This is a genomic window from Levilactobacillus koreensis JCM 16448, assembly GCF_001435525.1.
GTDB classification, from domain to species: Bacteria; Bacillota; Bacilli; order Lactobacillales; family Lactobacillaceae; genus Levilactobacillus; species Levilactobacillus koreensis.
In genome coordinates, this window is the sequence record NZ_AZDP01000076.1 from 1 (window position 1) to 45,699 (window position 45,699).

At 50.7% G+C, this 45,699-nt stretch carries 39 protein-coding genes and 1 other annotated feature; of the genes, 16 read left to right on the forward strand and 23 right to left on the reverse strand.

From position 1 onward, the window contains the following. Window positions 1-459 precede the first annotated feature (459 nt). The 6 genes from tyrS to FC99_RS06445 form a co-directional block, all read right to left on the reverse strand. Complete coding sequence (gene tyrS / locus FC99_RS06415) at window positions 460-1,719, reverse strand: tyrosine--tRNA ligase (RefSeq protein ID WP_048732719.1); 1,260 nt, start codon at window positions 1,717-1,719, stop codon at window positions 460-462. A 58-nt stretch (window positions 1,720-1,777) separates the two neighbouring features. Further along, window positions 1,778-1,976: a binding site (T-box leader), on the reverse strand. Between the two features lie 204 nt (window positions 1,977-2,180). Beyond that, window positions 2,181-3,551, reverse strand: a complete 1,371-nt coding sequence (locus tag FC99_RS06420; protein ID WP_048732720.1) for an Nramp family divalent metal transporter — start codon at window positions 3,549-3,551, stop codon at window positions 2,181-2,183. A 253-nt stretch (window positions 3,552-3,804) separates the two neighbouring features. Further along, the gene (locus FC99_RS06425) at window positions 3,805-4,173 is read right to left on the reverse strand and encodes a MarR family winged helix-turn-helix transcriptional regulator (protein WP_048732722.1); all 369 of its coding nucleotides are present in this window, start codon (window positions 4,171-4,173) and stop codon (window positions 3,805-3,807) included. A 688-nt stretch (window positions 4,174-4,861) separates the two neighbouring features. Next, a complete protein-coding gene (locus FC99_RS06435) occupies window positions 4,862-6,223 on the reverse strand; it encodes a DUF2252 domain-containing protein (protein WP_048732725.1) in 1,362 nt (453 codons plus the stop codon). Window positions 6,224-6,332: 109 nt separating this feature from the next. Then, window positions 6,333-7,808, reverse strand: a complete 1,476-nt coding sequence (locus FC99_RS06440) for a helix-turn-helix domain-containing protein (RefSeq protein ID WP_048732727.1) — start codon at window positions 7,806-7,808, stop codon at window positions 6,333-6,335. A 90-nt stretch (window positions 7,809-7,898) separates the two neighbouring features. Next, the gene (locus tag FC99_RS06445; RefSeq protein WP_048732728.1) at window positions 7,899-8,141 is read right to left on the reverse strand and encodes a hypothetical protein; all 243 of its coding nucleotides are present in this window, start codon (window positions 8,139-8,141) and stop codon (window positions 7,899-7,901) included. 461 nt (window positions 8,142-8,602) lie between these two features. On the opposite strand from FC99_RS06445, the gene FC99_RS06450 reads away from it, so the two are divergent. The 3 genes from FC99_RS06450 to FC99_RS06460 are packed head-to-tail and all read left to right on the forward strand — an operon-like array spanning window position 8,603 to window position 11,001. Next, window positions 8,603-9,823 (forward strand): glycosyltransferase family 2 protein, encoded by a 1,221-nt coding sequence (locus FC99_RS06450; protein WP_048732729.1) that lies wholly within the window; start codon window positions 8,603-8,605, stop codon window positions 9,821-9,823. After that, complete coding sequence (locus FC99_RS06455; RefSeq protein WP_048732731.1) at window positions 9,824-10,117, forward strand: hypothetical protein; 294 nt, start codon at window positions 9,824-9,826, stop codon at window positions 10,115-10,117. Next, window positions 10,114-11,001: a polysaccharide deacetylase family protein gene (locus FC99_RS06460; protein WP_048732733.1), complete on the forward strand. Its 888-nt coding sequence runs from the start codon at window positions 10,114-10,116 to the stop codon at window positions 10,999-11,001. Before FC99_RS06455 ends, FC99_RS06460 begins: the two co-directional genes overlap by 4 nt. 340 nt (window positions 11,002-11,341) lie before the next feature. Here the strand turns inward: FC99_RS06460 and FC99_RS06465 are convergent, their stop codons facing one another. Together FC99_RS06465 and FC99_RS06470 are read right to left on the reverse strand one after the other, a co-directional pair. Next, entirely contained in the window at window positions 11,342-12,754 is a 1,413-nt protein-coding gene (locus FC99_RS06465; RefSeq protein WP_048732734.1) for a cytosine permease, read from the reverse strand. A 34-nt stretch (window positions 12,755-12,788) separates the two neighbouring features. Beyond that, the gene (locus FC99_RS06470) at window positions 12,789-13,229 is read right to left on the reverse strand and encodes a nucleoside 2-deoxyribosyltransferase (RefSeq protein ID WP_048732735.1); all 441 of its coding nucleotides are present in this window, start codon (window positions 13,227-13,229) and stop codon (window positions 12,789-12,791) included. A 792-nt stretch (window positions 13,230-14,021) separates the two neighbouring features. On the opposite strand from FC99_RS06470, the gene FC99_RS06480 reads away from it, so the two are divergent. The 3 genes from FC99_RS06480 to FC99_RS06490 are packed head-to-tail and all read left to right on the forward strand — an operon-like array spanning window position 14,022 to window position 16,302. After that, a complete protein-coding gene (locus FC99_RS06480) occupies window positions 14,022-14,498 on the forward strand; it encodes a PH domain-containing protein (protein WP_048732738.1) in 477 nt (158 codons plus the stop codon). Beyond that, window positions 14,485-15,939, forward strand: coding sequence for a PH domain-containing protein (locus tag FC99_RS06485; protein ID WP_048732740.1), 1,455 nt, complete (start codon window positions 14,485-14,487; stop codon window positions 15,937-15,939). Before FC99_RS06480 ends, FC99_RS06485 begins: the two co-directional genes overlap by 14 nt. Before the next feature lie 15 nt (window positions 15,940-15,954). Then, window positions 15,955-16,302: a DUF2200 domain-containing protein gene (locus tag FC99_RS06490; RefSeq protein WP_048732741.1), complete on the forward strand. Its 348-nt coding sequence runs from the start codon at window positions 15,955-15,957 to the stop codon at window positions 16,300-16,302. A gap of 320 nt (window positions 16,303-16,622) precedes the next feature. Here the strand turns inward: FC99_RS06490 and FC99_RS06495 are convergent, their stop codons facing one another. From FC99_RS06495 to FC99_RS06505, 3 genes are read right to left on the reverse strand one after another with little or no spacing between them, the layout of a single operon-like run. Continuing rightward, a complete protein-coding gene (locus tag FC99_RS06495) occupies window positions 16,623-17,552 on the reverse strand; it encodes an ABC transporter permease (protein ID WP_048732743.1) in 930 nt (309 codons plus the stop codon). An 11-nt stretch (window positions 17,553-17,563) separates the two neighbouring features. Beyond that, window positions 17,564-18,457: an ATP-binding cassette domain-containing protein gene (locus FC99_RS06500; protein WP_048732745.1), complete on the reverse strand. Its 894-nt coding sequence runs from the start codon at window positions 18,455-18,457 to the stop codon at window positions 17,564-17,566. After that, window positions 18,457-18,822 carry a GntR family transcriptional regulator gene (locus tag FC99_RS06505; RefSeq protein ID WP_048732747.1) on the reverse strand — a complete coding sequence of 122 codons (366 nt, stop codon included), beginning with the start codon at window positions 18,820-18,822 and terminating at the stop codon, window positions 18,457-18,459. Before FC99_RS06505 ends, FC99_RS06500 begins: the two co-directional genes overlap by 1 nt. A gap of 290 nt (window positions 18,823-19,112) precedes the next feature. On the opposite strand from FC99_RS06505, the gene FC99_RS06510 reads away from it, so the two are divergent. The 3 genes from FC99_RS06510 (at window position 19,113) to FC99_RS06520 (ending at window position 20,822) form a co-directional block, all read left to right on the forward strand. After that, a complete protein-coding gene (locus FC99_RS06510; RefSeq protein ID WP_048732749.1) occupies window positions 19,113-19,424 on the forward strand; it encodes a PadR family transcriptional regulator in 312 nt (103 codons plus the stop codon). 13 nt (window positions 19,425-19,437) lie between these two features. Next, complete coding sequence (locus FC99_RS06515) at window positions 19,438-20,046, forward strand: DUF2812 domain-containing protein (protein WP_048732751.1); 609 nt, start codon at window positions 19,438-19,440, stop codon at window positions 20,044-20,046. A gap of 113 nt (window positions 20,047-20,159) precedes the next feature. Then, window positions 20,160-20,822, forward strand: a complete 663-nt coding sequence (locus tag FC99_RS06520; RefSeq protein WP_048732753.1) for a Fic family protein — start codon at window positions 20,160-20,162, stop codon at window positions 20,820-20,822. 109 nt (window positions 20,823-20,931) lie between these two features. Here the strand turns inward: FC99_RS06520 and FC99_RS06525 are convergent, their stop codons facing one another. Then, window positions 20,932-21,690: a DUF975 family protein gene (locus tag FC99_RS06525; RefSeq protein ID WP_082153177.1), complete on the reverse strand. Its 759-nt coding sequence runs from the start codon at window positions 21,688-21,690 to the stop codon at window positions 20,932-20,934. Window positions 21,691-21,974: 284 nt separating this feature from the next. Between FC99_RS06525 and FC99_RS06530 the strand changes: the two genes are divergently transcribed. Next, window positions 21,975-23,687, forward strand: coding sequence for an aryl-sulfate sulfotransferase (locus tag FC99_RS06530; RefSeq protein WP_048732755.1), 1,713 nt, complete (start codon window positions 21,975-21,977; stop codon window positions 23,685-23,687). 381 nt (window positions 23,688-24,068) lie between these two features. Here FC99_RS06530 and FC99_RS06535 read toward each other — a convergent pair whose 3' ends face one another. Then, a complete protein-coding gene (locus tag FC99_RS06535) occupies window positions 24,069-25,052 on the reverse strand; it encodes a LacI family DNA-binding transcriptional regulator (protein ID WP_048732757.1) in 984 nt (327 codons plus the stop codon). 319 nt (window positions 25,053-25,371) lie between these two features. Between FC99_RS06535 and FC99_RS06540 the strand changes: the two genes are divergently transcribed. The 4 genes from FC99_RS06540 (at window position 25,372) to FC99_RS06555 (ending at window position 32,892) form a co-directional block, all read left to right on the forward strand. Next, window positions 25,372-27,420 (forward strand): beta-galactosidase, encoded by a 2,049-nt coding sequence (locus FC99_RS06540; RefSeq protein WP_048732759.1) that lies wholly within the window; start codon window positions 25,372-25,374, stop codon window positions 27,418-27,420. Window positions 27,421-27,864: 444 nt separating this feature from the next. Further along, window positions 27,865-29,814: a sugar MFS transporter gene (locus tag FC99_RS06545; RefSeq protein ID WP_048732761.1), complete on the forward strand. Its 1,950-nt coding sequence runs from the start codon at window positions 27,865-27,867 to the stop codon at window positions 29,812-29,814. 417 nt (window positions 29,815-30,231) lie between these two features. Continuing rightward, window positions 30,232-31,659 (forward strand): carboxylesterase family protein, encoded by a 1,428-nt coding sequence (locus tag FC99_RS06550; RefSeq protein WP_048732763.1) that lies wholly within the window; start codon window positions 30,232-30,234, stop codon window positions 31,657-31,659. A gap of 66 nt (window positions 31,660-31,725) precedes the next feature. Continuing rightward, window positions 31,726-32,892 (forward strand): MFS transporter, encoded by a 1,167-nt coding sequence (locus tag FC99_RS06555; protein ID WP_048732765.1) that lies wholly within the window; start codon window positions 31,726-31,728, stop codon window positions 32,890-32,892. A 102-nt stretch (window positions 32,893-32,994) separates the two neighbouring features. On the opposite strand, the gene citG is transcribed toward FC99_RS06555, so the two are convergent. The 8 genes from citG to FC99_RS06595 all read right to left on the reverse strand — a co-directional run bounded on the left by citG (window position 32,995) and on the right by FC99_RS06595 (window position 41,406). Continuing rightward, complete coding sequence (gene citG / locus FC99_RS06560) at window positions 32,995-33,864, reverse strand: triphosphoribosyl-dephospho-CoA synthase CitG (RefSeq protein ID WP_056986495.1); 870 nt, start codon at window positions 33,862-33,864, stop codon at window positions 32,995-32,997. Continuing rightward, window positions 33,851-34,420, reverse strand: coding sequence for a citrate lyase holo-[acyl-carrier protein] synthase (citX, locus tag FC99_RS06565; protein ID WP_048732769.1), 570 nt, complete (start codon window positions 34,418-34,420; stop codon window positions 33,851-33,853). Before citX ends, citG begins: the two co-directional genes overlap by 14 nt. Window positions 34,421-34,989: 569 nt before the next feature. After that, entirely contained in the window at window positions 34,990-36,528 is a 1,539-nt protein-coding gene (citF, locus tag FC99_RS06570) for a citrate lyase subunit alpha (protein ID WP_048732771.1), read from the reverse strand. Then, window positions 36,518-37,432, reverse strand: a complete 915-nt coding sequence (citE, locus tag FC99_RS06575; protein ID WP_048732773.1) for a citrate (pro-3S)-lyase subunit beta — start codon at window positions 37,430-37,432, stop codon at window positions 36,518-36,520. The genes citF and citE overlap by 11 nt, the downstream gene beginning before the upstream one ends. After that, window positions 37,432-37,725 (reverse strand): citrate lyase acyl carrier protein, encoded by a 294-nt coding sequence (gene citD / locus FC99_RS06580; protein WP_048732774.1) that lies wholly within the window; start codon window positions 37,723-37,725, stop codon window positions 37,432-37,434. Before citD ends, citE begins: the two co-directional genes overlap by 1 nt. Beyond that, a complete protein-coding gene (gene citC / locus FC99_RS06585) occupies window positions 37,715-38,785 on the reverse strand; it encodes a [citrate (pro-3S)-lyase] ligase (protein WP_048736261.1) in 1,071 nt (356 codons plus the stop codon). Before citC ends, citD begins: the two co-directional genes overlap by 11 nt. Before the next feature lie 457 nt (window positions 38,786-39,242). Continuing rightward, window positions 39,243-40,223: an AEC family transporter gene (locus FC99_RS06590; RefSeq protein WP_048732777.1), complete on the reverse strand. Its 981-nt coding sequence runs from the start codon at window positions 40,221-40,223 to the stop codon at window positions 39,243-39,245. A 40-nt stretch (window positions 40,224-40,263) separates the two neighbouring features. Beyond that, a complete protein-coding gene (locus FC99_RS06595) occupies window positions 40,264-41,406 on the reverse strand; it encodes an NAD(P)-dependent malic enzyme (RefSeq protein WP_048732779.1) in 1,143 nt (380 codons plus the stop codon). Window positions 41,407-42,352: 946 nt separating this feature from the next. Here FC99_RS06595 and FC99_RS06600 point away from each other — a divergent pair. Then, complete coding sequence (locus tag FC99_RS06600; protein WP_048732781.1) at window positions 42,353-43,306, forward strand: sugar-binding transcriptional regulator; 954 nt, start codon at window positions 42,353-42,355, stop codon at window positions 43,304-43,306. Window positions 43,307-43,385: 79 nt separating this feature from the next. Here the strand turns inward: FC99_RS06600 and FC99_RS06605 are convergent, their stop codons facing one another. Both FC99_RS06605 and FC99_RS06610 read right to left on the reverse strand, forming a co-directional pair. Beyond that, window positions 43,386-44,168, reverse strand: coding sequence for an alpha/beta fold hydrolase (locus FC99_RS06605; RefSeq protein ID WP_048732783.1), 783 nt, complete (start codon window positions 44,166-44,168; stop codon window positions 43,386-43,388). A gap of 110 nt (window positions 44,169-44,278) precedes the next feature. Beyond that, window positions 44,279-44,497, reverse strand: a complete 219-nt coding sequence (locus FC99_RS06610) for a hypothetical protein (RefSeq protein WP_048732785.1) — start codon at window positions 44,495-44,497, stop codon at window positions 44,279-44,281. 184 nt (window positions 44,498-44,681) lie between these two features. Between FC99_RS06610 and FC99_RS06615 the strand changes: the two genes are divergently transcribed. Continuing rightward, complete coding sequence (locus FC99_RS06615) at window positions 44,682-45,623, forward strand: nucleoside hydrolase (protein WP_048732787.1); 942 nt, start codon at window positions 44,682-44,684, stop codon at window positions 45,621-45,623. Window positions 45,624-45,699 lie beyond the last annotated feature (76 nt).

Below are 45,699 nucleotides of genomic sequence, written 5' to 3' on the forward strand. Positions count from 1 at the left end.
TTGGTTTGTCGAAACAATGTTCAGTTTTCAAAGGTCTACCAAGTTATTTACTCTCGTAAACAACTTAATCATCATACCATTTAAAGAATATGATGTCAACAAGAAGTTTGATTTAACAACGTTTCTCGTTGATGTGCTGTTTAAATGCAACAGCTCAATTAATATAACATTTTATCATCACAACTGTCAACAACCAATTTCAATCTTTCGAATTGGTCTAGCTGGTGAATCGCCGTGACAACATAAATAACTATACCAAGCACTAGCCCTACCGTCAACTAAAAATATGAAAATAAACGAATCTTTTTTCAAAGGCATATCTTATAGTTGAAAACATTAAAATAGTTACCTGACGGCCGTGTGTTTCCTGATTTTTTAATTATAACCGTTCGTCTTTATTTTAACCAGCAAAAAGCCCGAACAATCCTAACGATCGTTCGGGCTTCCCTATTTTAAAAATTAACCTTCAACACGGGCTAAGAAGTAACGCTTCTTCCCCCGGCGAATAATGACAAACTTACCCTCAAAGGCGCTGGCCGGATCAATTTCAGCATCCGTATCCGTGACCTTCTCACCGTTGACCCGAATGGCACCGTTCGTTAAGTCCTCACGCGCTTGACGCCGTGAAGATTCAATCTTGGTGTCATCCACTAGCCATTCAACGATGTTCTTCTTGGCAGCACTGACCGTCACAGCTGGCATCTTCTTGAAACCTTGTTCGATTTCACTAGCCGTTAACTCAGCAACATCCCCGGAGAACAGGGCCTTCGTAATGTGTTGAGCTTCCACAACCGCTTCGTGGCCGTGAACAAATTCCGTCACTTCTTCTGCCAACCGTGTCTGGGCTTCCCGCTTTTCTGGGTGAGCCGCTACGGCATCGGCCAATTTCTGGATTTCATCCTGGCTTAAGAACGTAAAGTATTTCAAGAACTTCACGACATCGCGATCGTCCGTGTTGATCCAGAATTGGTAGAACTCGTATGGGGACGTCTTCTCAGGGTCCAACCAGATGTTGCCACCTTCAGACTTCCCAAACTTCGTGCCGTCAGCCTTCAATAGAAGTGGAATCGTCAACCCATAGGCGCGAGCATCGGCCCCCTCTTGCTTGTGGATCAAATCAATTCCGGCCGTGATATTGCCCCATTGGTCGGCCCCACCGATTTGCAATTGAACGTCTTCTGCCTTGTACAAGTGGAGGAAATCAATCGATTGGAGAATTTGGTACGTGAATTCCGTAAACGAGATGCCAACCTCCAACCGTGAAGCGACAACTTCCTTGTTCAACATGTTATTGATGTTAAACAGCTTCCCATAATCCCGCAGGAAGTCCAACAGGGATAGTTTAGATAACCAGTCATAGTTGTTGACGATTCGGAATGACCCGTCCTGGCCAAAAAGGTTTTCCATTTGTGCCGTTAAACAATCTTGGTTATGACGAACTTGGTCCATGGATTGCAAGACCCGTTCTGCCTTCTTACCAGATGGATCACCAATCGACCCCGTTGCCCCACCAATAACAATAACTGGCTTGTGTCCGGCCAACTGGAACCGCTTGAGAATCATAAATGGAATCAAATGACCAATGTGCATGGAGTCTCCGGTTGGGTCGATCCCCGCGTACAGGCCGACCGCCTTTTCGTTAACTAACTTCCCCAGACCCTCTTCATTAGTTTGCTGATTGACGGCACCGCGCCATTTTAACTCATCAATAATTGACATTTCTTTTCCTCCTATACTCATTACCAAACAAATAAAAAAGTCCCCAATGGCTATTGCCATCAGGGACGAATTAAACTCCGCGTTACCACCCAAGTTGTTGTCACTTAGACAACCTCTCGTCATCATTAACGGAATGACCCGCCGGAAAACCGGCCGCTCCTCAGCGTAATTCGTGGTTACGGGCGTCCTGACTCTCAGCGCCGTCAGGTCTCTTGACCGGAGCCGTTTCCACTACTGAACTGATTCATCGCTTATGAAACGATAATACGCAGATAGCGGTCAAATGTCAATACGTGTTCCGTCACCTGATGGGTACTGGCGTGAAAAAACAATTTCACTAGATGGCGTGATCTTTCGACTCTTGAGTTAATTTGCATCATCAATCCAGCCACGGCGCACCCACCTAATAAGTGAAAACTCTGACACCTGACCTCTACTAACTTAGTTTCTTCAAGTAGAGCCTAAAACAATCCCGTCACACTCCCCCAAATAATCTGAATGTTTAGAATTGTCAGAATAATCGTACATGCCCAGGCAAGGACTGTGATCCAGCGTTTGTTGACCCAACGCTCACCCATGATTTTCTTAGATGAAGTGAAGATGGTCAGCGGAATCATGGAAAATGGCAACGCAATCGACAGGAAGACCTGCGAGTTAACCAGCAAATTGTCCAGTGCCGCTTCGCTCCCACCATACAGGACGGTGCAGACAATGACGGGGACCACTGAAATCAGTCGTGTCACTAACCGGCGAACCCACAACGGCATCTTTAAGTTCACAAAACCTTCCATAATGACCTGACCCGTCAGTGTTCCTGTAATCGTCGAGTTCTGACCGGAAGCTAGCAAGGCGACCGCAAACAACGTCGATAAGACTGGTGAGGCCACCGCACCCGCTAAATGGTTATCTTGCAGTGCCGCATATAAGTTACCAAACGTTCCCAATTGACTTGCATCCTTGCCGAAGAACATCGCTGCCCCCAACAGGAGTAAGAGACAGTTGATGATAAACGCACCAAATAACTGAATATTAGAATCCCACGTCGTAAATTTCACGGCCCGGGCCATTTCCTTCGGATCGCTACGATCAAATTTCCGCGTCTGCGAAATGGACGAATGGAGGTACAGGTTGTGCGGCATCACGGTCGCCCCAACGATTCCTAACGCCATCGTCAGTTGACCTGGATGCATGATCTCCGTCCGGGGAATGAAGTTAGCGACCGCAGCTCCCATGTTAGGTTGCGCGATGATCACTTCATAGGCGAAGACCACCAAGATCACCGTAATCAGACACAACACAATGGCTTCGATTTTCCGGAAACCGAGCTTCGTTAATAATAATAGTAATAACACGTCAAAAACAGTCAGTGAAACACCCAAGATCAGTGGCACCCCGAACAGCAGTTGTAGGGCAATCGCGCCCCCGATAACTTCCGCAATATCGGTCGCCATAATTGCTAACTCGGTCACGATCCACAGGACCGCCCCGATACGTTTTGTCGTGTGGGCCCGGGTTGCTTGGGCCAAATCCATCTGCGTCACAATGCCCAGTTTAGCCGCCATATATTGGAGCAACATCGCGATTAAACTCGAAATCAAGATAACAGACATCAGCAGGTAGCCGTACTTGGCCCCCCCACCGATCGATGTTACCCAGTTACCCGGATCCATGTACCCCACGGCGACCAGCGCACCCGGCCCCGAAAAGGCAATCAAGTTTTTGAGGAACCCCTTTTCCTTCGGCACAGCTACGGTACCATTAACTTCTTCTAATGACGGGCCGTTGGCGTAACCAGTCAATTTACTGGTCTTCGTTGAAACGTTGTCGGTCATAATTTCCACTCCTTTTCTCTCTATGCTTCTCACCATTATACGGATAGGAATGGGCGTGTAAAGCTTTATTTTTGACAGACCTAACTTAAATTTTATATTACCCAGCAACTCGTTAGTGACCGCAACATTTATTTTCGGTGGCACTTCACAACTCGAGTTCCGTTTGCAAACACCCCGTTCCATTTACAAAAAAATCGACCGACGCAAATAAAAAACGGTAAGCTACGAAATTTGACCGTGCTTACCGTTTTCTTTATTCCGCCGCCGACCCTAATTCTGCCAACGTCGTATGTAAAACATCTGGCAATTGCTGCTGTATCAACAACAATTTTGCCTGTCCCAGTGACGTTAACGCCAAATAGCGTCGACGCCGGTCGTTGGGTGCAACGTGTTGCTTTAAGTACCCCCGCTTGCACAGATCCACGACCAAATTCGATGTCCGAGTCGCCGAGAACCCCAAACGATTGGCAACCTGAGCAACCGACAGCCGCTCCACCGCAACATCGTTCATTAATTGACACTGTGGTAGATTTAGCGCGAGGCCCGCAACCGGCTGATTGTAGCACCGCGTCACCATCGTATAAATCTGGGTTAACTTCTGTAATTGCCTTTGCTCGACCATCCATCCTCACTCCAATCAACAAACGTTCCCTAAGTGACTAAGCCAACAGTGGCTACAAAAATTGACCCACTAGCTAGTCGCCAAAATGTAGGCGACTACCCATGTGTTAATAACTAAAGGTTGAAAGTTCAAAAGTACAACAATACCTGTTTTAGCAATAACGTTGGGACTAAAACTAGGCAAGTTGGTGCTCCCTTCGCCTTACCGGCCGGCAGATATAGGCTGGAACAGTGCGAACGACGCGCCTGAGCCCATATCTGCCGACCTCTCGGCTTTCACAGTGTGCGTAGACGACGGAGATAATGACTGTAGCAGTCACTATCGATTGGACCGAAAGCGCTAAAACTCCAGGTTTTCCAACTGTTGTCGTGGTAAAGCACAGTCAGAGCCGGAGGAGGACAGGGATGCAGCCAGCCGTGGAGGTAGTGTTAGCTGGTGATTCGTCAGCCAGCTTACAACACGGGCAACTTTTGTCTTCTCGGCTTCAAAGCGAGCTGTTTTTCCAGCCTGAATCATCCCCACAGCGGGCAGAATCCCTGTCAGCCGTAGTGCGGCAACTTTACACTAACTTAATAGTACAAATTCTTACCGCTACTGGGACGAGACAGGTATTCCATCTTTCAATCTTCAGTCAATAATGTATCCGCTTACATTATACCACGAGCCCTCAACACTGAGGGGTGACACCTTAGGCCAAACGGTAGGCCACGAAGGCCGCGTAGTCCTTTTGAACCTGTTCCGCATACGCCCAAGCAAAGCTCGCAATAGCCACATCAAACTCCTTATTGCTTCCAATATAACCACGAATCATTGCGGCCGTTGGACTTTGACAGTGGGCAATCGCCAAGGTCCACGCACAGGTCTGCGCGTACGTTTTAAACTGGTCCCAGTCAAGTTGTGTCAGGTCAATTGACTCCTTCATGTCCCGGAACTGCCGCACGTAAAAACTCTGCTTGCGTCCCGCAAAGTATCCCAAGAATGGGTCGGATGAAGACTGCAGAATCTTTTGACAATCAACGATTCGTTGCCCTTCCGTCTGTTCCAAGGCCACCGTGACATCCGTTGCCAACTGGCTACCTTGCCGCCTAGTCGGGAGGGCTTCCTTCACCTGCAAGACCAGATGTGACCCATCGATACTGGTCAGTAAGATCAGATAACACCGCGAGCCAAAACTCCCAACGCCGACACTGTGGCGAACGACATCCGTGATATGGTACTGCGATAAGAGCAGATTGACGTCTGGCCGCACCGTCTGTCGGTAAGCCGCAAAGTAGGCGTCGACATTGCTGGTGAAGTCATCATCCACGTGGGTCGTTCGCGGCGCATTCTCGCGAAAGCATAAGTTGCCTCGCACATCGAGCGTCGTAAATTTCCGCACGACCTGTTCGGAGTCTCGTTTATTAGCGCGATTGACGATTGCCGTCAATAAGTTCGAGCTGTCCTCGTCCAACGCACTCGCGGTCACCAGTTTGCTAACCTCATTTAATGGGTAAAACCGTGAGAGGGTCGTCTGTTCAAACATCTGCTTGATGCTCTTACGGTAACTCTCGGCAACCTTGGGGAGCAGTTGTCTGAGTTTCTTTTCCTTAAACCCGTTCGCCTGGCCCGCCAACAACACACTGACCAGCAGGCGTTTGAGGTCCCACTCCCAGGGATTGATCCCCGCTTCATCGAAGTCGTTCAGGTCAAATAGGAGTCGTCGTTCAGCCGACGCGTAAAACCCGAAGTTCCCAATGTGTGCGTCACCACAGATAAAGGTACTGATGGTCGAGCTTGGTTGCTGATTCAGATCTGCTTCCATTAACTCAGCCGTTCCTCGGAAAAATGAAAAAGCCGAAGCTCCCATTCGCTGCGTGCGCTCCGGCAAAAGTTCTGGAATCAGTAACTTACGAATCTTGTCCATCATGTGATTACTATTGCGTTTAACCGGTTGATAGGTTCCCAAGACCTCATAGGGAACCTTCGCCCGTGCCTGCTTGCCTAACTGGCGAAGCTCCGCAATGGTCTTATTGACCTGAACCCGGCCCGTACTAAATGCTGCTGGCGTCATGGGCGCCACCTCCCGCTACGTTTTGCTTTTATTCTACCGCAAACGTCAATTAGCCTCCAGCTTGGCTTTTTTGTGATGATGCTGCCACAAAATAACTTCACCCGTCCCCTTACTCTTCCGTCTTCTGCAACTTATTATTAAAGTCCAGCGCAAACAGCGAGAGTTCGTGGTGCCGTAGCGTCTTGATCAGCCGATCGATGTTCTCGCCGTAGTCGATTTCCTTGATCCAGTGGAAGACTTCCAATTGATTTTCCTTGGCAAACTGTAAGGCCAGTGCATCCGTTCCATATAGGACTAAATAGTTCGACCGGTGTTGGGCATCGATGACCGTTTGATCTGTCAATAGGCTGAGGTGCACGATGCCACTGAGCAGACGGTTAAAGATATCCGTCGTGACCCCCATCATGTCGTAGGTCACGAGGATTTCAACTCTGGCTGCCGTCAACGTTAAACCGTTCGTATACTTGCTCAAATACTTCTGAACAAGGCGGAGGTCCGCCGCACCAATCTTTCCCGGGTACAGGCGACTCATGCTCTGGGCAATCGCTAACGCTGGGGCTGTCGAGGCGGCCGTGGGCTGGTAGAGCGACGTAATTTCTGGCCGGAGTAAGGGATCGACGCGGAACAACAACATGAATTGACACAACGCAAACAACCAGTTGGCGAACCAATTTTTCCCCGTCGCGTAATCCTGTAACTCGACCACACCGGGGGCTAGCGTATACTCACCCACGCGTTGCTTCAAGCCCACGTAGAGTCGTTGCATCCCCGCTGGCTGCAAGGCCCGCACGAAATACGGCGAACTCGTCAGCAAATAATCCAACGTCGCCAACTCGCTGAGTGCCTGTTGCGGCGTGTCACCCAGTGCCGCCATTTGCCCTGCCAGTGCCCGCAGATCCGTCAAGTGGGCCAACGGGAAGCGTAATGGCGCATACCGATAGCCTTGGTCCAGCCGTAAGAGCGCCAATCTGATCAGCAGGTCCTTTCGTTCTTGCAGACTGACCGAATCTTGATACAACTTATCATTTGCATACGTCTTAAGCATTGCTTGGTGCAGACCCCGTAAGCGTTGCGGCAACTCGGGCAACTCGTCTGGCGTGGTTAACGTCGTGCTAAAAAGCATAAAGTAAAGCAGTTGAATCAGCGTTTCGTTTCCCGTTACTCGCAGCGGATTCGCCACCAACTGCAGATTGTACTGTCCTAACTGAACCTTCATGGCGCGTAAACGCCGGTTGAATGTTGACAAACTGATCTCATGTTCCGCACAAAATTCGCTGGTCTGCTGGTAACTTTTCTTCAACGTCGCCACCATCACCTGATATGGGATACTGTTCACGTACAGCCAGTGACGATACTGATCAATGGTCACAGTCGTCACCAATCTGTCCTTAGTCAGACTAGTGGTCCCCAACTGCTGTAAATCCGTCCGTAACCCCAATAAAACGTGATAGGCGCGTGAATAACTGACGGTCGCTTCCGCTGCAAATTCGGCCAAATTAAACTGACCACCGTGATCGTTGATAAACGTCATCAGCCGCACCTTCAGAACGTCTTTGGGCGTTAACATAGCAAAATCAATTTTCACGATCCCTCACTCCCCCCTTTTAAATAGCGAGAACCCCTGAGCCTTGGCTTCTCGCCAATAACCCAGGGGTTCGCTGCTGTAACGGCACGCTTAGTCGATACTAGTTATGGTCACACCCTGCGCATCGAATTCTGCCAACGTTTCCTTTAAAATGATCCGGGGATCGTCATAGCGAATTCCCGGCAAAATTGTACTAACGAAGTTGCCCGTTAATTTGCCCGCAACCACTTCTGGTGAAATACGAACATCTTGGCCGTCTTCCGTTGAGAGGGTCACACTCTGCCCCTCAGTCAACCGATCGATCAACGGTAAAATTGGCATCTGTTGCATCATTTCGCTCACCCTCCTATGTTCCTTGTTACATATTTTGTTGTGTTGTTCCGTCGTAAGCTGACAGGGATTCCGCCCGGTGAGGCAGCTTACAACTACAATTAAATTGGTTTGAACCTAGCTCGTCGCTGATACTTGCACGTTATGTTCGCCGCATATTTAGCAGTTATCGTACAACGCAGTCTCCAAAGTGAAGTCTATAATCGACAATACTGTTACGCCCCAGTTCCACTACAAACTAAGCTAGACGCACTTCACTTTTCCCCTATATTCTACCACGGTGCCCGTAAATACTTGCACGAACCCACTCGGGGAATTGCAAGCTGTTATAAATATAATTATTAAAGCTTAGGAATTTACCACGTTTCCCCTAGCCGGTTTCTTCGTCATGTCAGACATGCTATGCTCAAGGCCACGCTAGTTTATGCTATTGACGTTTTATTTTTGGGGGAGAACGATAAGTTATGTGGTTTAACAATCTAATTACGGCCTTTGTGGTGGGGTATCCCATCTTCGTCTCCATTATCTGGGTCGTTGGCTGTTTATTCTCGGGATTATTGCGAAAACGGCAACCCCGGACACTATTAAATACCGAAACTGAGCCATTTATTTCAATCCTAGTCCCCGCACACAACGAAACGGAGACTCTTGATTCGGCTGTCCAATCTTTAGCCGGACTAAATTATGAGCACTATGAAGTGATTTTGATCGACGATTGTAGCACCGACGATACGCCGGTCATGATGGAGCGACTCCAAGCGCATTGGGCCGACAAACTGGCCATTACGGTAGTCGCCTTGCCCGTAAATCAGGGGAAGGCAAGTGCGCTCAATCAAGGCCTGCGCGTTGCCAAGGGCGATTACCTCATTGCCATCGACGCCGACAGTCTATTAGCCCCAGACGCCGTCACCCAACTAATGACCACGTTACTTGATCAACCGGACTATGGGGCAGTTACCGGCAAACCCGTTGTGCGGAACCGCTCGACACTACTAGGTCGGCTACAACTCTTGGAATATATCGGTGTGATCGACCTGATCAAAAAGGCGCAGGCCTATTTGACCGGCAGTATTACGACAGTCTCTGGCGTCATCGTTGCCTTTCGCCGTGAGGCCCTACTGGAGGTTGGTGGGTGGAATCCCGCCGTCATGACCGAAGACATCGATATTACTTGGCGCTTATACCGCCATCATTGGCGCGTCGCCTACGAACCACGGGCCGTCTGCTGGATTCTGGTTCCCGAACGTCTGCGGGGACTGATCACGCAACGCCAACGTTGGTCGCGCGGTGGCCTTGAAGTCTTGGTCACCAATTGGCACGGCTTTTACCAGAATCCTTGGGGGCAACGCTTCCTACTCCTAGAAACCGTTGTGAGCAATCTCTGGGCCGTTGTGACGGCGTTTAGCTTGCTAGCCTACTTCCTAAAGCTACTCTTCTTACACGGACTCTCACTCGACGGCAATTTACTCCTAATTCTATTAGTCCTGAGCGGTATTCAATTTACCGTGGGCTTTCTCGCCTCACAGTTGACCGCTAAGTTGGCCGGACCGGAACTGCTACTGGTGCCCATCTACGTGTTGTATTACTGGATGGTCAACTTGATCAGCTGCCTGTCCGCCATCGCGTCATACTTTATTAGTCCGCAACGCAAAGGCACTTGGCATAGTCCAGACCGGGGGATATAAATGAAAAATACACCATTCAATCCAGTTATCCGTCATCAGACCAGTCGCCGGAGTCACTGGCTTCGTTGCCTCATTTTAGTGACCCTTTGGCTCTTCGTTGGTCTCATTGTCGTAGCCAATATCAGTTTCTCACTAGGTCTCTATAGCGATGATCTGGTCAGCCTTTACCTGTTGCTTAACCTCCAGCCCCACGCCGCGCGCCACATTTTAATGTTGATTGGCTGGCTACTGATCGTCATCCCCATCTTTTGCGGGTGGCGGTGGCATCAGCTTCGAAAGGAGGCCGACAAATGACCCCACGTCGCTGCCGCCAATGGTTCCTAATTGGCCTGCTGCTCACCGTTGTCTTCAGTCTCGGCTGGACCTATCAGCAGCAGGCCAGTCAGCAACATCACACACAGGACAGTTACGCGCTCCCGGCACGCTACCGCCAATTGAAAAACGGGATTATGATTTTTTGTTACCACCGCGTCCTAGCCGATTCGTTACCCACCCGGGTTGCCCAGAAGCTATCTACCAACTCCCAGCTCCACGAGTTCAACGTCCCGGCTAGTGAATTTGCCGCCCAGATGAAGTACCTCCACGACCACCACATCAAGGTGATCACCAGTCAGGAAATGACGCGACTAGTCCGTTCCCAGCAACCGATTCGGGGCAAATACGTGGTCTTGACCTTCGATGATATCGACCGGAGTGTCAGCGACAACGCCATCCCCGTCATGAAAAAGTATGATCTGCCCTTTACCGCTTTTGTGATTACTGGGAACACCGGTGAATATCGGGAGGGCAGTCAAATGGCCACGTGGCAGGAGATCCGGCAAGCCCAGGATACGGCCGGTGATCGGATGACACTCGGGTTGCATACTCACGACCTGCACCATTTAAACGCCAAGTTCCAGCCCATCTTCACTCAGCCCCACTACACGGGCAAGTTTGAACGTGACTTCACCCGTTCGCTCACCGAGCTTCGCACCCACACTGGGGTCACGGCCAGCTCGTTTGCCTACCCGTACGGTGGTGGAACTCCCGCCATCAGCCACTTTCTGTCCCAACAGGATCTCAGCTGGGTCGCAACGTTGAATTCGGGGATCGTTACGGATGACACCAACCTCAACGACACCCCCCGCCTCATCGTCAATCATGAAAGCTGGCCTTCTATTCGGGACTGGCTGAAGTAGACTTGTGTGAGCTGGCCCGTACTACGGCTGTCAGAGACTACGCCGGCTCTGACTGTGTTTTCAGGCAACCATTCTCAAATGGTCAGCACCCCCAGCATGACAGCATAACTATCATCACGTGAAAATAAGTCGTTTCAGTTTCAATGCAATACACAACGCAAAAAGCAGATGCTGGGCAAAGGTCCCGGCACCTGCTTTCTTAGTTTGTTGTTATCTTGAATGAGGCTTTTTGAATTTTAATTTGATCGATAGCTGTCACGACCATGAGACAAAGCAAGTTTCACCAGACTAACGCCATCCCATGTCGCAAACCAATCTAGCCGATTCGAAGGCGGCTACCTTAAGCCTTTTCTGCTCTAGGTTGAACCAACCGCATGCCAATCCAGTAGATAATGGCGGCAATTGCCATGGCAATAAAGGTGGCTCCAATCGTCGTGGCAATCACTGGAATCTGTTTGAGTGCCCAGTAGGCTACCACACCCAGTACCCAGCTAGCAACGGCGACCCAGTTGATGCCGTGCGCATACCAGTAAGCGCCGCGAACCTTGGTGAATTCGCTCAGGCGGTACTGCTTGCCCTTTAGGAAGAAGTAATCCACCAAGAAGATGGCGATTTCTGGACCCAGGAACATGCCGATACCATCCAAGAACGCTTCGAAAACGTCTAGGAAACTTGCCAGATAAACTGGAATGAAGGTGACTAACGTTGCGGCAATCGTGACGATCCACAGGCTAACGCGCAATGATAACCGATGCGTCATGTTAGTCAGTGCCGAGCCGGCCGACATCAGGTTGACCGCGTTAGCCGTGGTACTAGTCAAAACGATGACCAGTAACGCAATCACACCCAGACCTAATTTAGCGGCAACGGTACTAGGGTCGGAATTGTTCGGGTCAAAGTGATTCAGCGACACCGCCGTGCCAATCGTGGCAAACAGACCGATGAAGGCAAACCAGAACAACCCGAAGTTCGCGCCCAGAAATGAGGAAGTCGTGGCTGCCGACTTTTTCGCCGTGAAGCGACTGAAGTCCGACGCTGCCGTGACCCATGCCAAGTTAAAGGCGGCTAACGTATCGGCCGCGACCCCGGAAGACATCCGCATGTTGTGCGGTGGCTGCCAAGTCACGATGTCATGGAAAGAGACCGTCTTAAAGACCACGATTGATTCCCACATCACAAAGATGACGACCAAGACGATCCCAATCCGTTCGATCATTTGGACCGACTTTTCCCCCACCGAGATACTCAATAAATGCAGAACACTCATAATCAAAATACCGATGATCAAGCCAAACGTCCCACCTGGTTTACCGTACAGTGGCCAGCCAAATAATTCCCCAAAAATATAGCTGATCGATGTGGCGGCGATAAATGTGTTGACGGCCGCCCAACCGATGAACTGGACTACGTTAATGACCGACGGAATGAAGCTCCCCCGCAAGCCAAATGAAGCCCGGGTCAACGCCATCGCTGGCAACCCCGTTTGGTAGCCCATGTAGCTGGCAACCGCTAATAACGCGTATGAGACTAGCCCGACAATTACCAGCGTGGTCGACGCGGTCAGAAACCCGCAGGCCGCAATCACCCCACCAATGTACCACGTGCCGTTGTTCGCGTTCGCACCGACCCAGGTGGCAAAGAGATCCCACTTGGACATTCGCCGGTGCTTGTGCGGAATCGACTCGACGCGGCCAAATTCCCGTGGCGCCGGCTGTGGCGTCTCAGACTTGCTAACCTTCACTTCTTGTGCCATCGATTCTCACCTTTCCCTTTAGTTAACCCACGACTTACAGAATTTCCCCAACAAACTCGCCAGTAGTTAGCGTGTTGAAATCGTACGTCTTGAAATCGTCAACGTGCTTGGTGTACCAGTGCATGCTCTCGGTAATCATCAAGTTGACGGCTTCATCCTTCTCCTGCAGGGCCAGGATTGGTTTGTTGCTCATCGTGGCAACGCCCAGTTCGTATGCTGTCCCGGAATCTAGGTTCTTCGCTTCGAAATCGATGACCGTGACGATAACGTCCGCAGCTGCGATTTGGTCCATGTCACGATGGAAGATCTCCGTCGCCCATGGCTTGGTGAACTGCTCGTTGGCAGCGTCTTGGTGCAACCGTGGTGAGTAGAAATCCTTCACCGTTGGGTTAGCTTCTAAGGCGGCCTCCAGGCGTTTCACCCGGTCGACCTGTTCGGGACTAAAGAACGGACTTGCAACGTAAATCTGTGCCATGTATAAACTCCTCCATGAGTATCGATTTCAACCATCCGGCCATGAAAAAAGCGGCCGATCCCGCAAGGAGTCAGGCCGCTAGCTCACATTTAAAGACAGCGAATTCTACCGGACCATTCCTAGCCTCACGGGACTAAGTTAAAAGGACTATTTGGTTGTTGTTAGGTATTATACGGGGTGCGTCAAAATCCGTCAATCACTCATCGACGCTTTGAAAGGTGAGTTAACCGTTTGACGCCCCGCCTGCCGTGCCCTAAAATTTTTCTGATAATAATTGGAGATAAGTTTGGTAATAAATTAACCGCTCCGTCAGCCAGGTGAAGATTTGTTATTGCTTGAGAAACGATGGTGATTTGGCAGTAATTAGTTCAGAGTTATCCGGTGCTATCACGCGTCCCAATGGTCATCCCCAAACTACTATCATCCCAATTTAAATCCGGATATCCTAATCAACTCTTGCCACGGACAAAGCCAATCTAAGCCGGCAAAATCTCCGATAATCACAAACTGAAAATTCAAAGCCAATTTTCCACCAACTACAGGCATACCCCAATGTCGCCGGAGCAGGCGGTTGGCGGGGACGCAACCCCGCCCGAGCGTCTTTCTCGGCCTTAGGACACGGACGCCAAAGCTGAGTCTGAAGACCGCCCCGCAGGATTCAGGCGGGTCCCACCGGGTGAAGTCCCTGCCAACCGCCAGCGACAAGAAACACATATTCGTTTACCCCTGTCGGTTGTCAATATGCCGGGTGATTGCTACACTTAGATTATCAAGGAGAGGAGTTTGCACACTATGCAACCAACCACGCATCATCTGCCACCCCGCATCAAGCGCATCTGGGGGTACAGCGCCCTGGGGAGTCTGCTGGCATTGATCGTCATCACCGGGCTACTTCAACTTACCTACCTTTACTGGAATTGGGCCGTCTGGATTCCCATTGCCAGTCTCGTTTTAACCATCGTGGAACCCATCGTTGAGGTCGCCTTGATCCCCTACCGCTACCAATTTACGCGCTATCAGATTTCCGACTTGGCGGTTGAAATGCAAGCCGGCTTTATTTTTCAAAAGCGGGTCGCCATTCCGATTGCCCGGGTCCAAAACGTCACGCTCAACGCCGGTCCCCTGTTGCAGTGGCAAAAATTGACGAAGGTCACCGTGGCGACCGCCGCTACCAGCCATAGCATTGAAGGCCTTGAGCTGCCCGAGGCCGAGCAATTCCGTGAACAGATCATGCGGTTAGCTCGGGAGGCGCGCCATGACAACGCCTAAACGAACCCATCCTCTGGGCCTCCTTCAGCACATCGCGAAAAGTTTCAAGGACTACTGGTTTTTATTTATTTTGTTATTATCCCAATGGCGTCACATTAACTCCATCTGGTTCTGGGGCACATTAGCCTTAATGCTACTAGTCTTCCTGATCTGGCCTACGCTAAAGTGGCTCACACTGTCCTACGCCGTGACCCCCGACGCCGTGATCATTCACTCCGGCATCTTCGTCCGGCACCACGAACACATCCCCTACTCGCGCATCCAAACGGTGCAGCGTAAACAGTGGTTTTACCTTCGCCCATTCAAACTAGAAGAAGTGCTGATTGAGACCGCTAGTCACGACGACAACGCTCCGGAAGCCCGGTTAGCCGCGGTTCCCACCGACGTGGCTGATGCCATTGATCATTACCGGCACACCGCACCTACCACAACGCCAACCGCAGCGGACGAGGTAGCCACACCGGACGCGGCCGCGATTCCTGTCCCAACCGACACCCCCGTCCTGGCCCACTATCGAATCAACTCGACGGACTTAATCAAGTTTGGTCTGACATCACTCATTTTTATTCCATTTCTACTAGTTCTCCTGGGGCTATACAATAAGCTCCCTAAATCATTTACCAATTCACTGATCGATGATGCCAGTCACATGGCGTTGGTCATGCTCATTGGCGGTATCGTCTTGGTGATCATCGTCGCTTGGCTGGGGGCCTTTCTCTGGACCTTAACGCGCTACTATCACTTCGAACTCGACCGCGAACCCGACCAACTCAAGGCCGCCAAGGGGCTCTTTCAACGCAACACCATCACGGCTCCCATCGCACGGATTCAGGCCATTCGGATCAAACAAAATATTTTGCGGCAATGGCTGCACCTGCAAACGGTTCAAGTTCTGATCGCCTCCAAAGCCGCCAGCGACGACGATGACAACGATTTGGTCATCATGCCGGTAATCGCCAATCAGGCCGTTTATCAGACCATGACGCCGTTCGTTGACTGGCTACCGCAGACTGTGCCGGACCTGACCGCCCTGCGCGTTCCCCGCAACTGGTATCTCATCCGCAACGCCGTTTTATTCGTGGCTCTGCCAGCCGTCATTATTGCCTGGCTCTGGCCCCATCTGAGTTGTATTAGTCTCCTGCTGGTCATTATCGCCGTTCTTCAGGGCCGTTTTGCCGGTCGTAATACGGCGGGAGCACTGATTTCGTCCAACCTGTTAGCCTTACAGACTGGCCACTTTTGGACGCGGGAGGTCTACTACGTTCCCGCCGATAAAATTCAATCCATGAATTTCCAGCAATCCATTTGGATGAAGAAGACGCAGCTCGCACACTTAACCGTTAACGTGCGCCATGGCAATCACAACCAAGCCATTGAACTACGCTACGTTCCCGTCACTGCCGCCCAAGATCTCTACAGTTGGTATCTGCACCGCACTTAGAAGGGAGCTCGCATCATGACCGAACCGCGAATTTTTAAAATGTCGTTTGCTAAGATCTATCCACTCTATCAGCAAAAATTGGCAAAAAAGAATCGCACTACTGCCGAACTCGACCAAGTCATCACCTGGTTAACGGGTTACGATGCGCCTGCCCTACAACGCCAACTCGAACAACAAGTCACCATTAAAACATTCTTCGCGGCCGCACCACGGCTCAACCCCAATGCCCACCTCATCACCGGTGTCATCTGCGGCGTCCGCGTCGAAGACATCGCCGATCCACTCATGCAACAGATTCGCTACCTCGACAAGCTCGTCGACGAACTGGCTAAGGGAAAGTCGATGGATCAAGTCTTACGGTAGGTGAAACTGGCCACGCTACGGCTCTGTCCTTCGCCTTACCGGCTGGCAGATATGGGCTGGAAACAGTGCAAACACAATTTGAAGCCTCGAAAAACACGAGTCTCCAAAATTGGTTTTCTACTAAGCCAGAATCCCTGGCAGCCGTAGTGCGACCCAGAGACATCAATCCCGCAAAAAAACACTCACCACAGAAAAAATCCGTGGTGGGTGTTTTTTATTTCAAGTCAGCATTCCCCAACGCTGACTTGCTCCCCTTGGCAACGACTGCACTTCCCCAAGCCGTTTGGCCGCCAAAATAAATCAATTCTGAAACCTACTCTCTAGCCTCTACGCGAACGCCATTGATGAAACATTTCGCCAAGCCGTGGCCGCCATAACCAGCAATAACCGAAGATGGCGGACGCTAGGAACCAAAATACCAATGACCAGCCGTCCGTACCCCACACACTGAGTGAAGTCACGTAAACGACGAAAACGATGTATACTGGCACCTTTAATTTCGGGAAGAGTAAGTACTCCCCGTTATGTTCCAGTGACAGATGGTTATACAGAGCGGCACCCCACACGAACAGGATGATCGCAGCCACGAGAAAACTTACCCCCATGAGCCACGCCTGCTGTTCCGCGTTCAGGGCCACGCCACTCTCTCTTAAGATATTAACACTAATTGTGGAAGAACCAACTAAAGAAAGAGTAAAGCCGACAATTGTGACCATCAACGCCCCAGTCTGACCGACGATCAAAGCCGCAAACCAGGTCAGTGAAAACATCCCAATTGAGGATAATAGGCCCACAATCCATGAAGTCAAGACGCCCGGCCATGCTAAATGAAAGCCAACTCCAGCCGGCTTCATCACCCACAGCATTCCGTACTCTAAGGCAATCGTCAACACGGCAATCACGAACAACGCCGCCATTGCAATCTTAATTTTTGACCAGTAGACCCGTCGACGAGAAAAGCCACTGGTGAACAGAAATTGGTTAAAGTTATCCTTCAAATCTTGATTCATGATTAGGAGACCAGCTAGCCAGTAAACAGCAACGATCCAACCGGGAAAGCCCGAGAAATAAGCGCCCATGTACACGTTCCAATTTTGAATGTTGCCGTCTACCAGTTGGGTTGCACTGTGTGGCAGACCATGCAACGAAAGAATTGTACTCATGAAGCATCCCAATAGCGCTAACCCACCAGCGACCAAGAATAGTCGCCGATGCCGCCGCCAAATGAGTCGATCTAATTGATTGTGCATCTTAATTCCCCCTACTTCATCAGTTGGTAACCCGTGTCGTGTGCCAAATTGGCGCGGAACAGGTCTTCCAACGTTAACGGTAATTCTTCAAACAAGACTGGCTGCAAGGCCTTCAACTGTTGGTCAATTGCTGGTGTATAATCCGTGATCACGACGACCAAGACCCGTCCAGACACCCGAATCAACTTACTGTGATCCTTTAGCACAGCCGGAATCTGCTTATCCTTGAAGACTAACTGGAGCTTCTTGGCCTTAGCCCGGACATCCTCCAGATTGTAATCATGTACCAAATGGCTATCCTTCAATAGGAGCACTCGGTCACTGAGCCCGTCGAGTTCGTTTAAATCATGCGATGAAATCAAGAACCCCTTTTTCTGGTCGGCAATTTCATCAATGATCATGGTCGCAATATTTTCCCGTACGATAACATCTAAACCATCGAATGGTTCGTCCAGAATAATGTACGTGGCATTAGACGTTAAGGCCAAAATCATATTGGTCAACGCCCGCATCCCCTTGGACAGTCGCCGATACTGGCTATTCCTATCTAATTTGAACTGAGTCAACAGCGCCAGATAACGTTGCTGATCAAATTGTGGGTAAACGTCACCGTAAAAATCGGGTAACTCCCACAACCGGTAGTTATCTAAGAAATTATACTGGACGTCCAAGAAGAAAACCTGCCGTTGCTCTTCCGGCGTGGTCACGATATCGTGATCATCCACGGTCACCTTGCCGGCATCCGCAACGTACTGGTTGATCATGGTCCGAAACAGGGTCGTTTTCCCAACACCATTTCGGCCAACTAGCCCAATAATTTCACCTGGCGTCCACTGAAAACTGATGTCTTCAACAATTGGCCGGCCATTGATCTGTTTGCTTAACTGCGTTACTTGTAATGTCACTACTCTGCCCCCTCATATGCCGCTCTGATCCACCCGACGACCTCTTCTACCGGTACGCCGAGGTAGCGAATCTCCGTCAATAATGTTAAAAGTTGTTTTTTGCTGGCAACGACCTGGGCGCTATCACCATATTCGGCCGTTTCGCGGACATACGTGCCCTTACCGTGAACCGTGGTGATCACGTGTTGCGTCTCCAGTTGCTTGTAGGCCTTACTGACCGTGTTCGGGTTCAACTGTACCTGTCGCGCCATGTCTCTGACGGACGGTAATCGGTCCCCCGGCTGCAAGATACCCTGCACGATTTGTTGTTTAACCTGCAGGACCAGCTGCTCGTAATACGGCAGACTAGAATCATTTGCTTGCATTGTTCCTCACCCCTTGGTGTTTGGCTACGTGTCCCGTGTGTACTATTATACCTAGTACACTTGATTTGGCAACCCCTAGATTTAAATTTCACCTGTGGCTACAATCGTTTTTCGTTAGGACACCGGTCCGCTACAAAGACACCATGCTTATGGGTTGACACGTAACAATGCCATCACCGTTGCCACCAAAATTATGACTTGAAAAAGTTAGACTATACAGTTATGCTATGTATAGTTGAACTGTATATAGTTTGACTGTGTATTTTGCAGATCAAGTTAGGAGAAGGCACATGGCGCGAAATAAGCATTTACCGCTAACCGAAACAACTTACTACATCCTGCTGGCACTCACGCAACCACTCCACGGCTACGGTGCCATTCAGGAGATCGAGCGACTCAGCGAAGGCACCGTCAAGATCGCCGCGGGCACCATGTACGGGGCTACGGAGAACTTGCTGAAACTGAAGTGGATCAAGGAGGTTCCTAGCAATGATAAGCGGCGACGCGTGTATTTGATCACTGATACTGGGAAATCAATTTTAAAATTAGAAACACAACGACTACGGAGCTTGGGGAAGCTTGCCGAAGAATTCGGCTATTAGGAGGAAAAAGGACATGAAAAGATTTCACGTGTTTTTGGATCTTAACGAAGAAGAGGACTGGATCAATGCGGTTCAGGAGACTGGCTACCGTTTGACCGCGGTGAATCCGTTCTTGCACCGCTATACCTTTGAGGCCCTGACAGCCAACGATCAGTTCAACCCGTATACGCGCTTGGACTTTCGCGACAAAGGCATGAGTCGACGCAACTATCAAAACTATCGCCAACTCTTCAGCGACAGCGGTTGGCAGCTCACCGCTGGCAGTCGGCATGGGGGCATTCAGTACTTTCAACAGAAGAGTGCCGCATCGGCCAATGACATCTTTTCAGATGAGCGCTCCAAGGTCAGATGTCGCCGGCGATTCAGTCGGTTCAGTGCCATCTACGGTGTAGTCTTTCTCATATACTTTTTCTACATCAAGGGAGTGGAAAATGTAAATATCGTCGATGTCAAAACTTGGTACTTCACACCAGGTCTGTGGCAAATGCAGGGAGAGTCGTTCTGGAAGGCCCTGCTCTTTGAGACACCGTTTGTCTTACTGCGCATGCTTCTCGTGTATATTTTCCTGATTGTCGGTATCTATTACCTGTGCCGGGCGATTCGGAATGGGTATCGGGAGTGATCTTAACCGAACTAAGGTTACCCGGTATTTCTAATGATGCTGATAAGCGCTTTGAATAGTTCTTAAAATAAGCGGAATAAGGGCAATCCATAAGTCTCCCAGGGGGTATCAAAATGTCATATGATAACAAGTTTCAAATGACCGAAAAGTCCGCCCGATTTTTTGCTAAAAAGAATTTAGTTAACTTAGTCTACGCGACTTCAAAACTAGAAAATGTTCAGGCAACCTTGGATCAAACGCAGACCATTGTTGATGGCCTAGGCGTGTCGGGAATACCAACTGACGAAATCATCACCATCGTTAATTTGAAACGTGCCTGGCAATTCGTCATTGCTAATGAAGTGCCCTACTCGCTAGCAATTAGCAACCATATCAACGCAATTGCCGCACAAGATGACTCGCTAGATCCAGGAAATATCCGGACAGGAAACGTCATGCTCGATGACACAAGTTACGTCCCAGCGATTCCGGATATTGATAAGGTTCCTGAACGCGTTTCAGGCGTTTTAGACCAAGGTAAGAGTCTAACGGAACGTCTATTGAATCTATTACTCGTCATGATGCGCGACCAATTCTATTGGGATGGCAACAAACGCACAGCCTTTTTGACCATCAATTACATCGCCATTCCAGCTGGTATCGGAATCATTACCGTTAACGAAGAACAGCTAGAAACTTTCAACAATTTACTCGCCCCCTTTTACGAAACGGGCAATGGTCAGAACCTAAAAATATGGTTGTATGACAACTGCATTCGCGGTATGAAATTAAGTTAGTTGTCAAAAAAGTGACACGTCGAAATTATTTCAACGTGCCACTTTTGTTTAGACTTATATTTGAAAGATGTGAGTCGAGAAATCCCCCGACCTTTGCAGTCTGATCTATTTAAAGCTCGCTGTCAGATTCGTCGCTACCCTCATCATCACTCGCGTCGGCATCGTCCATCACATGTGGCCGATTTTCCGTTTGCCGCCAGACCAGTTGATTGTAGAACTTGGCCCGCGCCAAATCGTAGTACGGCATGACGAACAGGAAGGCCAAGCCAAACGTGATGCCTCCCAGAATGAACCAGAGAATGAAGCTCAGGTCCATGATGAACAGGAAGGACTTGTAGCCGTTCATCATTTCTCGCGAACGGGTAATGGCCTCAAGGGCCGTGATATTTTCACCGCGGTCATAGGCGTCCCGGTAGATGTAGAAGGCCTGGGAATAGGAATATGCCTTGATAATTCCCGGGAAGAACAAGAGCAGTGACCACAGGAACGTGAAAATCCCGATAAAGATGCAGATGAACATCCATCCCAGGAAGTACTGGCCCTTGTCAAACAGGGCAAAGCTACGTTGAATCGGGTTGTCCATCTCCGCCGTCGCCCGGTCGAGGTCGATCATGGTCAGTTGGGTCCCCACATGGAGCATCGAGGCCACGATGAAGAAGATACCGGCAAACGAGAAGAAACTATTGAATGACCAACCAGAGCTGGCCTCGTTGATCCGGGTAATCAGGTTGATATCCCGAGTATACATGGTATCCCCGATCCACCAAAGTGCTAACCAGAGAATCGATAGCAGAACATAGAATTTGTAATGATCGAGAACCTGTCGCTTGGCCCCCATTTTTAAGTTAACGCGATCTTGTGAGTCCATATTTTCCTCCTCTAATTGCACTGGGTCAGTCCAGTCGCCGCTTTGTCCTTATAGTATACAATCTGACACGATTTGACTAGGGGTTCACCTTATTTTCCCAGTAAATGGCTAAATCCACGCCCCATTTACACGACCAAACCACCGACCCACTAGGTTGTTTTCACCCAATATAATTGCTAAAATGACAAAGTTGTCACCCTAACTAATTATCAGGCAAGGTATCTAGCGGCCGGTTAACGTACTGTTGGCCGTCGCTGGCCCCCTAGAAGGAGTTTTTACATACTATGAAGAAATTTTGGAAGATCAGCTTCAGCGTTCTTCTGGTCGTGATCATCGTGGGCGGTGCGACTGCCTATCACGAGCGACACAATCTGCGTCGTTTCCTGCTAGTCCATCAAACCTATCACCAGAAAAATGTGCTGGCAACGCCCCAGATCAAATTGAATCTGCGGCCCGCCCTGTCCACCAAGAATACCACGGCTACCAACACCCTGACGACGGATTACCAGCAACAACTCAAGGCGCTAAAGCCCGGATCAGCCAACGCCAAGGTCATCGTGAACCCCTACAAGACCTCCCCGCTGTCCGGCCTAATTTTAGTCAAGACGCAGGCCGCGACTCGGGTGTCGCTAACCGTTCATGGTGACACGCCGGCCACGACGATCACCAAAAAATTAGCCGGCTACCAAACGACCCATCGTGTTGGCGTGCTCGGTCTCTACGCCGACCGAACCAACCGCGTCACCCTGACCTTCACCAAGCACAACGGTCAGACCTCCTACGCGACCTACACCATGAAGACCGGCGCGGCGCCTAAGCAGATCGGCCACAACGTGCTCAAGACCAGCAAGCCTCAGCAAATGGCCCTGGGCACCGGTCATACCCGGCTCACCTTTGCCGTCAGTAGTCAGGGCATCACGTACGGCCTGGACGCCGCCGGTCAAGTTCGCTGGTACAGCACCGAAAAGATTTCGCACATCTTCAAACAGCTTGCCAATAACCACCTGCTGATTCTCACCAAGATCTCCCCTAGTGAACACAAATACAACGCACTCCGGGAGACCGATTTCTACGGCCGCGTTTACCGCCAGTACAACTTCAGCGGCCTCTTTCCAACTCGCCAGGATCACAGCAAGCTGGAAACCAACACGGTCATTCACCACGATGCCATCGAACTGCCCAACCACAATCTGCTGTTAACGGTGGACGATGGTTCCAGCAAGTACGTTGAGGACACCATGATCGAAATCAACTACAAGACGGCCAAAATCGTCAAGATCATCGACCTGAAACGCATTTTGCCCAAGTCGGCCTACACGCAGTACGACGGTACCCACCGCCCAGACGGCAAGATCGACTGGTTCCATCAAAACTCGATGTACTATGATCAGCAGCGTGACGAACTGATTGTATCTGGGCGGAATCAGGATATGATGTTTGCCATCAACTATAAGACCACCAAGCTCAAATGGATCTTGTCCTCACCGGAAAAACTGCCGCAGAGTTACCAGAAATACCTCTTAAAGCCGACGACCAAAAACTTCCGGTACAGCGGTGGTCAACACGCCGTCATGCTGCTACATCCGCACCAAACGACCGGTGATACGATCGACCTGCAGTACTACGACAACAACGTTCCGGTCACGCGGGGCAAGACCAAGCAGTCCAAGAAGTGGTCCGCCGGTGAAATCGTCAAAATCAACCAACTCAAGGGCACGGTCGAAAAGACCTGGAGCTTTGGTAAGACGCTCGGTCAACGCAACTTCACCAACATCGTCGGTAGCAGTTATGCCGTCGGTAAAGGCAACACCCTGATTGGCTTCGGTTACGCCGACAATGGCAAACGCAGCGAGTTCGTCGAGGTCAACCGCAAGACTGGCAAAATCGTCTTCGATGTCGACCGCACCAAGTTCGCTCACGGCGACTGGAGCTACCGGGCACAACGCATGTCCTTGTACCCCGGCTCCGCTAGCATTGGGTTGAACTCGATCAAGTGATTTAGACTGGTTGGAATTGGCCGCACTCCGGAAAACAGGGATTCCGCCTGCTGTGGGGACGCTTCAGCCTGGAAGAACACCAGTCTTCTCGCTCGCTTTGAAGCCACGAAAACCACGTGTCTCCAAAGTCGCCCATAGTGGTCGCTAACAGCGACCGCTATTTCCACGGCTGGCTACATCCCTGTCCTCCTCCGGCTCTGATTGATTTTTACCATAACTGACATTGACAGCCACTACTAGTCTTCACAGATAGTGACCTTTCAACTCGCTAAGACAGCTAAGACATCATTTCAACGTATCCGCAACAACCCGTTCCGACTACAAAAAGTAGGCATTCCAGATTTTCCTTGCACGAAGGATTATCTGGAATGCCTACTTCGTTTACCACACAAAGCTCTTCCGCTGAATCAGTTCGCAATCCAACCGAATCTCGCGCTTAGACTGCGTTGGGAACAAGATACCGTCACGTAGCGTGCTGATGATCGACCGGCCAATTTCGGTCGTGTCGATTCTGAACGTCGTCAATGGTGGCGAGACGTACTTGGCAATATCAATGTCGTTGACGCTGATGATGGCCGTATCCACGGGTACCGTCACCTTATTTTCGTTAAACGCCTTTAGTACCCCGACTGCCAATGGGTCCGAGGCGACGATGAAGCCCTTCGGCAATGGGTGTTGGTCCATCATGCCAACCAGTTTCAGGCCCATTTGGTAGCCGCAGTGCACCGAAAACTCTTCGCCAATCAAGACAAAACGTTCGTCAAATAGTCCCAACTCCCGCATATAGCTTTCAAAATAAGTCGTCCGCGGATCGTCCGGAAAGTCTGCGTGCCAGAATTTACCGCCAATTAGTCCGATCGATGTAATACCCGATCGGCGAAAGGAGTCAATCGCCACGTGGACCATCGACTCGTAGTTTGGCTGGACCGAATTGAACGTGTGCGGGTCCGGATTGACGTCCGCAAAGACCGTATTCGCCGTCAACTTCTTCATTAACTGAATGTCGTCACGCGTGAACGGCCCCAGTGCAATCAGTCCGTCGATCTTCTGCGGAACATCTTGCACGTGCCGATAGAACTGCACATCCATATCCGCCGCCTTCCCCGCCGCAATGATGTTCTTGCGGATACTGCTAAAGTAGGAATCCTCCAGCTCCTTTTGCGGGTCCACCGAGAGGAGCACCGCAACCTGGTACTGACTACTCTTCGCGCTGTCCTCGTGATGATAATTCAATTCATTTGCCACCCGCGTGATGCGTTGCTGCGCCTTCTCCGAAATGGAAAAGGTCGGGTCATCGTTGAGAAAACGGGATACCGTCGCTGAAGAATACCCCGACTTCTGAGCAATTTCTTTAATTGTCGCCAATTTTCTCACTCCCTTGTTCTGTGCTAAACCGTTAAGATGATTCGCAGTGACTTTAATCGCGTCACGTTAACTATTTACTAAAAGCGGCAACGTAAGCGTTTGCATTTTATATAAATTTAAAAGCGAATCCACCTGTATTTCCCTTTAATCATACTCTAAACGGCTATTCAGTTGCGAGCTAAATTGCTAAATATCATTTAAAAGACGTTTACTAATCTTTACTAGTTTACTATTTTTAAGCGCTTTCATTAACTAAATTTTTAGTCTACTATTTACCTTGGACTTAAGCAAATCCTCTAAAAGGAGCGTAATCAAACAAATGACAGCACAATTAAATGTAAGCGATTTCCTACACGGTGGCGATTACAACCCCGAACAGTGGTTGGACCACCCCGAAATTATCGACCAAGACTTTAATTTCTTCAAAGAAGCCAACATTAACGATGTGACCTTGGGTATCTTCTCCTGGGCCCAACTAGAACCAGAAGAAGGCAAATTCGACTTCTCCTGGTTGGACGACATCTTCGACCGCGCTGAGGCACAGAACGGCCACGTTATCCTGGCGACCCCTAGTGGTGCCAAACCGCGTTGGCTGGCCGAAAAGTATCCCGAAGTGTTGCGAACCAACGAAGACGGTTCCAAGAACATCTTCGGTGAGCGCCACAACCACTGCTACACCTCCCCCGTTTACCGGCAGAAGGTCCAAGAGATCAACCGCAAGCTGGCCGAACGGTACGGCCACCGCAAGAGCCTGATTCTCTGGCATATTTCTAACGAGTACGGTGGCTCCTGCTACTGTGACCTTTGCCAAGACGCCTTTCGTGACTGGCTCAAAGCCAAGTACCACACGCTGGACAACCTGAACCGGGCCTACTGGGCTAAGTTCTGGAGCCACACCTACACCAGCTGGGATCAGGTACATTCTCCATCTCCACTGGGCGACCAGACCTTATTGGGCCTGAACCTCGACTGGAAACGGTTCGTCACCGACCGCACGATTGATTTCTATGAAGCCGAAATTAAACCGTTGCGCGAACTGACGCCCAACATCCCCATCACCACGAACTTCATGGGCGGCAACCCCCCCGAATCCCACGTTCACTACGACCTGGACTACCAAAAGTTCGCGCAACACGTCGACATCGTCAGCTGGGATTCCTATCCTAACTGGGCCAACGACTACGAAAGTACCGCGCACCTCGCAATGAAGACCGCACTCATGAACGATGTGATGCGAAGCCTCAAGCACCAGAACTATTTGATCATGGAAAGCACGCCTTCCCAAGTCAACTGGCACCCTTACAACCGTGCTAAATTACCCGGCATGCATCAAATGGGGTCGCTCCAACAGGTTGCTCACGGCGCGGATGCCGTCAACTACTTCCAGCTTCACCAGTCCCGCGGCTCATCCGAAATGTTCCACGGCGCCGTTATCACCCATCAGCTCAGCGATAAGACCCGCATCTTCAAGGAAGTTGCTCAGGTCGGCCAAGACTTGGTCAACTTAAAACCCGCTAAGGCCACGCATTATCAGTCAGCCAAGGTCGCTATTGTTTACGACTACGACAACATGTGGGCCCTCGATGATTCACGCAATTATTCAAACGAAACAAAAAAGTATTGGCGGACCATTCAGGAACACTACCAATATTTCTGGGAACACGACATCCCCGTTGACCTGATCTCCACGCAGGACGACCTGACCCCCTACACACTGGTCATCGATCCGATGCACTTCATGATGAGTGAAGCCTTCACCGAAAAGCTCCGCGACTACGTGCAGCAGGGTGGCCACTTAGTCGGTACCTACATGACCGGCATAGTCGACAAGAACTTTCTCGCCTACCTCGGCGGCTGGCCCCAAGCTCTACACGACGTTTACGGCGTCGAATTCCAAGAAACGACCACCCTTTACCCTAAACAGCACAACCACGTGGCCGCCTTCGACAAGACCTACACGGTAAACGACTACGCCGATACGGTTACCGTCGACACGGCTCAGTCACTGGCAACGTATCAAGACGACTTTTTCGCCGGCAGTTCTGCACTGACCAAGAACACTTGTGGCAAAGGGACTGCCTACTATGTCGCCGCCCGGACAGAGGAAGCCTTCCTCGAAGACTTCTACGACCAATTAGCTGACGAGTTTAGCTTAAAACCAGACTTGCCAATTGAAAAGCAAGGCCCGACCGTCTCCATTCAGGTCCGCGAAAAGGCTGGCCAACAGTTCTTCTTCGTCATCAACTTTAGCGAAAAGCCCGCTACCGTCACGACAACTAAGTCCCTGACCGAAGTCTTATCGGGTCAAAACGTGGCCGCCGGTACCCAAGCGCTCAAGCCTTTCGACGTGAAGGTCTACACCGTCTAAGCTGGGTCGTACTGCGGCTGCCAGGGATTCCGCCTGCTGTGGGGACGCTTCAGCCTGCAAGAGCACCAGTCTTCTCGCTCACGGCTGGCTACATTCCAGTCCTCCTCCGGCTTAGATTGAATGTTGTATCCTAAAATTAGCTGGATTTTACGCTGGTCAACGTGAGAATTAATGTAGTCTCATGCCACCGTGTAAGCCGAGAGGTCGGCAGATATGGGCTCAGGCGCGTCGTTCTGCTTAGTCAGTGGGAAATTTTCCCGCTGGCTTAGCAGAAGACCAAGCTTGAAGACTCGGTATTTTCGAGGCTTCAAGTTGTGTCCGCACCGCTCCAGCCCATATCTGCCGGCCGGTAAGGCGAAGGTACCACAGTTCTTAGATTCAACACTTAATGATTATCGCACCAAATCAACCGCTACTGAATTTTACTAAAAATGAGGCATAAACATGGAAAATACAAATCAACCGGCCGCCGCTAAACAGCATTTAACGGGTCGCCAATGGATCGAACGGATTTCGTTTTCGTTTGGGAACTTAGGGCACTCTGCGTTCTATGGTGCATTGAGTACCTACTTCATCATCTACGTAACCAGTGGGATGTTCGCTGATCTACCAAAAGCCATTGCCAGCAAGCTCATCGGGCTCATTACCGGGTTAGTCGTGATCATTCGGCTGGCCGAAGTCGTCATTGACCCCATCTTGGGGAATGTCGTCGACAACACCAATACGCGCTGGGGAAAATTCAAGCCCTGGCAAGTCATTGGTGGGGTCACCAGCTCCATCTTGCTAGTCATCCTATTTACCGGGATCTTTGGCCTTGCAAAAGTTAACTGGATTCTCTTCGCCGTGGTCTTCGTAATTCTCTTCGTGGCCCTCGACATCTTCTACTCACTCTGTGACGTTTCTTACTGGGGCATGGTCCCCGCCATCAGTGAAGACAGCAAGGAACGGGGAATCTTTACCGCCCTTGGCTCTTTTACCGGATCAATTGGGTGGAACGGTCTGACCATGATCGTAGTTCCCGTCACGACTTTCTTCACTTTTCTCGCTACTGGTAAACACGAACAGGGTCCTCAAGGTTGGCTCGCATTTGCCATTATTATTGCCATCGTCGCCATCCTGTCCGCTTTAGCCGTTGCCTTTGGGACGACCGAAAAACAAAATGTGATTCGGGACGCCGCTAAGGAAAAGACCAGCATCAAGGACGTTTTCTTAGGGATCGTCCACAATGACCAGATTCTCTGGACCAGTTTGGCTTACCTCATGTACTCGATTGCCTACGTCTCAACCAACGGGGTGCTGTACTACCTCTTCAAATTTGTCATTGGGAAACCAAACGAATTCTGGATTGCCGGACTAGTCGCCACCATTATCGGTTTCTGCACGGCGCCTCTCTACCCGATCTTCAACAAGTTTATTCCTCGTAAAATGTTGTTCACGATTGGTCAAGTCAGCATGATTCTGTCTTACATCCTGTTGATCACCGCCCGGACGAATCTCATCATGGTCGTCATTGGCTTGATTCTCTTCAACTTTACGTTTGCCCAACTGGTCACTGTCTTGACCCTGACCGACTCCATCGAATACGGTCAATTGAAAAATGGAAACCGGAACGAAGCCGTTACCCTGACGATTCGGCCAATGATTGATAAAATTTCTGGAGCCTTATCAAACGGGATCGTCGGTTCTATCGCCCTGGTTGCTGGCATGACCGGTAGTGCCACCGCTAAGGACATGACCTCGACCAACATTCACACATTCGAGCTGTTTGCCTTCTACGCCCCACTGGCCTGCGCCGTCTTGGCCCTATTGATTTTCACCTTCAAGGTTAAGATCACGGAAAAGATGCACGCCGAAATCGTCGACGAACTCCAAGCTAAATTAGCCAAGGGTGACATCGCCGTTGCGCCAGAAGACGCTACACCAGTCGCCACTGACGAAGCGACCACCATTTTAGCGCCTGCTGATGGTGAGCTCGAAGCCTTGACCGCCATTCCAGACGAATTGAACGGCTTCCCTGGCAAGGGATTTGCCATCAAACCATCTGGTAATCAGTTATTTGCGCCATTTGATGGGACGGTTAAATTTACCTTCTCCACCCGGCACGCCTTGGGCATCATCTCCGACTCCGGTGTGGAAATGATCATTCACGTGGGGATTGACACCGTTAACCTTCGTGGCGAAGGGTTTGTGACCCATTACGAAGACGGCCAGAAGATCAAGGCCAATGACCTATTAATGACCTTTGACCCCGAACGCATTCACCAAGCCAACCTGGATGACACCGTGGTCGTCTTCTTCACGCAACCCGCTCGTGTTCAGAACATGACTGCCTTCACCAGCGGCCAGGTCAAACACGGTCAACCGGTTACGGATGTTACTTTGACTGCTAAATAATGGAATTTGCGTTGAATGGTTGCCCTCCGGCTAAGGTTGTTCACTACCGTCACAATGTTTGGGCTATAGAAACACATGGTTCTTCAAACATATCTGATTATCTGGTCAATAACTGCTAGAGCCGTGCTCGTAAAGACTGAGCTTGAACCTTACAGCCCACAAGCCTCGAGTTCAGTTGTGCTTCTCCAAATTCTAGGCACACGGGCACCCCACTCATACGCAAAGTGTCTCTATCTATAAGGCCCCACCAGCTAAAATTGCTGGTGAGGCCTTTTGTATGTTGCCATTATCAGTACATTGTGCGAGACTCAATTTAGCCTAATCGCCTTCAAAATTTCACTTGACTGTAACGTTACGGTACAGCTTAAACTGAACAAAGACTAAATTAATTAGACAACAGGGAAGAAGGATTCTGAAATGTCACATCCTAACAAAAAATTTAATCACGTTCGAGAATGGCTCGGCGTCCCTTATGGCACTGCTAGCCGTTTCCAAAAGGCTCAGCTTGTCCCGTTTGAGGCCAACCATGACTACAGCCAAAGCGGGCCAGCCTCATTGCAATTAACCGATCCTGCTTTTTTAAATTCCGACAAAGGTGAAAGCGAAGACTGCCTAAATCTTAATATCTGGGCACCAGATAACGTACAAGAAAAACTGCCAGTCGTTGTCTATATCCACGGTGGTGGCTGGACTTATGGCGCCAATTCTCAAGACACGTCGGACCTATCCGGCTTAGTCGCTAGCGGCAAGGTCATTGGCGTTTCCATTAACTACCGCTTAGGACCACTGGGTTGGCTTGAACTATCTCAATATGGCGGAAAATTCAAAGACGCCAGCAACCTTGGCCTCCAAGACATCGTCCTGGCCTTAAAATGGATTCACCAATACATCGGGGACTTTGGTGGTGACGCCGACCAAGTGACGCTTACCGGTCACAGCGCCGGTTCATTCTCACTGTTAACGCTCCTAGCCGTACCTGAAGCTGACGGATTATATAACAGATTAGCAGCCTTCTCCGGCTATGCCGCACGTTATATCCCCGCTTGGTGGGCCGAAGAATTAGCCGACAAGGTCTTGAAGACACTAGCCCTCACTTCACCAGATCAGTTATTAACCGTCGATACCGACTCACTAATGAAGGCCGTTAATCAAGTCCTGCCAACTGACGTTTTGAAACGCGGCAATTTAAATACACTTTCAATTGGAATTGTTGACGATGAGTTTTTACCAAATGGCATTTTGAAAGCTCATCCCGCCGACGTTATTAAAAGCGGCGAACATAAAGATGTCGACCTGATCATCACTTCAACCACGGCCGAAGCAAGCTGGTATGCCGCTAACATGCCAGATAACATTGATCCCAAAAACATCGAAGCCGTCATTGACGAAATGGTTTATGATTGCCACATTCCACGCAAACAAGCAGAGGCCATCGCTGTACATTGTGGCGCTGGCAAGGAGTCACCCCTCAATGTCCGGACTCGCTTCTTTACGGATTATAACTTCACCTTACCGGCTATTCGAGAGGCACATGATCATGCTCAAGCCGGTGGCCGCGTTTACCAACTGAGTGTTGGTCCCGCTGAAGGTTCCCCCGCTTATCATGGCACCGACATGTACGGTATTGTCGGTCAAGCTGCGCCTCATGCCAGTCAAGAACAACTCGAACGCGATGGCTTTATTAGTCAGACGCTGATTAACTTTGCGACTGGTCAACATGAAAAGTTATGGTCACCAGTGAAAGCCGACCAGTTAGTTATCAAAGATATCGGTCAGAGGCCTTACAACGGTGTCGAGCATGCTAAGACCGTGCTACAGCTATTTAAAGGCATTGATCGTCCCTAAAATAATCGTTCAATAAAAAGGTGGTTAACCGCCTTTTTTATTTGGCGCAAAGGAGAAGAAAAAGTTTTGGCAGAAAAGTTCTCGTTTTTTTCAAAAGATATTGTTTGCGTCATGTTAGCGACCTTTTTTTATCAATTTAGCATTCAAGCAGTTAACCCCCTAATGAATGGCTACGCCCGCAACTTAGGGATCAACAGTGCTTTTGCCGGTATCATTGTGGGCATTATGAGTATCACCTCAATGTTATTAAGACCCTTTGCCGGCAATTTAACCGATCGCGTTTCCAAATATCGTTTAGCCCTAATCGGTGGGAGTTTGTGTGCGGTTAGTGATTTTGGCTACATTTTTGCGGCTAATGTCCCTTGGCTATTAGCCTTTAGAATCATCAATGGTTTAGGCTTCGTCCTATGTACCGTTTGCCTAGCGACCTGGATGGCCTTTTTAGTTCCCCGTCAACATCTCGGCGCAGCGATGGGGTACTACGGGTTGCTAAACGCCCTGGCAATGGCGATTTCTCCGGCCCTAGCCATCAGCATCTATCAACTTCTAGGCTACAAATTCATCATCATCCTGGCAGCCTTGAGTGCCGTGGCCATGGTTATCGTTATCCAATTAATCGATAACCATGCAAAATATTCAGCCAAATTAAAAGACCAGCACTTTAAGATTATCCAACGTGATGCCTTACCCGTAGCGGTCATCTTTTCGCTATTGTCTATCCCCTACTTCGTGACCCAAGCCGATATTGTCATGTACGTTCAGGAACGTCATTTGACTATTACCGTCAGTCTTTTCTTTCTATGCTATTCACTTGTCTTGATTGTTATTCGGATTCTATTAAAAAATTATTTCGATACCATTTCATACGGCATCTGGTTTTCCATCTGTATCATTGCAACAATCGGCTATATCACCCTATTAACAATCATGCAAAATAACTTTGAGATGATCTTGGCAGCTGGATTAATGGCAGTCGGTTTTGGGGTCATGGTTTCCGTGTCCCAATCGACTTCCCTCTTGTTAGCGCCCATCGAAGAACAGGGACTGGCCAACGCAACCTATTACTTAGGAAGCGATATTGGGATGTCACTTGGCCCCATCATTGGCGGCATTCTGCCAACGATTCTTCCGCTCAAATTCTTCTATCCCGTGATGTTGCTCATTATTCCTTTGACCGCAATTCTCTATTTTGGCAATCGGCGTAAACTTAATGCTGCCGTCCAATTCAATTGAAATTAAAAGCTCCCAAGGTTGGATTTTACGTCCAACCTTGGGGGCTTCACTTTACAATCAAAAATGTTGAATTTCAATTATCACTGATAACCTGCAGTGACCCTATAGACTAAAGCTGTCATTTTCGATGATCCCTTCGCGGAGGCCAAGGAACGCCGTTAGGATCAATAAGTCAGCCGATCCACCGAGGCTGAGATTATCACGCTCAAACACCCGGTTCAGCTCGACCAATTTGGCCCAGCCCGCCGCGGTCTTACTCCCGCCAACTGTCAGATAGTCCTGCGCCTGCTGGTGCGCCCATGGCACGATGTCTGCGCTCCCGGCCCGTTTGACCAGGTTGGTATCCGTGGAGTTAGCCACAATGGTCAGTAGCGTATCCAGCAGCCGCTGGTTGAGCGTTCCCGTGCTCTGACGTAACGCCGGTAGCGCCATGTCAAAGACGGTCGGATACCCGGCCTCGGCCTCACCACGAATCCCGGTAATGCCGTCACGCAGGTAGAGTTTTTCCCCAGCAGTCAGCTGGTCACTGGGTTTATCGGCGAGGCCGTCAAAATCGTGCGTCGTCAGCCCCTGCAACATTTCCTTGACCGTTGGCCGCAGTTCCAAGCCGACTTGCGCCGCGTACGCACTGGCCGTGACCAGAATTCCCAGTGAGAAAATGGCGCCCTTGTGCGTATTCACGGCATTGGTTGCCGCGCGCATCGCGTGTTCAGCAGCCACCCCGAATGGCCGAATCCGGCTAAATAAGTCGGTCAGGTCACTCCCGGTAAACGCCGTTCCCACCGCCACACACTGGGTGAAGTACGGTTGGAGGCTCAATGCACTGTCGATGAAGGTAAACACCGTCATGTCCGGGTGAGGCCCCTGTGAGGCCGGGTCCACCAGGCCGGGTTTTGGTGTGACCGACACTTCGTAGAGTAGTGCCCGCAACGCATCCGTCGCTAACGTTTCAGTTGGTTTAGTGGTCGTCACGAGTCATGCCCTCCTCTGGGTCAAACGTCTTGTGATACATGTCATCAATATAAGCCTGTAGGTCGGCAACACTGTGACGGCGAGACCGTGCGCACTCCTTGGCCGGCCGATTGCAAATAAAGCACCGCCGAGCTTCCGCGCCTAACTCGGTCCGTGACCAAGAATGGCCCGTCCCGTCCAGCACGTCGACGTCAAAGATACGGCCAAGGTCGGTCGTGTCCTCAAACGTTGCAGCGAGTTGTTTCACGGTCGCAGCGGCAGTCGTCGTCCGTAAAAATAGCTCGTTACCGGCAACGGTTCCCCAGCTAGCCAGCTGTTCCACGGCAATTCCGTTGGCCGCTAAAGCCGCCCGAAACTCGTGCACACCGCGCTTAAAGAGTTGCGTGATGGCCGCATTATTTTTAATTGGTCCGGGAATGTTTAATTTGATTGCCAACAACGTCTGGTGGGGGTCGGCCCGCAGCGCTTCACGCTGAAAGGCCGCCCGCCGATCCTTGTTCGCCAGCACCCCGGCAATGTCCAACGGCGTTCCCGTTTCAAAAATAGATGTCGTCATCACAAACTCCTCCTCGTCATTCTTTACAACAATAGCCATTGTAGCTAGCCAAGTCGCCAGCCGCAATGGCTATTCTCATTTACATGGTAAATATAGTCGCCTTACCGGCCGGCAGATATGGGCTGGAACGGTGCGAACACAACTTTAAGCCTCGAAGAACACGAGTCTTAAAGATTGGTTTTCTACTAAGCCGGCAAGAAACACCAACTAAGTAGAACGACGCGCCTGAGCCCATATCTGCCGACCTTTCGGCTTACACAGTCACTCCATGGCAACGCGGGCGAGACTAGCCGTTACACTGATCATCCGCGCGGCATCGTCAACGACTGTTTGGATTTTAACGCCTATAGCATTAGAAATCAATCTAAGCCGGAGGCGGCCAGGGATGCAGCCAGCCGTGTCGACGATGTTTGTCGGGGTATTTTCCCGACTTACATCGTGGGACGACCTCGGAGACACGCGGTTTCCGTGGCTTTGAGGCGAGCCGGAAGCCCGCTTCTCAGGCTGGAGGTGTTCCCCACAGCAGGCGGAATCCCTAGCAACCGCAGTGCGACTATTCAGAACTAATCCTAGTCCTTAACTTCCTTAACCGTGTCGATCACAGTGCCGTCGCGGTATTCGATCATGGCAACGGTGCGGTCAGTGTATTCCAATGGCTTTGGCGTTCCAACGCGCTTTTCGGCCATCTTCTGGAGGTCTTCGATCTTGTAGACTGGCAAGCCAGGAATGTTGCTCAAAGCGGCGATCAAATCGGTCCGCTTAGGGTTGATGGCAATCCCGAATTCAGTGACCAAGACATCGACGGAGTCCCCTGGGGTGACAACGGTCGTCACGTCAGGCACAACGGTTGCGATTCGGCCCCGAACTAACGGTGCGGAGATGATAGTCAATTTCCCGGTAGCGGCATCTTGGTGACCCCCAATGGCCCCCCGGATGACACCATCAGAACCGGTCATGACGTTGACGTTAAACTTGGTGTCGATTTCCAGGGCACTCAAGATAACCACGTCCAACTGGTCGACCATGGCTCCCTTGTTGTCAGGATCGGCATACCAGGACGCATCGATTTCTTGTTGGTTGCCGTTGGTATGCATCGAATCTGCGGCACCCTTGTCGAAGTCTTGAACGTCCATAACCTTCTTGACCAGGCCTTCATTTAACAGGTCGGTCGTTGGCTTCGTGATTCCGCCTAAGGCAAATGACGCCTTGATCTGGTTGTCGATCATGGATTGACGCAGGTAACGGGTCACGGCCAATGCAGCACCACCGGAACCAGTCTGGAATGAGAAGCCATCCTTGAAGTACGGAGAATGAGTGATGACGTCGTTAACCATGGACGCAATCTTCAGTTCCTTAGGGTCCTTGGTGAACCGAGTGGCACCGGAACCGATCTTGTCGGGGTCCCCAACCTTGTCGACCTTGACCACGTAGTCAACTTGCGTTTGCTTAATGGAAGCTGGCGTGTTCGGGTAGTCGACGATGTTGTCGGTCAGTAAGACAACTTGGTCAGCGTATTGGGCGTCCATCAGGGCGTAACCCAGTGAACCGAAGACCGCGTTACCTTCCATCCCGTTGGCGTTTCCTAAGCGGTCAGCACTTGGCACACCCAAGAAGGCCACGTCGATCTTGATGTCGCCGTGTTCGATGGCCCGGGCCCGGTTTCCGTGTGACCGGAAAATAACGGGGTTCTTTAAACCACCATGTGAAACGAAGTCCCCGAGAGAACCACGCATCCCAGAACTGGTGATGTTGGTGATGGTCCCAGCCTTGATGGCTTCAATGACCATGTCGTTCATCACACCAGTCAATGAGGATGGGGCTAACGTTAAGTTCTTAATGCCGGCGTCGATGATGACCCGCATCACTTGGTTGAAGACGAAGTCCCCGTTACGGAAGTGGTGGTGAAAGGAGATCGTCATGCCGTCTTTAACGGTGTCGGCAACGACTTGCTTGATGGAGTCGACAATCTTGTCGTCCCCCGTCGAGACGTGGACCTTCGGCGCTACCCGTTGAATTTCGGGATGGCCGATTTCGGTCGTTTCAAATGGCTTGTAGTCAAGCTTATTCATTAAATCATCTGGTAACTCGCGATTTACTTTACTTTTCAAGATAATTACCCTCCTCATCAACTAAGTGGGACGCTTTAGCTAACTTCATGACCCGCTGTGCCCGCAAGACAACTGGCCGATCGACCATTTGGCCGTTCATGGAGATAACCCCGGAGCCCTTTAACTTGGCTTCCTGAATAGCATTGATCACGTTACGAGCGTTCTTGATTTCGGCTTCCGTTGGTTCGTAGACCTTGTTGACCATTGGAATCTGACGGGGGTTAACCAAGGACTTGCCATCGAAACCGAGTTGGTGAATGTATTCCGTTTCGCGGTAGAAGCCTTCCGTGTCATCCATGTTGGTGAAGACCGTATCGAAGGCGGCCACACCAGCAGCCCGAGCGGCATGGAGGACCATGTTCCGAGCAAATTCAAGTTCGCGGCCATCAGGGTAACGGTGGGTCTTCATGTCCGTCGTATAGTCTTCAGCGGACAAGGCGATCCCAATCATCCGGTCGGAAGCAGCGGCAATGTTGGCTGCCTGCAAGACACCCTTGGCGCTTTCAATGGCAGCCATCAGGTGCGTTGAACCGGCTTCACGGCCGAATTCCTTTTCGGCTGCGGCGATGTCGGCATCCAACTTTTGTACCATTTCGGCGGACTCGGCCTTAGGCAACCGAATAACATCGATGCCCGCCTTAACCATAGCCTTCACGTCGTTATCGTAAAATGGCGTGTCCTGACCGTTGACCCGAACGACCATTTCAGCGTCACCGTAGTCTTGCGTCTGTAAGGCTTCGTAAACTAAGACACGAGCGGCATCCTTTTCGGGCAAGGAAACTGAATCTTCCAAGTCAAACATGATGGAGTCGGCACCGTAAATACCGGCGTCCTTGACCATTGCCGGGTTGTTCCCAGGAACGAACATCATCGTCCGGCGTAAACGTTCTTCATTCTCAGCCATTAGAGCACCTCCCATGCTGGTTTGTCGGTCGTTTCAGCAGCGCGTTGAACAGCGGCGATGGTCCGTGCCTTGATGACACAGTCTAGAGCACCCTTATCGACGGCCTTGACCTTAGCAGCGGTGACGCCCATGTTGTTCAACGTAGTCGTGATGACTGCCTCGATTTGATCGCCAAAAACCTTTTTAACGTCTGATTGTAAGTCGATAGTGATCCCGCTGTCGGCCTGAGAAATCATTAACTGAATGTCGGAGGATTCCAATGTTCCGGCAATCGCAGTCTTTTTAATTTCCATTAATGTTCATTCCTTCCTGAATTCTAGCCTGTAACTGAGTTAAGTTTTGCTGCATAAATTGATAGGTGGTGGCGGGGACCCAGTCGCAAACTGAGGCTAAATCGTCAGCCGCAAGTGCGCGCCGGACCTGCGTGGCGGTGATGACGTTGTCGCCACTGGTCTGCCGGTCGATGACTTTAACGGTCACGGCCGGTGGGAGCTCCGTTTGTAAGACTTGGTTATAGATGCCCGTGGTCCGCGAGAATGGCTCACTGCCCAAGTAACGCGTGGTGATGTGGAGGGCGGCGGCAATCTGGTCACGGAATAACCGGGCGTCTAACGTGGTCTGATAACGAATCGCGTCGTCTTGCGTGGGCAAGAAGTACGCGGGGAACGTGACGTAGCTGACCATGTACTGGTCGCCACTGACGACGACCACGTTGGTCAGATCCGTGGTGCCGGCCTTGACTAACGCCAAGCGCTCAGCCGTGGTGAACAGCGACACATCGTCGTTGACCACGAAGACGTAGACCAGCTCATTTTCACGGGCGGCCTGTTCGACCAAGTAGCGGTGACCCAGCGTAAATGGGTTGGCGTTCATCACGATGGCGCCCACCTTGCTGACCGACGTCAGGTGCCGGTCGGCCGCAGCCTGAGCAACGCGACGAACGTAATCACCAACACCGGCGTCCCCCGTTTCCAGAATGACTCCCAAGTCGGTGCGCGCCAGCTCGTGGAAGCCCACGTGTTGAAAGCTGGCCGCGTACTTGACCTTGGTGAACACGAAGAGGTGAAAGACCCCACGTTGTGCCAACAGGTTCATCAGCGCCGACACGATTGAGTTGAAGTGACTGCCCTGCGTGGAAAACTTGTTGCACACGCCGACGTACTTCAGGACGTTACCCGCCACGGACCCGGTCGCCACTAGACTCCCGCGTTCGTTGTACATCCCCAAGGTAGTGTCGATCTGCTGAAGTTCGTTGGCTTGAAAATTAGAAATACCTAACGACTCGAGAAATTCCTGCCACTCCTTGAAGACGGCTGGATCGTTTAAGTTCAACGTTTGGACTGCCTGTTCGATGGGCAATCACCCCTCTTCCTCTTTTTTCTTTTAAAATTGCTGTTAGACTTGCTAAACTTTACCGCACTGCGGCTAAAGGTTGCGCTGAATGGCGACAGTGATTGAAGAGCGGTGGTGACTATCCGTTGTAACATAGTCATTCAACTCCACAATCCGCGAAACTTACTCGCAATGATTGTCGATTCACGTTGACTCCCCACAACGACATCAGACACACTAGGCACACCGAGGAAACCAATTAGCCATGTCGACACCAACCACAACAGTAGTCGAAGGCTGACGGAGACGGAACCCCGTGTCGGTGTTGTTAGTCAGGGTTCTGTCCTGGCTTACAACACGGGGCGAGCTTTGAGACTCGCACTTGGAGGCTCAAAGTCGAGGCCGAAGACCGCTTCTCAGGCTTCGGGCGTCCCTCACAGGGTGGAGTCCCCGCCAGCCGAAGACGGCCATCAAAGGACTATAGGTTCTGTAGCACCATGATGATTGGAACGACGACGATGAAGAGAACGGATGTGGAAACCACAATGTTCGTCGCGAACTTCACATCGCCATGGTACGTGTTAGCTAAGATTGGCAATACAGCCAGGGATGGCGTTGCGGCTTGAATGATCAGTGTTTGCTGGAACACGTTGCCCATGTGCACACCAACGTGCAGGCCGGCAAAGATGATGAGGGCCATGATGATTGGAGAAACGACGAATCGGCCAAGTAAGGTGCAGATGACGTTACTGTCAAAGCGCATGTTAAGAATCCCAAAGCGCTTCAACATAATCCCAATGTAGATCAATGATAGCGGTGTTACCAGCGCCCCAATGTCCGTCAAGGCCGTGGTAGCGAAAGTCAATTTCATCAGACCGTTTTCCCAGCCTGGAATGTAAATGAATGGCAGGGAGATAATGAACCCCCAGAGTGGCGTTGGAATCAAGTGATGCCAGTCAAAGCTGGCCTTATTGCCACCGTCACGGTCAATTGTCGGGTCATCCCCAGCAATTACCCAAACACCCAGCGTCCAAATAATAACCGTGTTGACGATGTAATACGTCAGCAGGTAAGGGACGGAGATCTGGCCAAACAGCGCAACGTTCAGGGGCATCCCAATGAACACGGTGTTGGCGCCGTTGATCGCCGTCATCATTAACCCACGACGACCGCGAGGAACCTTAACGACCCGCACGAAGGCCCAGGCAACCAGGTACCCGACCAAGATGGAAATGATCGTGTAGATGACCCCAGTTGACAGCGTTGCTAATTTCGTTGGGTTGAAGAACTTCATCATTGCCATGAAGATTGAAGCTGGCAATGAAATTTTCATAATTAATTTGGACAGTGAGCCGGAGAACTTCTCATCGAACCAACCTTTTTGTTGGCCGTAATACCCCACAGCAATCATGAGGACGATTGCCAGGACACTCTGAATTGACGTCAAGAAAACATTCATAAGACTAAAACTTCCTTTATCAACAAATTATTTTCGCAAATTATTTTGCGGCAGCCATGATGGCTTTTGTAACGGTTGCGACAACACCCTCGTCGAAGACGCCCGGCACAATTCGGTCGGCCGTTGGTTGGTCAACGAGACTAGCAAGGGCTTTAGCAGCGGTGGCTTCGATGTCGAGGTCCACGCGCTTCAAGCCACTTCTGAGCAATCCCTTGAACAATCCAGGGAAGACTAAGATGTTGTTGACTTGGTTAGCGTATTGACTAGAACCCGTGGCAATCACCGTAGCACCGGCATCAGCGGCAACTACCGGATTGATTTCAGGCTTCGGGTTAGCCAAGGCAAAGATGATTGGGTCAGCGGCCATGCGCTTAACTTGGTCGGCAGAGAGCACGTCAGCGTCGGACAAGCCGATGAAGACGTCCTGATCATCAATGACATCATCTAAGGTGTCGCCGGTCACGTTTAAGCCGATCTGTTTAGCCAAACCGGTTTGGTAAGGGTTGTAGTTAGTTGAATCGGGCTTAACGACCCCGTCGATATCAACCAAGGTGATGTTGGTCATGCCAACACCGTTGAGTAACTTAGCAGTGGCAACACCAGAAGCCCCGACACCGTTCAAGACGACCTTCAAGTCCTTCAATGGCTTGTTGACGACCTTGGCGGCGTTGATCAACCCGGCGAGAACGACGATGGCCGTCCCCTCTTGGTCGTCATGGTAGACGGGAATGTCTAACTGTGCGGCCAACTTTTCTTCGATTTCAAAGCAACGAGGTGCGGCGATATCTTCCAAGTGAATCCCGGCAAATGAGAGGGATAAGTTCTTGATGGATTTGACGAAGTCGTCAACTGGAACTTGGTTTACGGCGAGTGGTAACGCGTTGACGCCAGCTAAGTCTTTATATAGAAGCGCTTTGCCTTCAACCACTGGTAACCCACCAGCAGGGCCAATGTTGCCTAAGCCTAAGACGGCTGACCCATCGGTGACGACGGCGACTAACTTGCCGCTCATCGTCAACTTGTCCTTCAATTCAGGGTCATGTTCAATGGCCTTAGAGATCTGAGCCACGCCCGGCGTATAAGCCTTGCCGAGGTCAGACTTGTTCTTAACGTCCATTTCGGCGCCAATCTCAAGTACCCCCGTATTTTCCTCATGGAGCTCAACAATTTCATCCTTGTCCATTAAGTTCATTCCTTTCCGTTTTCTAATATCTAAGTAGGTAACTAAATAGTTCGTGTAACTTTTAACAAGTCCTATCTTACTCGCTCGTTTTAAATTTTGCAAATTTTTATTTTATTTTTTGATATATTTAAAAAGAAGTGTTTTAAATGTTAAAATAGTGTCAACCCATTTTAAATGTAATCGCCTATTTTACAGATTATTTCTATAATAGCCACCTTTTCACCGGCTTTGACGTCAACTGCCGGTCAGCTCACAGACTGTCCAGCTAAATTATGCTTGCCTCCCAGATTCACGGCGCTCGAAACACCCGCCTTAGTTCCTTTACCTCCCAAACCAGGGCATTTGAACCGATAGAACTCGCACGCCAGGTTAATTGGTAAAATGGTATACTTGGTTTTGATATGACATTGCCAATTGGCAGCCTGGTATTACTTTCGCCTTACCGGCCAGCAGATATGGGCTGGAACGGTGCGGGCACAACTTTAAGCCTCGAAAAGACCGAGTCTTAAAGGTTGGCCTTCTGCTAAGCCGGCCAAGAACGCCGACCAAGCAGAACGACGCGCCTGAGCCCATATCTGCCGACCTCTCGGCTGACGCTAGTGTTCTATGGCAGCACAGATAATGACTGTCAGAATTTTTATCAGCCAGTTGCCGGAAATTTGCTGCAAGTTGCAATTTCCATCATGGCAAACACCAATCAGAGCCGGAGGCGGTCAGGGATGTAGCCAGCCGTGGTAATCGCGGGAGCTGCAAGCTCCCACGATGGGCGACTTTGAAGACATGTGACCTTCATGGCTTCAAAGCGAGCGAGAAGACTGGTGATTTTCCAGGCTGAAGCGTCCCCACAGCAGGCGGAAACCCTGACAACCGCAGTGCGGACCAGCCCCATACAATTTTTACAACTAAACTCTTAATTTAAAACCTAAACCCAGCGGAGGACTGCAGTATGGAAAAGAACTTGACCCACGAGGAACTGCTCGTTTTGATTGCCCAGGATTACTACTACGGTAGTCTGCCCATCTCAGATATTGCAAAAAAATATAATCTGAGCCGCTACCTCATCACCAAGAACCTTGATGAGGCGCTCAAAGCCGGCATTGTTTCTATTCAGATCAATGCGCCCGTTGCGCGAAATTTCCAATTGGAAACGGAATTTAAAAAGGCTTTCGACATCCCCCACGTCGCCATTCTGCGTGGCGACGGTAATTCCGACACAAACGCCAGCAACATCGTCGCTTACGCCGCGGAACGCATCGAACAACTGATCACCGAAAGTCACGTGGTCGGCCTTGCCTGGGGGAGCACGGTCCACACCATCATCGACCATTTCAAATCAGATCTCCAAGAAGACCTGACCTTCACGCAGTTCGTTGGTGAAAATATGAAATACAACTCGCGCGCCGGGTCTACCCGGATGGTCGAGCACGCCGCCTCACGCTTTGAGGCCGACTACGTGACGTTGCCAGCGCCCCTCTACGTGACCAACCAGGCGGTCCACGATTTATTGCCGCAAGAACCCGCCCTGCAACGGACGATGGCGATTGCCTCGCGCATGGACATGTTATTCTGCGGCATCGGAACCATTGCCTCGATCGACTCGATTCCCGTGTGGAAGATGGCCAAGGCCCAGATTTTCCCTGGCGTCGACACCAGCCAGATTGCTGGGATGCTGTTCGGTCGGCCCTACGACATTCAGGGAAACTTCCTGATTCCGGAGAAGGACACCGTTGTCGGCATCTCGCTTGACGAAGTGTTGGCAACGCCCCGGCGCTTTGCCGTGATCAAGAGCAAGTTTAAGACCTACGCCGCACTCGGCGCCTTGCGGGGAAACCTGTTGACGGACCTCGTCATTGACGAAGGTATCGCCCAGCGCATTTTGACGGCAGCTAAAGAAGTCTAAGTGAACACGAAAAGGCATCAGGTGACTTCCCATTGGTTGGGAAAATCGCCTGATGCCTTTTTTGATTACACCGTTTGGCTTAAACCGTCTGTAAAAAGTCCAATAAGATCTGATTAAACGCCGCTGGTTGTTCCGCCATGACCACATGGCCGGCATGCGGCACCACCTTTGCCGTGCCATTGTGGGCCATCCCCGCGCTGACCGCCGCGAAATCGCTGTTAAAGTACGGCGACTCCTGGCCAGCCACGATTAGGAGTGGCGCGTGTAAATGTAGCAAGACGTCGCGCCAATCCTGAGCCGCGTGGTCGATCAACAACGGTGCGTTTAACGCCGCATCATATGGGTGTGCCGCGGTAGCCAACTTGACCTGCGCGTAAACGGCATCGTCGATGGGACCCGCGGTGGATTTTCCTAACGGTGCCATCAACAAATCCGGGAAGGTCGCCCACGTCAGGTCCTTAAACCCATATGACCAGCCCTCTTCCGCCACCATTTTCGGGCTCTGGTCAACGTCGATAACGGCCCTGACCCGCTGCTCGCCAAATAGGGAAAGATAGGCAAAGAAGGTGGCGGCCCCCAGTGAATTGCCCAATAGAATAACCTGACCCAAACCGAGCTGATCCATCAACTCGGCCACGTCCATAGCGTGCCGTGTGATTCGCCGACCATAAATCGTGTGTGCGGAAGCTCCCTGGTTACGGGCGTCAATATTGATGACCCGGTAGCCAGCCGCGACTAGACAGGTCACCTGAGCTGCCCAGATGACGCGACTGCCGCCGATCCCGGTCAGAATGACAATGGGCGTGCCCTTCCCTTCATCGTCATAACTTATGGTCACACCATCATTTGTTTTAAACTGCATCCGTCGACTCCCCTTTTCAAATTGTCATTTAGTTTACAGCTAACTGACGTGGAGGGTCAACCCGGTAGTAGGTGATACCAAACAACTTAGGTAAAACCGTTTAATGTTCGTTAATTACTACTACTGCTACTTTGTCCCGGAGCACCACTTGGCTTGCCAGATGGCCGACCACCCATGCCGGCTGACGCCTTTTTCATCTGCGTGGCTTGTGCCGATTTAGCCTGTTGTTGCCCGAGCATGTAGCCCGTTCCACCACCACCGGCAAAGAGAATAATGCCTGCAGCTAAAACACCTAGCCACTTTTTAGATCCTTGTTTTACTGATTTCATTGTTTAGTCATCCTTTCCATTAATGAATGACTCATTAACCTGTTAACCAGTATACGAAAGTTTTCTTAACCCCGGCTAAAATCGGTCAACTCGACCCTTGCATTCCGGCAGTCAGTTCGTTAATATAAGAACTATCGAACGGATTGATTTTATAATGTTCGTAATAAGAGGAGAGATTAAAGCCATGCGAAATGTCTATTTTAACCACGACGGTAGCGTCGACGATTTAGTTTCCTTACTGTTATTACTACAAATGCCAGATGTCACCCTGACCGGGGTCGGCGTGGTCGGTGCTGATTCCTACTTGGAACCCGCCCTGGCCGCTAGCCGCAAGATCATCGACCGGTTCGGTCACGGCGTACAATTGAACGTTGCGGCGTCCAATTCACGTGGGGTCCATCCGTTCCCTAAGGAGTGGCGGTTAGACGCCTTTAGTCTTGACGCCCTCCCAATTCTAAATGAGGCCGGCACCATTAACACGCCCGTCGCCTCGAAACCCGCCCACCTTGACCTGATCGACAAGGTTCAAGAAACCGCGGGTAAGACGACGCTGGTCATGACCGGTCCGCTAACGGACTTAGCACGAGCACTGGAAGTCGACCCGACCATCACGGAAAAAATCGACAAACTCTACTGGATGGGTGGGACCTTCGACGGTCGCGGCAACGTTGCCGAACCCGAACAGGATGGCACGACCGAATGGAATGCCTTCTGGGACCCCCAAGCCGTTAAAACGGTCTGGGACAGCGATATTGCCATTCAAATGGTTGGCCTGGAAAGCACCCGCCAAGTGCCATTGACGCCCGCAATTCGTCAACACTGGGCCTTACAGCGGCAGCATCCAGCCATTGACTTCATTGGTCAAGGCTATGCGTTGGTCCCGGCACTCCAACATTTCGAAACCAACTCGACTTACTTCCTGTGGGACGTTCTGGCAACGGTCGCCAGCGACTCCCCAGAGGTCGTGACGACCAAGGAAGTCACCAGTGACGTCTTAACCACTGGTCCCGGTCGCGGCCGGACTTTCGAGATTTCCGACGGTCGTCCCGTGACGCTGGTCACCACGGTCGACCACGACGCCTTCTTTAAACGAATCGACGAACTCGCTATTTTAGCGGATGATTAAATAAATCAGAAAAGGAGTGGTGGGCGCGGCTCCTTGTCAAGTAGACAGCTAAATAATTAAAATCATTATGCAGTAT

Excerpts from the sequence above, each read along its gene's own strand:
- tyrS (WP_048732719.1), bottom strand. The coding sequence starts at position 1,719 with ATGTCAATTATTGATGAGTTAAAATGGCGCGGTGCCGTCAATCAGCAA.
- FC99_RS06420 (WP_048732720.1), bottom strand. The coding sequence starts at position 3,551 with ATGACCGACAACGTTTCAACGAAGACCAGTAAATTGACTGGTTACGCC.
- FC99_RS06425 (WP_048732722.1), bottom strand. The coding sequence starts at position 4,173 with ATGGTCGAGCAAAGGCAATTACAGAAGTTAACCCAGATTTATACGATG.
- FC99_RS06435 (WP_048732725.1), bottom strand. The coding sequence starts at position 6,223 with ATGACGCCAGCAGCATTTAGTACGGGCCGGGTTCAGGTCAATAAGACC.
- FC99_RS06445 (WP_048732728.1), bottom strand. The coding sequence starts at position 8,141 with ATGATGCAACAGATGCCAATTTTACCGTTGATCGATCGGTTGACTGAG.
- FC99_RS06450 (WP_048732729.1), top strand. The coding sequence starts at position 8,603 with ATGTGGTTTAACAATCTAATTACGGCCTTTGTGGTGGGGTATCCCATC.
- FC99_RS06455 (WP_048732731.1), top strand. The coding sequence starts at position 9,824 with ATGAAAAATACACCATTCAATCCAGTTATCCGTCATCAGACCAGTCGC.
- FC99_RS06460 (WP_048732733.1), top strand. The coding sequence starts at position 10,114 with ATGACCCCACGTCGCTGCCGCCAATGGTTCCTAATTGGCCTGCTGCTC.
- FC99_RS06465 (WP_048732734.1), bottom strand. The coding sequence starts at position 12,754 with ATGGCACAAGAAGTGAAGGTTAGCAAGTCTGAGACGCCACAGCCGGCG.
- FC99_RS06470 (WP_048732735.1), bottom strand. The coding sequence starts at position 13,229 with ATGGCACAGATTTACGTTGCAAGTCCGTTCTTTAGTCCCGAACAGGTC.
- FC99_RS06480 (WP_048732738.1), top strand. The coding sequence starts at position 14,022 with ATGCAACCAACCACGCATCATCTGCCACCCCGCATCAAGCGCATCTGG.
- FC99_RS06485 (WP_048732740.1), top strand. The coding sequence starts at position 14,485 with ATGACAACGCCTAAACGAACCCATCCTCTGGGCCTCCTTCAGCACATC.
- FC99_RS06490 (WP_048732741.1), top strand. The coding sequence starts at position 15,955 with ATGACCGAACCGCGAATTTTTAAAATGTCGTTTGCTAAGATCTATCCA.
- FC99_RS06495 (WP_048732743.1), bottom strand. The coding sequence starts at position 17,552 with ATGCACAATCAATTAGATCGACTCATTTGGCGGCGGCATCGGCGACTA.
- FC99_RS06505 (WP_048732747.1), bottom strand. The coding sequence starts at position 18,822 with ATGCAAGCAAATGATTCTAGTCTGCCGTATTACGAGCAGCTGGTCCTG.
- FC99_RS06510 (WP_048732749.1), top strand. The coding sequence starts at position 19,113 with ATGGCGCGAAATAAGCATTTACCGCTAACCGAAACAACTTACTACATC.
- FC99_RS06515 (WP_048732751.1), top strand. The coding sequence starts at position 19,438 with ATGAAAAGATTTCACGTGTTTTTGGATCTTAACGAAGAAGAGGACTGG.
- FC99_RS06520 (WP_048732753.1), top strand. The coding sequence starts at position 20,160 with ATGTCATATGATAACAAGTTTCAAATGACCGAAAAGTCCGCCCGATTT.
- FC99_RS06525 (WP_082153177.1), bottom strand. The coding sequence starts at position 21,690 with ATGGACTCACAAGATCGCGTTAACTTAAAAATGGGGGCCAAGCGACAG.
- FC99_RS06530 (WP_048732755.1), top strand. The coding sequence starts at position 21,975 with ATGAAGAAATTTTGGAAGATCAGCTTCAGCGTTCTTCTGGTCGTGATC.
- FC99_RS06540 (WP_048732759.1), top strand. The coding sequence starts at position 25,372 with ATGACAGCACAATTAAATGTAAGCGATTTCCTACACGGTGGCGATTAC.
- FC99_RS06545 (WP_048732761.1), top strand. The coding sequence starts at position 27,865 with ATGGAAAATACAAATCAACCGGCCGCCGCTAAACAGCATTTAACGGGT.
- FC99_RS06550 (WP_048732763.1), top strand. The coding sequence starts at position 30,232 with ATGTCACATCCTAACAAAAAATTTAATCACGTTCGAGAATGGCTCGGC.
- citX (WP_048732769.1), bottom strand. The coding sequence starts at position 34,420 with ATGACGACATCTATTTTTGAAACGGGAACGCCGTTGGACATTGCCGGG.
- citE (WP_048732773.1), bottom strand. The coding sequence starts at position 37,432 with ATGGCTGAGAATGAAGAACGTTTACGCCGGACGATGATGTTCGTTCCT.
- citD (WP_048732774.1), bottom strand. The coding sequence starts at position 37,725 with ATGGAAATTAAAAAGACTGCGATTGCCGGAACATTGGAATCCTCCGAC.
- FC99_RS06590 (WP_048732777.1), bottom strand. The coding sequence starts at position 40,223 with ATGAATGTTTTCTTGACGTCAATTCAGAGTGTCCTGGCAATCGTCCTC.
- FC99_RS06595 (WP_048732779.1), bottom strand. The coding sequence starts at position 41,406 with ATGGACAAGGATGAAATTGTTGAGCTCCATGAGGAAAATACGGGGGTA.
- FC99_RS06600 (WP_048732781.1), top strand. The coding sequence starts at position 42,353 with ATGGAAAAGAACTTGACCCACGAGGAACTGCTCGTTTTGATTGCCCAG.
- FC99_RS06605 (WP_048732783.1), bottom strand. The coding sequence starts at position 44,168 with ATGCAGTTTAAAACAAATGATGGTGTGACCATAAGTTATGACGATGAA.
- FC99_RS06610 (WP_048732785.1), bottom strand. The coding sequence starts at position 44,497 with ATGAAATCAGTAAAACAAGGATCTAAAAAGTGGCTAGGTGTTTTAGCT.
- FC99_RS06615 (WP_048732787.1), top strand. The coding sequence starts at position 44,682 with ATGCGAAATGTCTATTTTAACCACGACGGTAGCGTCGACGATTTAGTT.